At 69.2% G+C, this 56,014-nt stretch carries 55 protein-coding genes and 1 tRNA gene (2 of these 56 only partly in view); 14 read left to right on the forward strand and 42 right to left on the reverse strand.

The features are described 5' to 3' along the window. Positions 1-132, forward strand: partial view of an NYN domain-containing protein gene (locus EV141_RS02505; RefSeq protein ID WP_130484385.1) — the 3' portion only. 774 nt of this gene lie to the left of the window's left edge; the window shows 132 of its 906 coding nt (coding positions 775-906); its start codon lies beyond the left edge, outside the window; the stop codon is at positions 130-132. Continuing rightward, positions 133-1,287, forward strand: coding sequence for an AI-2E family transporter (locus tag EV141_RS02510; protein WP_130484386.1), 1,155 nt, complete (start codon positions 133-135; stop codon positions 1,285-1,287). A 98-nt stretch (positions 1,288-1,385) separates the two neighbouring features. Here the strand turns inward: EV141_RS02510 and EV141_RS02515 are convergent, their stop codons facing one another. Genes EV141_RS02515 through EV141_RS12235 form a run of 3 tightly spaced genes read right to left on the reverse strand, consistent with a single transcriptional unit; the run spans position 1,386 to position 3,260 of the window. Further along, positions 1,386-2,153 carry a hypothetical protein gene (locus EV141_RS02515; RefSeq protein ID WP_130484387.1) on the reverse strand — a complete coding sequence of 256 codons (768 nt, stop codon included), beginning with the start codon at positions 2,151-2,153 and terminating at the stop codon, positions 1,386-1,388. A gap of 11 nt (positions 2,154-2,164) precedes the next feature. Further along, positions 2,165-2,749: an RNA polymerase sigma factor gene (locus EV141_RS02520; protein WP_130484388.1), complete on the reverse strand. Its 585-nt coding sequence runs from the start codon at positions 2,747-2,749 to the stop codon at positions 2,165-2,167. Positions 2,750-2,768: 19 nt separating this feature from the next. Further along, on the reverse strand, positions 2,769-3,260 hold the full coding sequence (locus EV141_RS12235) for a hypothetical protein (protein WP_157985486.1): 492 nt from the start codon (positions 3,258-3,260) through the stop codon (positions 2,769-2,771). A 143-nt stretch (positions 3,261-3,403) separates the two neighbouring features. Here EV141_RS12235 and EV141_RS02525 point away from each other — a divergent pair, with 143 nt between their 5' ends. Beyond that, positions 3,404-3,955 carry a type 1 glutamine amidotransferase domain-containing protein gene (locus EV141_RS02525; protein ID WP_130484389.1) on the forward strand — a complete coding sequence of 184 codons (552 nt, stop codon included), beginning with the start codon at positions 3,404-3,406 and terminating at the stop codon, positions 3,953-3,955. A 60-nt stretch (positions 3,956-4,015) separates the two neighbouring features. On the opposite strand, the gene EV141_RS02530 is transcribed toward EV141_RS02525, so the two are convergent. The 3 genes from EV141_RS02530 to EV141_RS02540 form a co-directional block, all read right to left on the reverse strand. Beyond that, positions 4,016-4,603 carry a hypothetical protein gene (locus EV141_RS02530; protein ID WP_130484390.1) on the reverse strand — a complete coding sequence of 196 codons (588 nt, stop codon included), beginning with the start codon at positions 4,601-4,603 and terminating at the stop codon, positions 4,016-4,018. 111 nt (positions 4,604-4,714) lie between these two features. Continuing rightward, positions 4,715-5,488: a YidC/Oxa1 family membrane protein insertase gene (locus tag EV141_RS02535; RefSeq protein ID WP_130484391.1), complete on the reverse strand. Its 774-nt coding sequence runs from the start codon at positions 5,486-5,488 to the stop codon at positions 4,715-4,717. A gap of 96 nt (positions 5,489-5,584) precedes the next feature. After that, on the reverse strand, positions 5,585-5,905 hold the full coding sequence (locus tag EV141_RS02540; RefSeq protein ID WP_130484392.1) for a hypothetical protein: 321 nt from the start codon (positions 5,903-5,905) through the stop codon (positions 5,585-5,587). A gap of 135 nt (positions 5,906-6,040) precedes the next feature. Between EV141_RS02540 and EV141_RS02545 the strand changes: the two genes are divergently transcribed. Further along, on the forward strand, positions 6,041-7,390 hold the full coding sequence (locus EV141_RS02545) for a hypothetical protein (protein ID WP_130484393.1): 1,350 nt from the start codon (positions 6,041-6,043) through the stop codon (positions 7,388-7,390). Between the two features lie 49 nt (positions 7,391-7,439). Here the strand turns inward: EV141_RS02545 and EV141_RS02550 are convergent, their stop codons facing one another. Both EV141_RS02550 and EV141_RS02555 read right to left on the reverse strand, forming a co-directional pair. Further along, positions 7,440-7,946, reverse strand: coding sequence for a hypothetical protein (locus tag EV141_RS02550; protein ID WP_130484394.1), 507 nt, complete (start codon positions 7,944-7,946; stop codon positions 7,440-7,442). A gap of 39 nt (positions 7,947-7,985) precedes the next feature. Beyond that, the gene (locus EV141_RS02555) at positions 7,986-8,294 is read right to left on the reverse strand and encodes a DUF1905 domain-containing protein (protein ID WP_130484395.1); all 309 of its coding nucleotides are present in this window, start codon (positions 8,292-8,294) and stop codon (positions 7,986-7,988) included. 125 nt (positions 8,295-8,419) lie between these two features. Here EV141_RS02555 and EV141_RS02560 point away from each other — a divergent pair, with 125 nt between their 5' ends. Beyond that, complete coding sequence (locus EV141_RS02560) at positions 8,420-10,516, forward strand: nuclease-related domain-containing DEAD/DEAH box helicase (RefSeq protein WP_130484396.1); 2,097 nt, start codon at positions 8,420-8,422, stop codon at positions 10,514-10,516. Positions 10,517-10,676: 160 nt separating this feature from the next. Here EV141_RS02560 and EV141_RS02565 read toward each other — a convergent pair whose 3' ends face one another. The 4 genes from EV141_RS02565 to EV141_RS02580 form a co-directional block, all read right to left on the reverse strand. Then, complete coding sequence (locus EV141_RS02565) at positions 10,677-11,603, reverse strand: hypothetical protein (RefSeq protein ID WP_130484397.1); 927 nt, start codon at positions 11,601-11,603, stop codon at positions 10,677-10,679. Between the two features lie 35 nt (positions 11,604-11,638). Next, entirely contained in the window at positions 11,639-12,895 is a 1,257-nt protein-coding gene (locus EV141_RS02570) for a hypothetical protein (RefSeq protein ID WP_130484398.1), read from the reverse strand. 317 nt (positions 12,896-13,212) lie between these two features. Further along, positions 13,213-14,733, reverse strand: a complete 1,521-nt coding sequence (gatB, locus tag EV141_RS02575) for an Asp-tRNA(Asn)/Glu-tRNA(Gln) amidotransferase subunit GatB (protein ID WP_130484399.1) — start codon at positions 14,731-14,733, stop codon at positions 13,213-13,215. A gap of 131 nt (positions 14,734-14,864) precedes the next feature. Next, complete coding sequence (locus EV141_RS02580; RefSeq protein WP_130484400.1) at positions 14,865-15,659, reverse strand: DUF6498-containing protein; 795 nt, start codon at positions 15,657-15,659, stop codon at positions 14,865-14,867. A 110-nt stretch (positions 15,660-15,769) separates the two neighbouring features. Here EV141_RS02580 and EV141_RS02585 point away from each other — a divergent pair, with 110 nt between their 5' ends. Next, positions 15,770-17,347 (forward strand): HNH endonuclease signature motif containing protein, encoded by a 1,578-nt coding sequence (locus EV141_RS02585; RefSeq protein ID WP_130484401.1) that lies wholly within the window; start codon positions 15,770-15,772, stop codon positions 17,345-17,347. Positions 17,348-17,463: 116 nt separating this feature from the next. Here EV141_RS02585 and gatA read toward each other — a convergent pair whose 3' ends face one another. The 5 genes from gatA to EV141_RS02610 form a co-directional block, all read right to left on the reverse strand. Continuing rightward, the gene (gene gatA, locus EV141_RS02590; protein WP_130484402.1) at positions 17,464-18,966 is read right to left on the reverse strand and encodes an Asp-tRNA(Asn)/Glu-tRNA(Gln) amidotransferase subunit GatA; all 1,503 of its coding nucleotides are present in this window, start codon (positions 18,964-18,966) and stop codon (positions 17,464-17,466) included. Then, positions 18,963-19,262 (reverse strand): Asp-tRNA(Asn)/Glu-tRNA(Gln) amidotransferase subunit GatC, encoded by a 300-nt coding sequence (gatC, locus tag EV141_RS02595; protein ID WP_130484403.1) that lies wholly within the window; start codon positions 19,260-19,262, stop codon positions 18,963-18,965. Before gatC ends, gatA begins: the two co-directional genes overlap by 4 nt. Before the next feature lie 150 nt (positions 19,263-19,412). Further along, the gene (locus EV141_RS02600) at positions 19,413-19,865 is read right to left on the reverse strand and encodes a hypothetical protein (RefSeq protein WP_130484404.1); all 453 of its coding nucleotides are present in this window, start codon (positions 19,863-19,865) and stop codon (positions 19,413-19,415) included. Between the two features lie 170 nt (positions 19,866-20,035). Further along, entirely contained in the window at positions 20,036-21,463 is a 1,428-nt protein-coding gene (locus EV141_RS02605) for an alpha/beta hydrolase (protein WP_130484405.1), read from the reverse strand. Positions 21,464-21,721: 258 nt separating this feature from the next. After that, entirely contained in the window at positions 21,722-22,363 is a 642-nt protein-coding gene (locus EV141_RS02610; RefSeq protein ID WP_185740159.1) for a TetR/AcrR family transcriptional regulator, read from the reverse strand. Between the two features lie 190 nt (positions 22,364-22,553). Between EV141_RS02610 and EV141_RS02615 the strand changes: the two genes are divergently transcribed. The 3 genes from EV141_RS02615 to EV141_RS02625 are packed head-to-tail and all read left to right on the forward strand — an operon-like array spanning position 22,554 to position 25,865. After that, the gene (locus EV141_RS02615) at positions 22,554-23,606 is read left to right on the forward strand and encodes an App1 family protein (RefSeq protein ID WP_130484407.1); all 1,053 of its coding nucleotides are present in this window, start codon (positions 22,554-22,556) and stop codon (positions 23,604-23,606) included. Between the two features lie 52 nt (positions 23,607-23,658). Further along, positions 23,659-25,206: a sensor histidine kinase gene (locus EV141_RS02620; protein ID WP_185740160.1), complete on the forward strand. Its 1,548-nt coding sequence runs from the start codon at positions 23,659-23,661 to the stop codon at positions 25,204-25,206. Further along, a complete protein-coding gene (locus EV141_RS02625) occupies positions 25,203-25,865 on the forward strand; it encodes a response regulator transcription factor (RefSeq protein ID WP_130484409.1) in 663 nt (220 codons plus the stop codon). The genes EV141_RS02620 and EV141_RS02625 overlap by 4 nt, the downstream gene beginning before the upstream one ends. Before the next feature lie 105 nt (positions 25,866-25,970). On the opposite strand, the gene EV141_RS02630 is transcribed toward EV141_RS02625, so the two are convergent. Together EV141_RS02630 and EV141_RS02635 are read right to left on the reverse strand one after the other, a co-directional pair. Beyond that, a complete protein-coding gene (locus tag EV141_RS02630; RefSeq protein ID WP_130484410.1) occupies positions 25,971-26,384 on the reverse strand; it encodes a hypothetical protein in 414 nt (137 codons plus the stop codon). 113 nt (positions 26,385-26,497) lie between these two features. Beyond that, positions 26,498-27,730 carry a phosphotransferase family protein gene (locus EV141_RS02635; RefSeq protein WP_157985487.1) on the reverse strand — a complete coding sequence of 411 codons (1,233 nt, stop codon included), beginning with the start codon at positions 27,728-27,730 and terminating at the stop codon, positions 26,498-26,500. A 170-nt stretch (positions 27,731-27,900) separates the two neighbouring features. Between EV141_RS02635 and EV141_RS02640 the strand changes: the two genes are divergently transcribed. Then, positions 27,901-28,155 carry a hypothetical protein gene (locus EV141_RS02640; RefSeq protein WP_130484412.1) on the forward strand — a complete coding sequence of 85 codons (255 nt, stop codon included), beginning with the start codon at positions 27,901-27,903 and terminating at the stop codon, positions 28,153-28,155. Between the two features lie 5 nt (positions 28,156-28,160). Here EV141_RS02640 and EV141_RS02645 read toward each other — a convergent pair whose 3' ends face one another. After that, positions 28,161-29,546 carry a glycoside hydrolase family 3 N-terminal domain-containing protein gene (locus tag EV141_RS02645; protein ID WP_157985488.1) on the reverse strand — a complete coding sequence of 462 codons (1,386 nt, stop codon included), beginning with the start codon at positions 29,544-29,546 and terminating at the stop codon, positions 28,161-28,163. 84 nt (positions 29,547-29,630) lie between these two features. On the opposite strand from EV141_RS02645, the gene EV141_RS02650 reads away from it, so the two are divergent. Further along, entirely contained in the window at positions 29,631-29,993 is a 363-nt protein-coding gene (locus EV141_RS02650) for a rhodanese-like domain-containing protein (protein ID WP_130484414.1), read from the forward strand. Positions 29,994-30,165: 172 nt separating this feature from the next. On the opposite strand, the gene EV141_RS02655 is transcribed toward EV141_RS02650, so the two are convergent. From EV141_RS02655 to rplU, 13 genes are all read right to left on the reverse strand, one after another. Then, positions 30,166-31,251 carry an LLM class flavin-dependent oxidoreductase gene (locus EV141_RS02655; protein ID WP_130484415.1) on the reverse strand — a complete coding sequence of 362 codons (1,086 nt, stop codon included), beginning with the start codon at positions 31,249-31,251 and terminating at the stop codon, positions 30,166-30,168. Between the two features lie 79 nt (positions 31,252-31,330). Continuing rightward, a complete protein-coding gene (gene pdxH, locus EV141_RS02660) occupies positions 31,331-32,002 on the reverse strand; it encodes a pyridoxamine 5'-phosphate oxidase (RefSeq protein WP_130484416.1) in 672 nt (223 codons plus the stop codon). A 72-nt stretch (positions 32,003-32,074) separates the two neighbouring features. Continuing rightward, positions 32,075-33,433, reverse strand: a complete 1,359-nt coding sequence (locus tag EV141_RS02665) for a pyridoxal phosphate-dependent decarboxylase family protein (RefSeq protein ID WP_130484844.1) — start codon at positions 33,431-33,433, stop codon at positions 32,075-32,077. Between the two features lie 191 nt (positions 33,434-33,624). Continuing rightward, positions 33,625-33,700, reverse strand: a tRNA-Ala gene (locus EV141_RS02670). 72 nt (positions 33,701-33,772) lie between these two features. Then, positions 33,773-34,150 (reverse strand): ribosome silencing factor, encoded by a 378-nt coding sequence (rsfS, locus tag EV141_RS02675; RefSeq protein ID WP_130484417.1) that lies wholly within the window; start codon positions 34,148-34,150, stop codon positions 33,773-33,775. 34 nt (positions 34,151-34,184) lie between these two features. Then, positions 34,185-35,501 (reverse strand): hypothetical protein, encoded by a 1,317-nt coding sequence (locus tag EV141_RS02680; protein ID WP_130484418.1) that lies wholly within the window; start codon positions 35,499-35,501, stop codon positions 34,185-34,187. Continuing rightward, positions 35,498-36,106 carry a nicotinate-nucleotide adenylyltransferase gene (gene nadD / locus EV141_RS02685; protein ID WP_130484419.1) on the reverse strand — a complete coding sequence of 203 codons (609 nt, stop codon included), beginning with the start codon at positions 36,104-36,106 and terminating at the stop codon, positions 35,498-35,500. Before nadD ends, EV141_RS02680 begins: the two co-directional genes overlap by 4 nt. A gap of 30 nt (positions 36,107-36,136) precedes the next feature. After that, positions 36,137-36,340, reverse strand: coding sequence for a hypothetical protein (locus EV141_RS02690; RefSeq protein WP_130484420.1), 204 nt, complete (start codon positions 36,338-36,340; stop codon positions 36,137-36,139). 53 nt (positions 36,341-36,393) lie between these two features. Then, the gene (locus tag EV141_RS02695; RefSeq protein WP_375880263.1) at positions 36,394-37,704 is read right to left on the reverse strand and encodes a glutamate-5-semialdehyde dehydrogenase; all 1,311 of its coding nucleotides are present in this window, start codon (positions 37,702-37,704) and stop codon (positions 36,394-36,396) included. Between the two features lie 4 nt (positions 37,705-37,708). Then, positions 37,709-38,494 carry a glutamate 5-kinase gene (gene proB, locus EV141_RS02700; RefSeq protein WP_130484421.1) on the reverse strand — a complete coding sequence of 262 codons (786 nt, stop codon included), beginning with the start codon at positions 38,492-38,494 and terminating at the stop codon, positions 37,709-37,711. Beyond that, complete coding sequence (gene obgE, locus EV141_RS02705) at positions 38,491-40,011, reverse strand: GTPase ObgE (RefSeq protein ID WP_130484422.1); 1,521 nt, start codon at positions 40,009-40,011, stop codon at positions 38,491-38,493. Before obgE ends, proB begins: the two co-directional genes overlap by 4 nt. 163 nt (positions 40,012-40,174) lie before the next feature. Then, on the reverse strand, positions 40,175-40,429 hold the full coding sequence (rpmA, locus tag EV141_RS02710; protein WP_130281675.1) for a 50S ribosomal protein L27: 255 nt from the start codon (positions 40,427-40,429) through the stop codon (positions 40,175-40,177). Between the two features lie 18 nt (positions 40,430-40,447). Beyond that, a complete protein-coding gene (rplU, locus tag EV141_RS02715; protein ID WP_130484423.1) occupies positions 40,448-40,756 on the reverse strand; it encodes a 50S ribosomal protein L21 in 309 nt (102 codons plus the stop codon). Positions 40,757-40,924: 168 nt separating this feature from the next. On the opposite strand from rplU, the gene EV141_RS02720 reads away from it, so the two are divergent. Then, the gene (locus tag EV141_RS02720) at positions 40,925-41,206 is read left to right on the forward strand and encodes a DUF4031 domain-containing protein (RefSeq protein ID WP_130484424.1); all 282 of its coding nucleotides are present in this window, start codon (positions 40,925-40,927) and stop codon (positions 41,204-41,206) included. A 44-nt stretch (positions 41,207-41,250) separates the two neighbouring features. Here EV141_RS02720 and EV141_RS02725 read toward each other — a convergent pair whose 3' ends face one another. From EV141_RS02725 to EV141_RS02740, 4 genes are all read right to left on the reverse strand, one after another. Then, complete coding sequence (locus tag EV141_RS02725; protein ID WP_130484425.1) at positions 41,251-42,630, reverse strand: hypothetical protein; 1,380 nt, start codon at positions 42,628-42,630, stop codon at positions 41,251-41,253. After that, on the reverse strand, positions 42,611-43,351 hold the full coding sequence (locus EV141_RS02730) for a TIGR03943 family putative permease subunit (protein WP_241968961.1): 741 nt from the start codon (positions 43,349-43,351) through the stop codon (positions 42,611-42,613). Before EV141_RS02730 ends, EV141_RS02725 begins: the two co-directional genes overlap by 20 nt. A 1-nt stretch (position 43,352) precedes the next feature. Further along, entirely contained in the window at positions 43,353-44,342 is a 990-nt protein-coding gene (locus EV141_RS02735; RefSeq protein WP_130484427.1) for a permease, read from the reverse strand. Between the two features lie 72 nt (positions 44,343-44,414). Beyond that, complete coding sequence (locus EV141_RS02740) at positions 44,415-47,243, reverse strand: Rne/Rng family ribonuclease (protein ID WP_130484428.1); 2,829 nt, start codon at positions 47,241-47,243, stop codon at positions 44,415-44,417. 340 nt (positions 47,244-47,583) lie between these two features. On the opposite strand from EV141_RS02740, the gene EV141_RS02745 reads away from it, so the two are divergent. Next, complete coding sequence (locus tag EV141_RS02745; RefSeq protein WP_241968963.1) at positions 47,584-48,189, forward strand: vitamin K epoxide reductase family protein; 606 nt, start codon at positions 47,584-47,586, stop codon at positions 48,187-48,189. A 196-nt stretch (positions 48,190-48,385) separates the two neighbouring features. On the opposite strand, the gene EV141_RS02750 is transcribed toward EV141_RS02745, so the two are convergent. The 5 genes from EV141_RS02750 to ileS all read right to left on the reverse strand — a co-directional run bounded on the left by EV141_RS02750 (position 48,386) and on the right by ileS (position 55,150). Then, complete coding sequence (locus EV141_RS02750; protein WP_141914306.1) at positions 48,386-49,369, reverse strand: hypothetical protein; 984 nt, start codon at positions 49,367-49,369, stop codon at positions 48,386-48,388. A gap of 246 nt (positions 49,370-49,615) precedes the next feature. Then, positions 49,616-50,035 carry a nucleoside-diphosphate kinase gene (gene ndk, locus EV141_RS02755; protein WP_241968965.1) on the reverse strand — a complete coding sequence of 140 codons (420 nt, stop codon included), beginning with the start codon at positions 50,033-50,035 and terminating at the stop codon, positions 49,616-49,618. A gap of 3 nt (positions 50,036-50,038) precedes the next feature. Further along, positions 50,039-50,494 carry a DUF4233 domain-containing protein gene (locus tag EV141_RS02760; RefSeq protein WP_130484430.1) on the reverse strand — a complete coding sequence of 152 codons (456 nt, stop codon included), beginning with the start codon at positions 50,492-50,494 and terminating at the stop codon, positions 50,039-50,041. Beyond that, complete coding sequence (locus tag EV141_RS02765; RefSeq protein ID WP_130484431.1) at positions 50,491-51,861, reverse strand: bifunctional folylpolyglutamate synthase/dihydrofolate synthase; 1,371 nt, start codon at positions 51,859-51,861, stop codon at positions 50,491-50,493. Before EV141_RS02765 ends, EV141_RS02760 begins: the two co-directional genes overlap by 4 nt. A gap of 22 nt (positions 51,862-51,883) precedes the next feature. Then, complete coding sequence (ileS, locus tag EV141_RS02770) at positions 51,884-55,150, reverse strand: isoleucine--tRNA ligase (protein WP_130484432.1); 3,267 nt, start codon at positions 55,148-55,150, stop codon at positions 51,884-51,886. A gap of 460 nt (positions 55,151-55,610) precedes the next feature. Here ileS and EV141_RS02775 point away from each other — a divergent pair, with 460 nt between their 5' ends. Then, a protein-coding gene (locus tag EV141_RS02775) for an LPXTG cell wall anchor domain-containing protein (protein ID WP_130484433.1) crosses the window boundary here: on the forward strand, positions 55,611-56,014 show its beginning. It continues 469 nt past the right edge of the window; the window shows 404 of its 873 coding nt (coding positions 1-404); its start codon is at positions 55,611-55,613; the stop codon falls past the right edge of the window.

Here is a 56,014-nt window from a genome sequence, read left to right on the forward strand (position 1 = left end):
GCCTTCAATGAGAAGGCCATCGGCTACTCAACCTTCGGTGACTTCTTGGCCTCGCGCGCCAACATTGCCGAACTCGACGACTCGAACGCCCAGCTGCACAAGGTGCGGCTTCGCCACGGAGAGGACCGCTAGATGTTCCGCAGACGCACCCCCCAGCTGCCCGACCCGGCGCCGCAGCGCACCATCGCGCGGCTGTGGACCGACCGCCTGGGCTGGGTGAGTTCTCGCAGCCTGCAGATCCTGATCGTGTTGGCCCTCGCATCGATCACGGTCTTCGCGCTCATACAGCTGCGCATCGCGGTCATTCCGCTGCTGCTCGCGCTGATCGTCGCGGCGGCCTTCGCGCCCGTGATGCGCTGGCTGCGGGTGAAGGGCGTGCCCGACATCGGTGCGGCGTGGATCACGCTGCTCGGGGCGCTGCTCGTGCTCGGCGGCGTCATCACCGCGCTCGTGTTCGCCGTGCGCAACCAGTGGGACGACCTGACCGAGCAGGCCATCGGCGGCTTCGAAGAGCTGCTCGCCCTCGCGCAGAGCCTGCCCATTGCCGAAGACCTGCTCGCCGACCTCGACTTCGAGATGGTGCTCGACGAGGTCTACGCGTTTGTCACGAGCGCGCAGTTCGGCTCGGGCGCGCTGGCGGGTGTCACGTTCGTCGGCGAGTTCCTGACGGGCCTCGCGCTCTTCCTCGTGATTCTGTTCTTCTTCCTGAAGGATGGCCCGAGCATCTGGCGCTTTTTCCTCACCCCGTTCCACGGCGAGCGCCGCCACCGCGGGGAGCGCGTGGGAGCGGTCGCCGTCACGACTCTCGGCGGCTACATTCGCGGAACCGCGATCATCGCGGCCGTCGACGCGATCGGTATTGGCATCGGCCTCTGGATTCTCGGGGTGCCGCTCGCCCTGCCTCTCGCCGTCGTCGTGTTCGTGCTGGCGTTCATCCCGCTCGTCGGTGCGACCGTCGCCGGCGTGCTTGCCGCGGTGGTCGCCCTCGTCACGAACGACCTCACCACGGCGCTGATCGTGGTCGCCATCGTCGTCGGGGTGAACCAGCTCGAGGGCAACTTCTTGCAGCCGGTGGTGATGGCGCAGACGCTGAAGCTGCACCCGCTCGTGATTCTGCTCGCCCTGTCGGTCGGAACGATCACGGGCGGCATCATCGGCGCCGTGCTCTCGGTGCCGGTCGCGGCGACGGCCTGGGCGATCGTGAAGGTCTGGGATCGCCGAGACCCGGCTCTCGAGGCGAAGGGCGCGGGTCTTCCCGCACACACGAAGAAACCCCGCGACGCGTAAGGTTCGCGTCGCGGGGCTCGTCCACCATCTCGGTGTCACCGGGCGGCGGGGTCGGCGTCAACAGCGATAGCCGCGCCCACCGCCCGGGAGGGGGTGCGTTACGGGCGACCGCGCTCGGCGCCGGCACCACGCTGCGTGGTCTCGGCGTCGTCGGCGGTCTCGTCGCCGCTCGATTCGTCATCCGACTCCGGCGCCTCGGGCTCACCGGGGGCCGGGGTCTCTTCGGGGGCCTTGCCTCGCTCGGCCGCCTTCTCGTCGCGCAGTTCGCGAGCCTGCTCGGACACCTGCTCGCCGAACTCCGCGCCGACCTTCTCCGGGTCCTTCGCGTTCTCGGACACCCACGATGAGAACTCGTCGCTACCGACGGGCAGCTCGGCGTCGGTCTCGGTGCCGTCGTCGATGGTCTCGTCGCCCTCGACCGGGGCCTCGCCCTCGACGGGAGCGTCCTCAACCGGAACCTCGTCGCCCTCGGTCGGCAGTACCGTGCTCACAACCGAGTCAAAGGCATCCTGTGCCGGGCCGGGCAGGGCACCGGCCGCTCCGGCGCCCGTGAGGCCGAGCGCGAGCACGCCGCTACCGGCGGCGATCTTCGTGGCGAGCCCGAGGCCCGCAATCCATTCGAACACTGATTTCCTTCCAGGGGTTGCGTCTGCCGCGGCTTCCCCAGCCGCGGCGGAGACCGGCGCGCCGGCGGGCGCGTCCAGGCGCATCTGCAGGGCAGCAGAAGGCTGCGGCCCAGACACGTGAGTAGCGGAACGCAGTTCCTGCAGCGCGGCCGACAGCGCCACAAGCTCGGTCTGCTCGGCCGGCACCTGGCCGGTTAGCAGCCGATCCAGCAGCTGGTCGTCGTTCACGCGTTCACTCATCTCACTCACCGCTATCGCTCGAGGGGCCCAGAGGGGTACGGGGGTCGGCAACATTTTTTCCGCAGGGCCTGAAGCGCTCGACGCTGCAGCGCCTTCACGGCGCCCACGCGCTTGCCGAACACCTCGGCCACCTGCTCGATCGTGAGGTCGGCGACGACGCGAAGCACCATGACGTCGCGCTGATCGCTCGAGAGCTCGTCGAGTAGCGCGAGTGCCGCGGCGTCGCCGAGGCGTGCGCCCGCCTCGTCTTCGGCACTGGATGCGCGGCGCGGGGCGCTCTCGGGCGTCCATTCCTCGGGTTCGCCGCGTCGCTCCCGTTTCCGCAACTCGTCGACGAGGCGCCGGTAGGCGATCGAGAACACGAACGAGCGGAACGCGCGCTCGTCACCGCGGAACTCGGCCAGCCGGTCAAAGACGGCGAGAAAGACCTCACTAGTCAGGTCGTCGGGCTCGCGGGAGCCGCGCGCTCGCGCAAAGGCGGCGACGGCGCCAGCGTGATCGTTCCAGAGCCTCGTGCAGGCCCAGCCGGCCCCGGTTCGCGCCGCGTCGAGCACGCGCGCGAATGGGGCGTCGCCAGAAGAAGGGCCGGCAGGCATGCCGACACTGTAAACGCGGCTAGTCGCCAAGCGGCAAATCGTGCACGACCGCGCCGGGCCACGGCGCGATCGCCAGGAGCACCGCCGCCGCGGGCGCCAGCACGGCCCAGGCCGCGAGTACGTGGGAGAGGGCGTCGGCCGGCGGCATGAGCTGCGTGGCTGCCAGTGCGCCGACCACCGCCCCGATCGCGACGGCGAGGACGCCGGTCTGCCCGGGCGTGTCGGGCCGCAACGCCACCCAGGCCCCGGTTGCCGCGCCGACCGTGGTCAGCGGCCACAGGCACAAGATGAGCGACATGGCGTGCGCGAGGGTAATCGCGAGTGCCTCTCCCCCGGACGACACGGTCGCCGACGTGGCGAGCGGAATCGCCTGCAGCGAGGCGGTAGCGATGCCGACGACGGTCGCGAAGAGGGCCGAGCCGAGAACAAAAATGCTCAGCGTGAGCGTCGCCGACCGCGTCACCGGGCGACGAACCTCGCGCGTCATCGTCGAGGCTTCGTCAGTCTGCACGGTCACACAGTAGCCCAGACAGACCCGTTCGTCATGCCCATTCTGAGCCGAGCGTGGGAGGGCGGTGATGGGGCCCTGAGAACGCGTGACGCGCATCCGGGCCGGTGCGTAACGTGAGCAACTCGATCACAAGGAGGTCACTCATGACGCACCATCTGACCGGCAAGAAGGTTGCCTTTCTGCTCACCGACGGCTTTGAAGACAGCGAGCTGACCGAGCCGTGGAAGGCTGTGACGGATGCGGGAGCGACCGCTCTGCTCGTCTCGCCGAAGCCGGCTGACGTCACCGGCAAGAATGGTCACACGCAGGCCGTCGACGCCGTTGTGACCTCGGTCGACGCCGAGCACTATGACGCGCTCGTGCTGCCCGGCGGCGTTGTGAACGCGGACCACCTGCGCATGGACGAGGCCGCCGTCACGTTCACCAAGGACTTCTTCGAGCAGGGCAAGCCCGTGTCGGTGATCTGCCACGGCGCGTGGACTCTGATCGAGGCCGATGTCGTGCGCGGCCGCGAGATCACCAGCTACCCGTCGCTCAAGACCGACCTCATCAACGCCGGCGCGCACTGGGTCGACGAAGAGGTCGTTGTCGACCAGGGCCTCACCTCAAGCCGCGCCCCCGACGACCTGCCGGCATTCTGCGCGAAGGTTGTCGAAGAGATTCACGAGGGCGTGCACGCGGGTCAGACCGCGTAGCTAGGCAAAATTGGATGCGGGTCGCACCTTTCGGGGTGCGGCCCGTTTTCGTGCGCCCGGCTAGCGCTGGGGCGGGTGCGGTTCGGGGTAGGGCCCATTCGCGACCTCCCCGCGCTCGCTGCCCACACTGCCGATCGTCGCGGCGTCAAAGTTGATGACGTCGCCCGGGTGCAGGTTGTTTGCCCCAAAAACGCGGCGCACCGAGTTGATCGCGTGCAGGTACGCGAGGTGCACGCAGAAGCGGTCGGAGACGATCTCGGGCACATCCCCCGGCGCGACCGTGTAGGCGACAGGGACACCGTCGGCGTTCACCTCAACGGTGCCCATTGCCATCTCGCGCGCACCCTGATCGACGGGAATCTCGGGCTTCCAGCCGGCGATCTGGATGGGGTCGCCCGGCTCAGCAAACACCGTCGTCTTGCACTCCTCGTAGCCGGGCGGTCGATCATCGGCTGCCACGGCCGCGGTGGCCTCCTCGGCAGGCGTGAGCTCGCGCTCTGGCTCGGCGGCGACTGCGTCGGGCGACGGGCGCTCGGCGACCGCGCGCGTGGGCGCCTCGTCAGCGGTCGATGCTCCGATGCCGAGCGCCGTGCATCCGCTCGTTGCCCCGATCGCGAGAAGCGTGGCGATGATGAGGGCTTTGCGCATGAGATGTTCCGTTCTGAGCCGCGGGAGACACGAACATCGCCCGCGCGAACCCTCCCATACGCGAGCATTTGTGTCGAGACTCGCTCGGCATCCGCCACGCGGCACGGTCAATCACGGTGCGCCGGTGCCCGGCCGCCACTCGTCGTCTGACCACAGGATGCGGCGCAGCGCCGGACGCTCGATCGTGCTCCAGAGGGTGGAGACGACGAGATAGATCGCCGCGCCGAGCGGGACCAGCAGAGCCGGGATGATCGTCACGAACGGCAGCACCCCGAGCATCGCGGCCATGCCGGCCGGCAGCTCGGGGGCGGGCAGGCCCCGCTGCAGGGCGAGCATCGTGCGACGCTGCGCCCTGCCGGCGACAGCGAGCGCGACGACCACCACGCCGCCGACGATCAGCGCGCCGACGGTCGCGGCTCCTCCGCTGATCACGGCGCCCGCGAGCGGCTGAGCAAACGACACCCCGGCGAGCGTGTAGCCGACGAGCGGGTTGGCCTCGCCCGCGAGCGTGCCGGTGATGAGGGCGAGGTAGAGCACCGACACGATCGGAGCCTGGGCGAGCATCGATCCCATGCCGGCGAGCGGCGAGACCCCCGCGTCGCGGTACAGCTGCATCGTGCGCTTCTGTAGTTCTTCGGGCCGCTTCTTCCAGCGGGTGCGCAGGGCAGCGAGCTGCGGGGCGAGGCGCCGGCGGGCGCCCTCAGCGCGCACCATGCGCACGTCGAGGGGAATGAGCGCGGCCCGCACCACCAGGGTGATGGCGGCGATGACGAGCGGGGCGCTGGCGATGCCGGTGAGCGGGTCGAGCATCCCGATGAGGGCGTCGATGCCGCGCGCGGCGGCGGTGATCAGGAGGCCGATGAGGGGCAGGGTCGAGGGATCCATGGGGTTCCGTTCGCGTCAGGAGGTCGGTGGCGGCGTCTGGCCACCGGACGCGCGAACGACGACAGCGCCCCGGGCGGGGCGAGCGGGTGCGGCGGGTCAGGCGGCCGGCGACGCGGCGCCCGGCGCGCGCGACAGCGGCCGACCGGCGGTCAGCGGATGCGCGGGCTCGGCTTGGTGCGACAGCGACTCGCGGTGGGCGCGTGATCGGGCTCCGACGGCGAGTTCGTGTCGGGGTGCTGCGGTGACCGCGGTGCGGCTGGCGACGACGGCGGCCGCAATGCCCACGAGGGCGGCCGCGGCGATGGCGGCGGCCGCGAGCGGCGCCGAGTCTCCGAGGGCGACCGACACCGCGACAGCGAGGGTGAGTCCGAGCGCGCCGAGCGCCGCCCAGAGGGTGCGCGTCAGGGGCTCGGTCATGGGGGTCATGGTACGCGCAGCGACGAAGAATCAACGGCGAGCGCGGTGACAATGGGCACGACGCGCGCCACCAGGAATCCCCCGGAGCCGTTGACCAGTGCCATACGGTGAGAGGACGTCACCACTGGAGGACACATGGCAACGACGCCTACCGAACCCGCCTGGAATGCCGCACGCCTGATCCCCACCTCGGGAATCAACGGGGCCGAGGAGCAAGAGAGACGTGCGACGTCGGCCCTTCTCGCCGTCCTCACCTCAGTTCGAGAGTTTGGGCGTGCGATCACCCAACCCGTGGGGGCGCCCGCTGGTCAGATCGAGACCTTTATCGAAGTGCCGTTCACGGTCGAAGACCGCAAGGTGTTTCCTGACGGTCTCATTCGGGTGAGACGTGGCCAGAGGTCGTGGACGGCGCTCGTCGAGGTGAAGACCGGTACTAACGCGCTCTATGCCCAGCAACTCGAGGACTACCTCGACGTCGCACGTGCCCACAGTTTCGATGCCCTGATCACCATCTCAAATGAGATTCCGGCCACTATCGGCACTCACCCGACTCCTGTCGACAAACGCAAGCTCAAGAAGGTCGCCCTTCACCACTTCTCGTGGTCTGAGATCCTGACTGCGGCTGTAGTCCAGAAGGAGCATCGCGGGGTTGCGGACCCCGACCAGGCATGGATCTTGGGCGAGCTGATCCGCTACCTCGAGCATCCGAAATCAGGCGCTCTGTCATTTGAAGACATGGGTCAGAGCTGGGTGACGGTGCGAGAGGCAGTCGCCGCAGGAACGCTTCGCGTCAATGACGCTGGCCTGCAGGAAGTGGTGAGCCGATTCGACGCACTTATTCGATTCGTCGGCCTGAAGCTTGGTCGGCAGCTGGGTTCGGAAGTGCTGCCGGTTGTCCCCCGCAACGAGGCGAGCGATCCCAAGGTTCGCAGCAGTCGGATGGCTACAGAGCTCGCCAAGGACGGCCACGTCACCGCGGGAATGCGGATTCCTGGCGCAATCTCTGACCTCACCGTGGTCGCTGATCTCCGGGCAGGCCAGGTCACGGCGTCCTTCACGATCGATGCGCCCAAAGAGGGCAAGCCGACGACCCGCATTAATTGGCTGCTCCGGCAACTCAAGTCGGCGAGCGACTCTTTGCGCATCGAGGCGATCCCCGTTCGCTCGTCGTCGGGAACCGCCGAGCTACTCGGAACTGTGCGCGACAATCCGGCGTTACTTGTCCCTGAGTCAGGCCGCGAGATCAAGTCGTTTGTGGTGACGAAGAGCGTGCCACTCGGAGGCAAACGCGGAACGGGCCGCGGCTCGTTCATCGACTCAGTGGTGTCGGCGGTTGAGTCGGCGTACAGCGAGATCGGCCAGTCGATCAAGGCGTGGTCTGCCACTCCCCCGAAGCTGCGGGCCGCGGAGGTTGTGGAGACGGAGCCGGGCATCGACAAGTCGCTCGCCTCGGCCGCGCTTTCGTCGCAGGACAACGACGACTAAGCGTTCGCGAGGCCTCGAGGCCAGAGATGAATGTCTAGACCGTTTCAGGTCAATCGGGCAAGCCCGGTCGGCTCACAGCGCCCCGCGACTCGTATCGGCGGGAAGCAAAACCGCCCCGCCACGGGACGACAGCGCTGACGGCAAGCGCCACGGCTGGAATCGACGCAAAGCCGACATAACTCAGCCACGGCACAGGACCTATGGATAGGTCTAGCGTCGACAGTCCAAACGACGTGACCGTGAGCACCACCGAGCCGACGAGGATGGCGCGCACCAGCAGCGGCCGAAGCCGCCGCGCCAGCAACCCGACGATGATTGCCGTCCAGACGGGCACCACCGCCATGAGACCCGTCAGAATCGGCACCGTCAAGAACCCGACCACGAACCACTCCCCGACTTCGAGGGTCGCGCCAATGCGGCTCGAATCGATAGCGAGCCATACGACGAAGAGCAGCCCTGCTCCCATCGCGGCCGCGAGCGAAATCAGCGCGAACGGCGCCACCCCGGTCGGAATGCGCCGCTCGTCCGGATAGCGACCTTCCGGCACCACAGACATGCCGCCAGCGTAGACCCGCGAACGCGACGAGCGCTCGAATCAGGGACGAGCATCCGCAATATGGAGCTGGATGCACACGGTGTCGCCGGGCGCGATTCCCTCGGCGACGCGCACCGCCTTTTTGATGGGGAGCACGTAGCAGCCGCGCGTCGTGTCGGGGAAGAGGCTGGGCGACCAGGTGGACCCGCCGACGGTAACCGTCACGCGCACAGTGCCGAAGCCGGGGGTGAGGCCGTGTGTGCGTGCGTCGATTTCGTCACTCATCGGCTCGGGCACGCTGACGAAGAACCAGGCGGCGCGGGCGGGCCACTCCCAGAGTTCGGCGTCGAAGGCGTAGTCGGCGGTCATATGCGAAGTGTTCCGTACCGGACCGACACCGAAGGGCCTAACCACCCCCGAACGGGCCACAGAACGGGGGTTCCGCTCGGGTTCGTTCCCTGGTCTGATGGAGTCTGACTCACGATTGGGGCGTCATGGGCGAGGCTGGGCGGTCGGCGGGCGTCGAGGCACGCCGCCTCGTCGCCCTCGCTGGTGAGCACGAGCGCCTCGCCGAGATCGCCCGAGACGAGGCCGAGCGGTGGATGATCGCCCACCGCACCGAGCGTCAGGTCGCGGGCAGTCTCGCCCCGCTCACCGCTCAGGGCTACATGTTCTTGCACGACCGCGGCTGGCCGGGCGCCCGTCGCGGCAGCCGCGCGCAGATCGACCACGTGCTGGTCGGGCCGGGCGGCGTCTTCGTCGTCGACACGAAGGCGTGGCGCGAGGTGACGGTGGCGGCCGGGCGCATCTTCCGCGGGCAGGCCGACGTCACCGACGAGCTCAGCGGTCTCGCCGACGTCGGCTTCAGCACCGAGGCGGTGCTGGCCGAGCTGGGGCTCGCGCCCGGCGAGGTGCACGTGTTGATCGTGCTGGCAGGCTCGGCGATGCCGCCCACACCCCTCGAGGGCCTCGGCGGCCTGATGGTGGTCGGCGAGCGCGCCGCCGCGAAGCACATCGCGAGCTTCGGCCGCCGCCTCGGTCCCACCGCTCAGAACGCGGTGCTCGCCCGCGTGCTCGACCATTTTCCCCTGGTGGGTGACGCTCCATCAGAACTCGATGCGAGCATCCCGGAACCAATCGAAAGCGAGCCCGAGCCGTTACTCACGCTCGACGAGATCGCCGACACGTTTCTGGCCGGGATGCTCGCCGCCCCCATCGAGGAATGGATGGCGTTTCTGCACCCCGACCAGGCGAAGCTGGTGCGGCGCAGCTTCTCGGGCCCGTCGCGGGTACGCGGGCCGGCCGGCTGCGGCAAGACGGTCGTCGGGCTGCACCGCGCCGCGTATCTGGCGCGGGCATCCACGGGTCGCGTGATTGTCACGACCTACGTGCGCACCCTGCCCGACGTGCTCGCGACGCTGATGACGCGGCTCGCGCCCGAGGTCGCCGATCGGGTCGAGTTCACGGGCGTGCACCAGTTCGCGCTGCGGGTGCTGCGCGAGCGCGGGCAGCGCGTCACGCTGAAGCTGCCCGAGGCGAACCAAGCCTTCAACCGCGCGTGGAACCAGGTGGGCATGCGCGGCCCGCTCGGCGCGCTCGACCGCAACGCGAAGTACTGGCAGGACGAGCTGCTCCATGTCATCAAGGGGCGCGGGCTCACGACCTTCGAGCAGTACGCCGAGTTGCCCCGCGCCGGCCGACGGCGACGGCTTACGGTCGAGCAGCGCCGTGAGGTGTGGCGGCTGTACGCGCAGTACCAGCAAAACCTGCGCGAGGCGGGAGTCATGGACTTCGAAGACGTGATTCTGCGCGCCGAGGCGTCGCTGCGCGAACGCCCGCTCGAGGGCATCAGCGCGGTCGTCATCGACGAGGCGCAAGATCTTTCGTGCGCGATGATCCGCATGCTGTACGCCCTCGTCGTCGACCGCCCCGACGGCCTCACCCTCATAGGCGACGGCCAGCAGACCATCTACCCGGGCGGCTACACGCTCGGCGAGGCGGGCTTCTCGGTCGCCGGCCGCGGAGTCGTGCTCTCAACCAACTACCGCAACACCCGCCAGATCGCGGAGTTCGCCGCCGCGATCGTCGAGGGCGACGAGTTCGTCGACATCGAGGGCGGCGCTGGCCGCGCGGATGCGGCGGTCGCGATCCCCCGCGTTGGCCCCGTACCTGAGGCGCACCAGTTCACGTCGGTCGCCGCGCACGATGCGGCGGTCGTCGCGCACATTCGGGCGCTCGTCGCGTCGGGGCTAGACCCGGGTGACGTGGGCGTGCTCGCGCAGACGAATCGCGACGTTGCGGCGATGGATGCTGCGCTGCGTTCCGCGGGAATCGAGACCGTGTTGCTCACCAACTACCGCGGCGAAGTGTCGGGGCGGGTGAAAGTCGGGACGATCAAGCGGGCGAAGGGGCTCGAGTTCAAGCAGGTGATGTTGGCGCGGGTGCCGGGGCGGTTGCTCGGTGGAGGTGCTGGGGTTGGCGAGCTTGAGGATGGGGTTCGCGAGCGGTTCGAGATCGAGCGGCGGGAGTTGTACGTGGGGATGACCCGGGCGCGGGATGGGTTGTGGGTCGGTACACGCACGGACTCGTAAAGCCACTGATCGCGCAGGACCATCGAAAAGTCAGCGGCTTGTCTGGCAAATCACCATCGCTGGTGCATCAGTTTGCAGTCTGACGACCCGGTGTTGGTCCTGCCAGCTCGACTCCACTTCCATTGCACGTTCATTTGGGTCGCCGATGGTCTGAGGTCGACTAAGGGATGAATCCGAACTTGGCGGGAACGTGATCGCTATGCGGTTCACCGTTCACGTCCTCGTAGGAGACAGTGAAGTCAACCCCGAAGGCCACACCTGCATCTGTCGGACGCCCCGCGAATCGCAGGATGCCGATGCCTTCAAGGTCGCCCAACTCCTTCTTGAGAGTAAATGTGAAGTAGTGAGGGCTAGCGTCTATCACCACGTTGTTCGTGATACTGCCCTCCGCACCGTTGGCCAGAACGTAGATGTCCTTGCCCGGATTCTGCTTAGGCCTGCCGATTTGCCAGCTCGGCTGTACGACAGTCTTGGGCGGTTTCGGAGCGAGTGTGACAGTGCTTGGCAACCCGCCCCCCGCAGTCTTCGGTTGTTCGTCGCCATTCTGGTCAATCCACGTAACCCTAAAGGTCACACCCTCACGTCGGCCTCGGTTCGTGAGCCTCCCCCTGAACTGCCTCCCTGTCGAAGCGCCCGCACTGTTGTCCCCGAATGCACCAGCGAAGAAGGCCTCACCATCGAAGGTAAAGAAGTCCGGGTCGGCGTCGAGGCGCACGTCGCTTACCTGCCAGCCTGAGTTGTGCAGGAAGAAGACGTCCTCGCCGAACGGAGTGTCGGTGCTTACTCGCCAGGAAGGGCGCGGAGATCGTGTTCGCTCAGCCTTCACTTCCGCGTCTCGATTCTCATAGCCCTTTCGAATGAGCGACTCACGCTTCACCTCGCCATTAACGCGCAAAGTCCACACCCACTTGAAGAAGCGGACAAGGGCTCGTCCAGTCATCTTGTAGGCGGGCTTCAATTTGTTTACGAAAGACAGCCCGTAGAGGATTCCCGCGAGAATGAGACCACCTACGATCGTCGCGAGCGTGGGTGACTGGTCAATAATTCCCAGCAGACCGGGATTGGGTGAAGGGTTAGGGGGCACCATGGTTAAATCAGGGTACTTGCAGGCTCTGACTTCCCTCAGTACTTCGCCACCTTCACAATGTCGCGGCTATAGACCTCGGGGCTTCGAAAGACCATCTTCCACGAGCCTTCCTGCTTACCTTCGACACGAGTATCACCATCTTCGTTGGTATACGTCATACGTAATACAGCCGGAAACATCTCACCGTTGACCACAATGTCCACCGAGACTTCAGCCACCGCGGGAGCCTGAACTTCGTAGCTCCGCACCACGAAACTCTCAAGTACGTAAGGGGAGAACGCCGACTTAATCTCTTTCGGCGTGGCGTTTCCTGAAGACCCTTTGCCTAGTCTCATGAATCGCGTTGATAGGTGGCCCCAATTCGACTTCGCCCAAAGCTCGAGAAAATCAACAGCGGCTCTAGTCGAGGTGTGGGTGTCGCACGCATCTGTGGTCTTCAGCGTTCCACTTGACGCTTCCCACTCGTCGAGCTTCGACTTGAACTCAGCGTTCGATCGAATCCGCTCAACGACTTCACCCCATGTCGGCTCCTTGTCCTTTGGCTTGGCGGCCTTCTCCAGCGAACTAGCCCAGTCGACCACTGCGAAGAGCCGGTTCCATGCTTTGCTGGCCACAATGACGTTGTCGTAGTTCGTGATGTTGCCGTGAAGAATGCCATTGCGTGCGAGGTCGAAAAACTCTTCGTCGATACGGCGCGAGTAAGACTTTCGAAATGAGGCTTGCGTAGCTGTGAGCCCCATGTGATGGCCAACCGCCGTATCCCATGCCTGCAACTCGGTCGCATCGCGCGCATGCAGCCCGCGCCGGACGTCTTGAACGTCATTGACGAATCCGTCCATGACGGTCAATAGCGTAAGCACGGTTGCGTAGTAGCGCTTCTCGGTGAAGTCACGTAGTGCGTGGTTCACGAGAGTCTCGCGCGCTCGCATCTCGGGGAAACGCATCAGAGGAAGAATCATGATCCGCATCAGCTCGGCATCTTCATAGATGCGGCACATGGCTATCTCCGCCTCGTCGATAGTTGGTTCGTCGAGGACCTGGTCCTTCAGCCGCGTAATTGATAGCCGATCGTGAAAGATCCAATGACGGCTACCTAACACCTCGTAAAATCGGTCGACCGTATCGGCCAGCAGATCCATCTGCGCGCTCAGCTCGCTGATTCTCTGGCGGTCTTCCTTCTCTAGGAACAGCCGGAGCGCCTTGAGCCCGTTTACTTGCTTCTTCATCTCTACAAAACTTGGCATGTCAGTTGCGGACTGATAGCCGAAGGATTCATCAGGTGTCGCGGTCATGATCGCGAGGCTAGCGCTTCCAACCGACAGCGACGGGAGTCTCGCCAATGTCGCGATCGTGACGAGTTCACGACGTCGCGGAACTCAGTTCGGTGAAGCCCCTCTCCTCGTTCGGGCTGCGGCGCCGAGCCGCGAGGGGCTCCGGGAGGGAGTCCCGCAATTCGTCAACGATCGCCTGCGAGAGCCACTGGCCAGACGAGTCTTCCAACCGAGGACAAGTCGGGTGAACCAAAGACCGTGTGGCCCGCAGTTTGAGCGCCCTGAGATGTATGCATGCGAGCACCCCGTGCCCGAGTGAGAAGTGAGTGGGGACTAACTCAGCTGGACGCCTGCGCCCGCTCCAGCACCAGCTCGCGAACCCGGGCCGCGTCAGCCTTGCCACCCATCGCCTTCATGACCGCGCCGATGATCGCGCCGGCGGCCTGCACCTTGCCGTCGCGGATCTTCTCCAGAACATCCGGCTGGGAGGCGAGCGCAGCATCCACCGCCGCGATGAGCGCGCCGTCGTCAGAGACGACCGCGAGCCCGCGGGCGTCGACGACCTCCTGAGGGGTGCCCTCCCCCGCGATGACGCCCTCGACAACCTCGCGCGCGAGGCGGTCGTTCAGCGTGCCCGCCTCGACGAGCGCGACGATGGCCGCGACGTCGGCGGGTGAGATCAGCGACGCCGGCTCGGCGTTCTGCGTGTTCGCGATGCGGGCGATCTCGCCCGTCCACCACTTGCGGGCCTGCTGCGGGGCGGCGCCCGCGGCGACCGTCTCGTCGACCTCGACGAGCAGCCCCGAGTTCACCACGTCGCGGAACTCGAGGTCGGTGAAGCCCCACTCCTGCTTCAGGCGGCGGCGGCGCGCGGCCGGAGCCTCGGGCAGCGACGCACGCAGACGCTCAATCAGCTCGGGCGCGGGCGTCACCGGCAGCAGGTCAGGCTCAGGGAAGTAGCGGTAGTCGTCGGCGTCGCTCTTCACGCGACCCGGCGACGTCGTGCCCGTGTCTTCGTGCCAGTGGCGGGTCTCCTGCTGAATCGTGCCGCCCTTCGCGAGAATCGCGGCCTGGCGCTGAATCTCGTAGCGCACCGCCCGCTCGACACTGCGGAACGAGTTCACGTTCTTCGTCTCGGTGCGCGTGCCGAGCGTCGTCTCGCCGCGCGGGCGCAGCGACACGTTGGCGTCGCAGCGCAGGTTGCCGCGCTCCATGCGGGCCTCCGAGATGCCGAGGGCGCGCACGATGTCACGAATCGTCGACACGTACGCCTTCGCGAGCCCGGGCGCGCGGTGCTCGGCCCCGTAGATCGGCTTCGTCACGATCTCGACCAGCGGCACGCCCGCGCGGTTGTAGTCGACGAGGCTGTACTCGGCACCCTGGATGCGCCCGGTCGAGCCGCCGACGTGCGTCAGCTTCCCGGCGTCCTCCTCCATGTGGGCGCGCTCAATCGGAACCGTCACGATCTCGCCGTCCTCGAGCTCAACATCGAGGCTGCCCTCGAACGCGATCGGCTCGTCGTACTGGCTGATCTGGTAGTTCTTCGCGAGATCCGGGTAGAAGTAGTTCTTGCGCGCGAAACGGCTCGCCGGGGCGATCTCGCAGCCGAGCGCGAGGCCCAGCGAAATCGAATACTCGACGGCGGTCTCGTTGACCACCGGCAGGCTGCCCGGAAGGCCGAGGCACACGGGCGTGATCGCCGTGTTCGGGCCCTCAATGTGGTTGCCGCTGAACGCCGGGTTCGGAGCGTCAGAGAACATCTTCGTCTGCGTCGACAGCTCGACGTGCACCTCGAAACCGAGCACCGGTTCGAACAGTTCGAGGGCCTTGTCGAAGTCCATGAGTTCAGCGCGCGCCATGCCGTCAATCCTACGGGCGCGGGGAGGGGCGGGATGCGCGGGGGCGGGTCGGTCGCAGGCGGCTGCGGATGCGCGGGGCCGCGTTCGCCGCGGGCGGTTGCGGACGCGCGGGGCCGCGTTCGCCGCGACCGTTACGCGGGCGCCGGCTCGCGGTGGGCGCGGTGCGCGCGGACGATCGCGACGAGGTCGACGAGGCCGTGCATCCCGATGAGAAGGAGCGCCGCGATCGGCGGCCAGCCCAGACTCGCGATCAGGAACGCCCCGCCGAGAATCGTGACGTGCAGCACGATGATGCGCGGATACGCGCTCATCATGAGGGCGCCGCCGCGTTTCGAGCCGAGGGGGCCGAACGCGGCCATCAGCAGCTGAATCAGGCCTCCGACGGCGAAGACGATGAGCACGCCGATCCAGTCGATGGTGGCGAGCGACGCGGCGTCGGGGCCGCCGAGACTGTCGGCGCCGAAGGCGGAGCCAGCGGGGTCTGCCCCGCCGAAACCACCGGCCGCGATCACGAAGACGAACACGCCGTGCACCAGCGTGAACAGCCCGTAGTGCACGCAGAAAAACAGCGTCATCACGATCACGGCAACGGGCCCCGGGTCGAGCGTGCGACCGTTCACCACCATCGTCGTCGTGCCCGGATCGCCGAGCGTGCGCAGCATGCGGATCACCATCGCGACCCCGAGCGCCACATTCTCGAGCCAGTACAAGATGATCACCTCGCGCCAGTCCCAGCCGAAGAAGAGCAGGCCGGCAACCGGCAGGAGGGTGTAGATCGCGACCGTGAGGATGCGCGGGGCGAGGGGCGGGGCGGGGGTCGCGTCGGCGGGTGGGGCGTCGACGTATGGGGCATCGACGTGTGAGGCGTCGACAGCCGCCTCGCCGTCTGATTCGGCGGGCCTCTCGCTGCGTATCGCGTCGCTCATCGGGGCGAGTCTTCCACGGCTCCACTCCTCCACAAACGATGCTCGGAAAAGCTTTCCACGAGGTTGGCTCACCCTCTGTACACCAGTTCGAACAACCGCGACAATGGAGCATGCCCAATTCGAACGCAATGCTCACCTCGACGCTCGTCGCGTCGCTGGTGAGCACAGAGCAGCCATTCGCTGTTCCCGCGGTCGACGTGTTGAACGACGACGAGCTCATCGCCCTGCAGCGCGTGCTCTCTGAAGTGCGCCGTCGGGCCGACACTGCGTCAGCGACCATCGCCGCCGCTGTCGCCCACCGCTCGCGACCTGAGCTGGGCCACGCCGGCCTCGCGCAACGTCTCGGGGCGCGAACCCCGCAGAAGCTGCTGCAGTCACTCACCGGCGGCAGCGCTCGTGACGCCGCGACGATGGTGCGCGTCGGGTCGTTACTCGACGCGCAGGCAGAAGCCGAGGCTGCGGCGACGGCGCAGGCCTCGGGCGTCCCCATCGCTGAGCCCCGCCAGCCGCGCCGGCCCTGGCTCGACAGTGTGACGACGGCCGTTGCTCGGGCCGAACTGACGATCGAACAGGCGTCGGTGATTCAGCTCGGCCTGGGCGAGCCCGACGTGGGCGAGTGCACGCACGCGGCGCACGCGCGAGAGCTCGGCGCAGAGATAGCGGGCACAGAGATAGCTGGCACAGAGATGGACGCGGGCGCCGTCCCGCCATCTCGCGACGAGCCGGCGACGCGGCACGTGTGTTCCGTAGTCACCGCCGAACAGCTCGCGGTCGCGGCGGCGGCGCTCGTCGCCTGTGCGCCCGTGATCACGGTCGAGCAGCTCGCCGCTCGCGTACGCGAGGCGCGCGCCGTGCTCGACGCCGAGGCCGACGTCGAACGCGCAGCCGATGCCGAACGCGCCCGACGCGAGCGCCGCTACCTGCACCTGACCGTTCAGCCCGACGGCATGACGCGACTGTCCGGGCTGCTCGACCCCGAGTCGGCGGCGCTCGTGCGCTCGGCGATCGACGGCGCCACCTCGCCCCGGCGCGGCGGGCCCCGCTTCGTGAGCGACGCAGAAATCGCGCGCACCGAACGCCTGCTCAACGACCCGCGAACGACCGAGCAGATTGCCCTCGACGCGCTCGTCGAGCTCGTGCGCCTCGGCGGCCACGTGGCCCCCACCGAGCTCATCGGCACGACCCCGCCCGCCGTTCAGGTGATCGTCGCCGAACGCGACCTGCGGGCGGGCGCGGGTCTCGCCCGCATCGAGGGTCAGAGTGAGCCGGTCAGCGTGCCGACCGCCGAGCGACACCGCTGCACATCCGGAACCCTCGCCATCGTCGTCGACGCCGCAGGCGACGTGCTGAGCCTGGGCCGCGCATCGCGACTCTTCACGCGCCGCCAGCGCGTCGCCCTCGCCGCCCGCGACGGAGGGTGCCGCTTCCCCGGCTGCGACCGCCCGCCCTCCTGGGCAGAAGCTCACCACATCACCGAATGGATGCACGGGGGCAGAACCGACACCGCCAACGGAATCCTGCTCTGTCGCCACCACCACCTCCTGCTGCACAACAACGGGTGGGCGATTGAGCGGCACCGAGAAGCAGGTTTCGCGTTCCGCCCACCGCCCGGCGTCGCCCCCGACGGAACGCTGATCCCCGCGCCGTCCAAAAGCAGAGCCCTACCCCGCGCAATCGAAGCGGGATAGTCGCCCGACGCCGCACAACGCTGCGTCACGCGGGGTCTGCCGGCCTCAGCCCGGACGCGGCGCTGCGCAACGCTGAGCCACGCGGGGTCTGCCGGCCTCAGCCCGGACGCGGCGCCCTAGCCCAGGCGCGGCGCCTTCGCCCAGAGCGGCTCGCCCCACTCCGCCTCGAGCAGAGCCTCGACCGCCGCACCCACCTGGTACAGCCGCGCGTCGTGCCGCGCCGGCGCCATGATCTGCAGGCCCGTCGGCAGGCCGTCCTCGGGCGCGAGGCCCATCGGCAGGCTCATTCCCGGCACACCCGCCAGGTTCGCCGGAATCGTCGTCACATCGTTCAGGTACATCGCCAGCGGGTCGTCGAGCTTCTCGCCGAACGCAAACGCCGTCGTCGGCGCCGCCGGCGACACCAGCACGTCGGCCTGCTCGAACGCCGCGTCGAAGTCGCGCTGAATGAGCGTGCGCACCTTCTGCGCGCTGCCGTAGTACGCGTCGTAGTAGCCGGCCGACAGGGCGTACGTTCCCAGAATGATGCGGCGCTTCACCTCGGGCCCAAAGCCCGCCTCGCGGGTCGCGCCCATGACGTCCTCGACGGTTCCGCCGGCGACGTCCTTGCGCATCCCGAAACGCACCGAATCGAACTTCGCGAGGTTGCTCGACGCCTCCGCCGGCAAGATCAGGTAGTAGGCGGCGATCGCGTACTGGAAGTTCGGCGCGCTCACCTCGACGATCTCGGCGCCGGCCGCGGCGAGCTTCTCGAGGGTCTCGTGGAAGCGCTGACGCACCCCCGCCTGGAAGCCCTCGCCGTCGAGCTCGCGCACCACGCCGACGCGCAGGCCCTTGAGCGACTCGCCCGACGCCCCATCGCGAGCGGCGGCGGCCATCGACGGCCACGCATCCGGGATGCTCGTCGCATCGCGCGGGTCGTGCCCCGCGATCGCGTCGTGCAACAGCCCCGCATCGAGCACCGTGCGCGACACCGGCCCCACCTGGTCGAGCGAGCTGGCCAGCGCGATCGCGCCGTAGCGGCTCACGCCCCCGTAGGTCGGCTTCACACCCACCGTGCCGGTGACGGCACCCGGCTGTCGGATCGAGCCGCCCGTGTCCGAGCCGAGGGCGAAGGGCGCCTCGAACGCGGCGACGGCCGCGGCCGAGCCACCGCCCGAACCGCCGGGGATGCGCGTCAGATCCCACGGGTTCTTGGTCGGCCCGTAGGCCGAGAACTCGGTCGACGAACCCATCGCGAACTCGTCCATGTTGGTCTTGCCGAGCGGCACCATGCGGGCGGCCCGCAGGCGCGCGACGACGGTCGCGTCGTACGGCGGCACCCAGCCCTCAAGAATCTTCGAGCCCGAGGTGGAGGGCATGTCGAGCGTGCAGAGCACGTCCTTGATCGCGACCGGCACGCCCGCGAGCGCCGGCAGCGCCTCGCCGGATGCGCGGTCAGCGTCAACCTGTCGGGCCACGTCGAGCGCCGCCTCGTTCACGTGCAGGAAGGCGTGCACGTCGCCCTCAACGGCGGCGATGCGGTCAAGGTGCGCCTGGGTGACCTCGACAGCGCTCACCTCGCCCGCGGCGAGGCGCTGCGCCAGCTCGGCGGCGGATGCGCGGATCAGCTCGCTCACTGCTCCTCCCCCAGGATCGCGGTGACGCGAAAGCGGCTGCCGTCGTGGTCGGGGGCACCCGCGAGCGCCTGCTCGGTCGTGAGCGGCGTGCCGGGCTCGTCCACGCGCATCCCGCCGCTCAGCGGAATCGGGTGGCTGGTCGCCGGCACGTCGTCGCCCGCGACCTGCTGAACCTGCGCGACGGCGTCGACGATGGCGCCGAGCTCACCGGTCAGCGAGACGATCTCGTCCTCAGTGAGGGCGATGCGCGCGAGCTGCGCCAAGTGGCGCACGCTCTCGGGCGTGATTTCAGACATGGACGAACTCCAGCCGTAGGCGGTCGAGCGGGGAATGCCCGCGCGCGGCGGGCCGACCCGACCATCCTACTGAGCGGGCGGGGGCGCCCCACGCCGGGGGCACGTCTCAGCCGGCCGACACCGCGGCCGTCGCTGCGCCGCGGCTGATCCCTACGCCGGGCGGCACTCGCTCTCGCCACTGAGCGTCATCGCGGTCTCACTCACCCGAAACAGCAGCAGCTCGCCCGCGCGCGACTCGCCGCGCACTTCGACGACGTCGCCGACATCCGAGACCGTCACCGTGAGCCCGGATTCCTCGAAGTGTGCCTCCATGCGGGCCGTCACGTCGGCCACATCGCCGTGCGGGGCGGGGCCCGTGCGCAGCGCCGGGATCCGCGTGCCCGCCACCCACAGCGGAATCGTGCACTCGCGGGGGCTCGGGTCGTCCTGCACCTCCCACGTGCCGCCCGCCGCATCCTCCGCGGCGTCGACGAGCGCGATGAAGCGGTCGCGTGCCTCTTGGTCGGTGACGTCCGTGACGGGGGTGATCGAGCATCCGCTCGCCAGAAGCGCGGTCGTCGCAACGACGGCGAGGAGGCTCGAACGTGCGCGGAGGGCGGTCATCGGCGTCCTTGTGAGCGGTCGGCGCGCGAGCGGGATCGCCTGCGCGGTCGCAGAACGGTAACACCGGGATGCGCGGCGCGGGCAGAGTGCGGACAGGTCGGTTGCAGGCGGGCGGCGCGCGGACAACGCGGCTGCGGGGAACGACGTACTGACAGCTCGGGTGCGCGGCGTTACAGCGCGGCGTCGAGGGTGCGGAGCGCGTCTGTCGTCGTGCCGTCGGTGACGAGCTCTCCGCGATCGATCGCGATGAGCGCCATGTTGCGCATCGACTCGGTGCCGGGGCTGAAGTACGCGTTGTGGCCGGTCGATCCCTCGAGCACGCGGTTGGTGATGACGTCGACGCCGCCGGCGACGCTCATGGCGCGCGCCCCGAACTCGGTTGACCCGGGGTCGGGCCCGAAGAACGACGAGTTCGGAATCGGGTCCCACGCCGCCTCCCCAACGAACACCTCCCCGCGCACGTTCAGCGACGCCATGCTCGCGCCGGGGGCTCCGGGCGAGCCGATCATGGCGAGCGCGTCAACCGTCGCGGGGGTGTCGGTGAGGGCCAGCATCGCGGCGGTCGAGCCGTACGAGTGGGCGAGTAGCGACAGGAAGGGGCGGTCGTCGCCGCGCAGCGTGGTGAGGCCCTGCACGGCCGAGGCGAGCGCATCGCGGCCCTCGTATGCGAGGTCGAGGCTGCCCACGTTCAACAGGTGGGGGGTCTGGTATCCGATCCAGGCGACCGTCGCCACCTCGGGTACGGATGCTGCGCTCGCGTCGTCGGCGCTCGTCGCGCCCTGCGCGCCCGCCTCCGACAGGAGGGTGAGCCACGACACCTGCTCGTCGTGCAGGCGAGCCGCGGTGTCCACCCACTCGACCATGCTTTCGCGCACCGAGATGAACATGCCCGGCACCAGGTAGCTCACGTAGTCGGCCGTCGCGAGGTCGCCGACGACGATCGCGGCCTTGCCCTGACCGTCGGCGTCGAGCGAGATGAGCTGACGTGCGGGGTTCGCCGTGGCCGGGCCGAGCGCATCGAGGACGGAGTAGAGCAGTTGCAGCTGCTCGCTCTGCACGTGGCGCTCCGAGGCGCCGAGCGTCGAGGGGTCGGTGAGTTCGAGCGTGTCGACGACGGCGCGCAGGTGGGTGCGGTTGGCGAGGTCGCGCATCGCGTAGGGCACGCCGTCGAGGTTGCCGACGAGCTGAGGGGCGGCGCTCGTCATGCTGAGTTGCTCGGCCGCGCTGAGGCTCGACCACCAGCGGTCAACCTGCCGGGGTGCGGGAGGGCTGGCGAGCGTGCGTTCGACGAGTGCGGGGGTCTCGGCGAGCAGGGCTGCCGTCTCGTGGGCGGGCAGGGTCGCGAGTCCGCGCAGCAGTGCGGTTCCGCGGGAGGTGGTGAGGCGGTCGCGCAGTGCCGGCACCGTGATGACCCGGGCGGCCGGGGAGTTGAGGCCCGAGGCGAGCGGCGCCGACGCGAGGTCGGCCGAGGCTGCAGACGGGCCAGATACTGCGGCGGAAACCGGCTCAGAACGGGGGTATTCGAGCGCGACGGGGGACCCCGCCACCGCGCCTGCGGTCAGCGAGGCGACTAGTACCGCAGCGGCGTGAAGCACCACGACGAGAATCCCCTCATCCGCCGAATGATCGGGCTACCCCTGCATGGGTCACACGGCGTGTGTTCAGAGTAGGCGAAATGCCCACCGAATGGGGGGTTTTTCTCGCGAAGCTTCCAGGGTTCATGCATCGGACACACGGCGGAAACAGGGCCGCACACACCGACGGGCCCGCGGAGTGTGTTCCGGGGGCCCGTCGGTTGGTGATGGATTCGTGCCGCCGCTCCCTGAGAGGGCGGTGACGCGCGCGCCGCGCGAGGGCTAGAGCTTGCCCTCGATGACCGCGTCGAGCACGCGGCCTGCTTCGGCCAGCAGCGCCTTGTCGCCGTCGCGGTTGCGCGCGAACGCGCGAGCCACGAAGGCATCGATGAGCTCGTACGCCGTCGCGACGGCACCGCGCAGCTCAGCCGAGTCGCGCACGCCGTAGCGGCCGATGAACGCGTCGGTGATCAACGAGGCGATGGCGGCGTTGCCCGTCTCGCTCGTCGAGGCCGGGCGCAGGTCGATGACGTCGCCGACGCGAATCGACGGGTAGCCGGGCTCGCGACGGAAGAGCTCGGCGACGACGCTGAGCACACCGTGCATTGCGGCGCTCGGCGTCGCGTGACGCTCGGGCACGACCTCGTCGGCGAGTCGAGCGACGAGCCGCTCAGAGTTGCGTGCCGCAAGCGCCTGAAGCACGGCGATGCGGTCGGGGAAGTACCGGTAGACGGTACCGATCGATGCGCCGGCACGTTCGGCGACCATCGCCGTTGTGAGACGCTCGTAGCCGATCACGTCGATAACCGCGGCTGCGGCATCAAGAAGCGCGGCGAGGCGGGCAGTGCTGCGGGCCTGAACAGGCTCATTCCGGATGAGCGCCGATCCGGCCAACAAGCTCGAGGAGACTTCGAGATTTGACACGAGAAAAGGTCCTTTCGACGACCGTGCCTCATGGTAGCGCCCGAAACACGTCAATGAATAATCTTTTTGATGCGTGTTGCGAAACGAGCGTATCCCATAGTGAACATACCCGTATGGGTATTCCGATCGTTCCGTGCGCCCTTGGCGGGGCGCCGGCCAGCGCATCCTCTCCCTCTGAAAGACTGGCACTGTGACCGTGGAAGAAACGCCCGACACGCCCGTTCCTGACCGGCCGTGGGCCCGTCGCGCGGCCCGCGCCGAAGACTCTTTTCACGCGTGGCGCGAGCGCCGCGCACGTCGACGCGGCCTGACCCCCGTAGTGATCCCCTACCGGGGATACGGGGGCGGCGACTGGGTGCGGGTGCTCTGCCGCGTGCTGCTCACCCGCGAACAGCGCGATGCGAGGTCGGCTCGCGCGCGCATCCGTGGATGGCGCAGCTTCGTGAGCATCCCTGTCGCTCACGCGGAGGTCATCGTCACCATCGCCGGCGAACGGGTGACGGTGCGAGCCGACCGCGGCGGCGTCGTCGACGTCGACGTTCCCGTTACCACGCGGTTCAGCCCGGGAACGCACACCATCTCGATCGCCGTCGAGGGCAGCGAACCCGTCGAGGCGCCCGTCACCATCATTGATCCGGATGCCCGGGTGGGCCTGCTCTCTGACATCGACGACACCGTCATGGTCACGGCCCTCCCCCGCCCCTTCCTCGCCGCGTGGAACACCTTCGTCATGGACGAACGCGCCCGCCGACCGGTGCCGGGAATGGCGGTGCTGTACGAGCGAATCGTGAACGCGCATCCGGGAATGCCGGTCGTTTACATGTCGACCGGTGCGTGGAACGTGGCGCCGACACTCGAACGCTTTCTTGGGCGCCACCTGTACCCCTCGGGCAGCCTGCTGCTCACCGACTGGGGGCCGACGAGCGACCGCCTGTTTCGCAGCGGTCAGGAGCACAAGCGCACGAGCCTCGAGCGGCTGGCGAGCGAGTTTCCCGACATTCGCTGGATTCTCGTCGGTGACGATGGGCAACACGACGAAGAGCTGTACCAAGAGTTCGTCGACGCGCACCCGGACAACGTCGCCGCGGTCGCCATTCGTCAGTTGCTGACGCCCGAGGCAGTCTTCGCCGGTGGCCGTCGCAGCGCCGACGTGCCGCATCGCGGGGCGCCGTGGGTGCAGGCGCCGAATGGCGCCGAGCTCGCCGAGGCTCTTGAGGCGATCGGCATCGTGCCGACGCGGTGAGATTCCTCTCATATGCATGCAATTCGCCGGGCGCACGCCGGATAATCGGGGGATGCCCGCTCTGAGCCCACCGCGTTGGTCGGTGCGCTCGCGCATCCTCGGGGTGATCCTGCTGATCACCGCGCTCGGCATGACGGCCGCGGGCGCGAGCGCCTATCTGCTGCAGCGCGAGCAGGTGCTCGACGTCATCGACGAAGAACTCTTCACGGCGGTCGAGGCCGCGCGTGCGATCGCCACGGGGCTGCCCCGCGAGGCTGTGTCGGGCGATGGCGAGGGGGACGCGGCCGACGCCCCCGCCACCCCCGAGCCGGTTGCGGCCCCGATCACGGTCGACGACGCGATGATTCGCATCATGCAGGGCATCATCCCCGGTCGCAGCGAGAGCAGCGTCGCGCTCATCGATGGTGAACCCGTGTACAGCCCGCCCATCGCTGTCGAGTTTCAGCTGTTCGACGACGAAGAGCTGCTCGACCGTATCCGCACCGAGACCGAGGGCGGCGTCGTCACGATCGGCACCGCGATCACCGAAGACGGCGCGATCCGCTACATCGGCGCCCCGGTGCGCATCGCGGAGGATCCGGCCGAGGGTGTCTATGTCACCGCCTACGACATCCAGGGCGAGCTCGACGACATCGACGGCGCGTTCGCCCGCTACACCGCCTTTGCGGTGCTCACGCTGCTCGTGATCGCCGTGGTCGGCTGGTTCGTCGCGGGGCGTCTGCTGCGCCCCATCCGCGAGCTGACCGCCGCGGCATCCCGCATCACCGGAACAGACCTGAGCGAGCGCATCCCCGTGTCCGGCCAAGACGACGTCTCGCGGCTCACCGAAACGATTAACGGGATGTTCGAACGGCTCGATCAGTCGGCAACGGCCCAGCGCCAACTGCTCGACGACGTGCGCCACGAGCTGAAGACGCCCATCACGATCGTGCGCGGGCACCTCGAGCTGCTCGACGCCGACTCGCCCGCCGATGTCGACGCCACACGAGCGCTCGCCATCGACGAACTCGACCGCATGGCCGAGCTTGTCAACGATATTGACGCCCTCGCCCAGGCAACCGGCGTGTCGGTGCTCACCGAACCGACCGACGTCGGCGACCTGGCCCAGCAGGTGTACGCGAAGGCGCGCGGCATCGCCGACCACCACTGGCAACTCGACACGGTCGCGGAACTCGTCGCGCCCCTCTCCCCCACCCGCATCACCCAGGCGTGGTTGCAACTGGCCGACAACGCGGCGAAATACTCGCCCGCCGGCACCACGATTCGCATCGGCTCGACCGCCTACGACACCGCGGTCGAACTGTGGGTCGCCGACGAGGGCCCCGGAATCCCCGCCGACGCCCAAGAGCGCATCTTCGAACGCTTCGGGCGCGCCGACACGGGCCGCGGCATTGCCGGCTCGGGCCTCGGCCTGCCCATCGTGGCGGCGATCGCCCGAGGGCACGGCGGCTACGTGAGTCTCGACTCGAGCGCCGCCGGCTCGCGCTTCGGCATCGTCATCCCGCTTGAGGGCGACGCCCCTGCGCCGCCGCCCGCCGCCGGGTCGCTCGCCGCGCCCGACTCCGCCCCACCGAGCCCCGCACCAGGAGGAACCGCATGAGCAGCATCCTCATCGTCGAAGACGAAGAGCGCATCTCGACCTTCGTCGAGAAGGGCCTCGCGTCGGCCGGCTACACGCCCACCGTGGTCGCCTCAGGGATCGAGGCGGTCGACTACTTCATCACCGGGTCGTTCGACCTCGTGCTGCTCGACGTCGGACTGCCCGGCATCGACGGCTTCGAGGTACTGAAGCGCGTGCGCGCCAGCGGCTCGACCGTGCCGATCATCATGCTCACCGCGCGCTCGAGTGTCGACGACACGGTCGCCGGTCTCGACGGCGGCGCGAACGACTACCTGCCGAAGCCCTTCAAGTTCGACGAACTGTTGGCGCGAATTCGCCTGCGGCTGCGCGAGTCGGGCCAGCAGACGGTCGCCGAGCAGGTGCTCACCCACGGCGACCTCAGCCTCGACCTGCGCACCCGCCGCATCACTGTCGGCGAGACGAGCGTCGACCTCTCGGCGCGCGAGTTTGGGCTCGCCGAGCAGTTCTTGCGTCACCCCGACCAGGTGCTGTCGCGCGAGCAGCTGCTGAGCCGGGTCTGGGGATTCGACTTCGACCCCGGCTCGAACGTGGTCGACGTGTACGTGCGGTACCTACGCGGAAAGATCGGCGCCGACCGCATCGAGACGGTGCGGGGCATGGGGTACCGGCTGGTCTAGAGGGGCAGGCAGCTCGCGAGACCGGTACCGGGTGGCCCAGTGAGAACAGGTCGCCCTCGGAGAACGGGTCGCCCGCGTTCTCGACCGGGAAGCCACTAGTCGGTGCTAGTCGGAGCTGCCGCCCACGCTGCCACTGTCGGGCACGCTTATCGAGTTGCTTCCAGGCTGCACCGGCGCAACCGGCTGCGGGGCCGGAGCGGGCGCGGGCTGCACGGTCGGCGCCGGCGCGGGCGCGACTGCCGACGGCGGCGAGGGGGTCAGCGTTGTCGCCACCGCGGGGTCGCTCGCGCTCGCCGTCACCGACACGACGGGCGTCGAGCTCGCGACCCAGAAACGAACATCGCCGTTGCCAGCAAACGCCTTGGCGTCGCCGACGGCCGTCGAGATGGGCGGCACGTCGGTCGCCGTCGCGTTGTCGACCAGCGGCATCGCGTTCGCCGCCGTGAGCGCCGCCGACGCGAGCACGCCGAGGCCGAGAGCTGAGGCCGCACCCGCGGCGATCCACCCTGTCGTCTTCATGCCACCAAGACTCGGGGCCGACGATGAGACGAGTGCGAAATCCGCGTGAGAGAACTCTCATGAAGCGGGATGCGCATCCGTCGACCGTCAGAAACGCACCGCGAGCGAGGCGGTCACCACACGGCCGACGTCATCGGCCGGTCGTCGGCCGAGACGAGCCGGTAGGCGCGCTCAATGAGCACGGTGGCGTCGGAGGATCCGGCGGCGGAGCGAGCGAGAGCGTGGCCCAGCAGCTGAACACCGGCAATGGCGTGCGCACGATCGGCGAGGCCCGGCTCGGGCGACGAGAACCAGCGGCGACGCCACCCGTCGGCCAGCACTGAGCAGCGGCGCGCGCGGGTCGTGGCCCGCGATCCGCCGTCGTGCACGACGGTCGCGATGAGGTGTGCGTACAGGGCAGCGGCGTCGTCGGCCGGGTCGCCCCAGCCCGAGGTGTCGATGTCGAGCACGCCCGTGATCGTGGTGGGCGCCGACGGGTCGACGAGCAGCTGGGCGAGGTGCAGGTCACCGTGCACGGTGCGGTCGGGGGGCGGGGCTCCCCCGGCCTTGTAGCGGCGCAGGATGGTGCGCGCCGTCGACTCGATGAGCCCGTCGTGGTCGGGCAACTGCTCGATGAGGCGCTCTTCGTACCAGTCAAGCCGTCGCACAAGCGAGGCCCGGGCCGGCGCCGTCGAGGTCACGCCAGCGATCTGGCGCACGAGGTGCTCGATCTCGTCGAGCAGCACGTCGGGGTTCGACACCCGGTCGAGCACGCTGATGAGCTCGTTGCCGCTGAGTGCCTCCATGGCGACGAGGCCCTCTTCGCTCCAGCCGAGAACGGCGGGCACGGGCACGCCCTCGTTGCGCCAGTGGGTGTGCTTCGCCTGCAGGGGTTCGGCGGTCGGCGGGCGCACGACCTTCAAGAAGTACGAGGTGGCGGCCGTGTCGACGCGCACCACGGCCCGCTTGCCGGGCCGGTAGGCGGCGAGGCTGACCCGCAGCTCGTCGACCGGAAGCCCCAGGCGGGCGAGAACAATGCCGGCCGCCTCGGCGTAGACCGCCGTGCGCAGGGCCGGAAGGGCGGGGTCGGCCGGGTACACCCAGACGTCGACGCGCTCGCCCGACTCGGGCTGCGTGAGCGTGAGGACCCCGGGGCGGTTGGCGTCGGGAGGTGAGGTCTCGACGAACACGGTGTGGTCGGCAACGGCCCCCTGCGCATCGCGCAGGCTGACGCGGTAGCCGTGGGTGAAGCCCGTTCCGGTGGGCTCGATCTGCAGCGCGTGCGCCGCGACGACCGTCGAACCGAGGGAGGAGGCAACGGCATCGAGCACGTCGCGGTGCAGGATCTCAGGTTTCGGATCGGTCACACCCCCATTGTGTCGGTCTCCCACCCGAAGAGGGGGCGCGAAATGCTGGCGGTGTGCGAACATCGCGCGGTATTCTTGAGGCGTCGTCGACCCCCCATCGACGCCGAATCACCCGAACCCCGACGCGGCACCCACCGCTGTCGCTGTTCCCGTACCCGACGAGGAACACCATGATCATTTCGCTTATTGGCACCGCCGCGGCGCTCGTCGTCATTGGCGCCATCGTCATCACGCTCGAACGCCACCAGAAGCTCACCGTGGTGACGGGCGCCATCATGGCCGTTTCCGCCGCCGCCATCGTCGTCGGTTCCGCGATCGGATCGGACGCCTTCCTGCAGCCCGCCTCGGCAACCACGCCGATGAAGTCGGTCAGCGAGAACACGCTGCCTGAGCGCGTCGTCGATTTCCAACTGCCGACGATCTAGAGCCGTCAGCGATCGCGCCAGTGGGCGCGCACCGACTCGCGCTCGCACGCGGGGCCGCACGACGGAGCCGGCACGGCACTGAGCTCGCGACGCAGCTCGAGCACGCGTCGGGCTGACTGGGCGAGCTGATCGGCGTCGACCTCGCCCGCGCGCACCGCGTCGGCGAGGCGGGTGACCAGCCGCGCCGGGTCGAGCCCCACCGCTGCGGGGTCGGCGGGCACGACAAACAGCAGCAGGTCGTTGCCCGCGGCGAGCGCCCGCACCGCGTTCTCGTGCGGATCGGCAAGCTCGGGCCAGCCCGAACGCTGCAGCATGACCAGGTCGTCGGTGACGATGACGCCGTCGAAGCCGAGCTCGCTGCGCAAGACGCGCATCCAGGTCGGTGACAGCGAAGCCGGGTACGGGCTCACCGCGTCGAACTGCAGATGACCCGTCATGACCAGCTCGGCGCCCGCGTCGATGCCGGCCGCGAACGGTCGCGCGTGCGTGGCTCGCCACTCGTCCAACGCAATGCCCGAGCGAGGAATGGAGACGTGCGAGTCGTCGGGGCTCGCCCCGTGCCCCGGAAAGTGCTTGAGCGTCGTCAACGTGCGCTCGCCCTCGCCGCGCACCGCGGCAGCGACGCGCTCGGCTGCCGCGCTCGGGGTCGTGTCGAGAACGCGGCGATGGATGAACGCGGCCGGGTCGGCCGTCACATCAGCGACCACGCCGAAATTGATGGCGATGCCCGCCGCATCGACGAGTGCGGATCGATCAGCGAACGCCCGCTCGACGGTCGCGGGATCGGCGCCGTGCAGTGCACGCCCCGCGGGCCCCGCATCGCCCGGCAGGCGCCGCACGTCGCCGCCCTCCTGGTCGACGGCCGTCAGCACCGGAAGGAGCGGGTCGGCGCTGAGGCCCGCCGTGAACGCGGTCGTCACCTCGAGCGGACCGCCCGTGTTGGCGCCCATGACGAGGAAGCCGCCGAAGCCGTGGGCCTCGAGCACACTGCGTGCCGCAGCGGGGTCAGTGCCGGGGTGGGTGATCATGACGAGCGAGGCGACGGTCTGCTCGAGGGTCCACGACGCGAGGGTGTCGGTGACGAACTGCTCGTCGGCGTCGACGGGCGGGGGCGCCCCCGTGCCCTTCGTAGCGGGTTCCCTGACGTCAGCCGCGTTCGGGGACGAATCGTCGGGCTGCTCAGCGAACTGGTCGGCAGGCTGCTCAGCGGGCTGCTCAGCCGGCTGCTCGGCCGGCTGCTCGGCCGACTGCTCAGCCGCGGAGAACTCGGCTGGCGCGCCGGAACTCGGCGCGTTGCCGGCCCCGGCGCACCCTCCGAGCAGGGTGAGCGTCGCGAGCGCGGCGGCGGCGGTGAGCCCGCCGCGGCGATTCCCCTTCCGCCCGGTGACCATCATCCCAGGGTACCGTCGACCCCTGATTGCCATACCCCTGGGGGTATATGTTACGATGGCGCTCACCGTCCGAAGGAGACCCTCATGCGCCGTCGTTTCGCCGCCCTCACCCTCGCCCTCGGCATCGCCCTCGGCCTTGCCGCGTGCGCGCCCGCCGAGCCCATCGCCGTCGATGCCAACACCGTCATCATTGACGTGCGCACACCGAGCGAGTTCGCGGGCGGACACCTCGAGGGAGCAATCAATATCGACGTGCAGTCGTCCGACTTTGACGCGCAGATCGCCGAGCTTGACCCGGCGGGCGACTACGTCGTGTACTGCCGCAGCGGCAACCGCTCGGCCCAGGCCATCGACCGCATGGAAGCAGCAGGGTTCACCGAGCTCGTCAACGGTGGCAGCGTCGCTCAGGCGTCAGACGCGACCGGCATCGCGGTCGTCACGCCGTAGTCGCGACACGCCGGCGACCGCTCAGCGCTCACCGGCACAGGAGCCCGGCACTGAAGCCCGCCACAGGCGCCGCCCTCCGATACCGGCCGCCGCTCACCGCAGACACAACGGCGCCGCACCCCAGACGGGGTGCGGCGCCGTTTATCGCGTCACTGTCGCGTGAGGCCGCGGCCTAGCGGGTGAACGCCGCCGCCCCGGCGCCGACCGGGGTCGACTCGGCGAGCAGCTCGCGCACCATCGGAATCACCTTCTGGCCGTACAGCTCGAGCGCGTGCACGAGCTTGCCGTGCTCGACGGGGCCCGTGGCGTACTTCAGGTCGAAGCGCTCGGCGCCCAGCACGCGAATCGTGTCGGCAATCTTGCGCGCGACCGTCTCGGGCGAGCCGACGTACAGCGAGCCGTGGCGAATCTCCTGCTCGAAGTGGGCGCGCGTCGTCGGGCCCCAGCCGCGCTCGCGGCCGATGCGCGAGTACATGACCTCGTAGTGCGGCCACAGCTCGTCGGCCGCCTGCTCGTCGGTGTCGGCGATGTAGCCGGGCGAGTGCACGCCGACGGGCTGGCGCTCTTTGCCGAGCTGGTCGAGCGCGCGGTCGAACAGGTCGACGTAGGGCGCGAAGCGCGCCGGCTCGCCGCCGATGATGGCGAGCATCATCGGGAATCCGTAGTTGGCGGTGCGCACGACCGACTCGGGGCTGCCGCCGACGCCGACCCAGGTGCGGATGCCCTTCTCGGTCGTGGGGTACACCTGCACGCCCTCGAGCGGCGGACGAATCGAGCCGCTCCAGGTGACGGGCTTCTCTTTCAGCAGCTCGGCGAGCAGGTTGAGCTTCTCTTCGAAGAGCACCTGGTAGTCGCTGAGCTCGAAGCCGAACAGCGGGAACGACTCGGTGAACGAGCCGCGACCCGCGATGATCTCGGCGCGGCCGTTCGAGATGGCGTCGATCGTCGCGAAGCGCTGGAAGACGCGAATAGGGTCTTCGCTCGACAGCACGGTCACGGCCGAGCTGACACGCAGCCGCTCGGTCTTCGCCGCGATCGCAGCGAGCAGCACGTCGGGCGCCGAGACGGCGAAGTCGTCGCGGTGGTGCTCGCCGATGCCCATAACGTCAATGCCGACCTGGTCGGCAACGACGCCCTCTTCGACGACGTCGCGCAGTACCTGCGGGTACGAGGTCATCGAGCCGTCGGGCTGAACAGTGACGTCACCGAAGGTGTTGATGCCGAATTCGACGGCAGCCGGGTCGATTTCGCGGGCCATGGCGCGCATCCTTTCGATTATTTATGCAAACGTATCAAATCGAACCAGGCGGATGCACGCGCTATTCCCGCAGATCCTCTTACGGCTGCAGGCGGGTTACCGCCCAGCCGCTCCCCCGCCGCTCGAACACGAGCCGGTCGTGCAGCCGCGAGGTGCGGCCCTGCCAGAACTCGACCCGATCGGGCACGATGCGGAAGCCGCCCCAGCGCTCGGGCCGGGGCACCGTCTCGGCCTCGGCAAAGTGCTGCTCGGTGTCGCGCACCTTCTGCTCGAGCGCGTCGCGGCCGTCGATCGGGTGCGACTGGTCGCTCGACCAGGCCGCGATCTGAGCGCCGCGCGGGCGGTTCGAGAAGTAGTCGTTCGAGTCGGCCTCGTCGACCTTGTGCGCCTCGCCGTAGATGAGCACCTGGCGGTGCAGCGGGTACCACGGGAACACCGCCGAAATGCCGGGGTTCGCGATGAGCGCCCGACCCTTGCGGGAGGTGTAGTCGGTGTAGAACGCGAAGCCGCGCTCGTCGACCCCGCGCAGCAGCACCGTGCGCGACGACGGCCGGCCGTCGGGGTCGATCGTGCCGATCACCATGGCGTTCGGCTCGTAGACCTTGTGCTCGGCCGCCTCGGCGAGCCACGCGGTGAACTGCGTGAAGGGGTCGCCGGCGAGCTCATGCTCTTCGAGCTGTTCCTGCCCGTAGTCGGTGTGCGTGCGCAGGGCCTTCTCGAGCAGGGGGTCGGGGACGGCGTCGTGGCTCATGCCGTGAGCGTACGACGTGCTGGCCGTGCGGGGGCCGAGCGTCGGCTGAGCGTCACGCCCGATCTCCCCCGCTCAGCGCATCGTGTCGAGGATGCCCGTGATCAGCTCGAACGACGTGCGCGGGCTGACGATCGCGAAGCGCGTGTTCGGCCGGCCCGCGTGCGAGCTCGGCACAACGAACGCCCGCTGCTCGTCGAGCAGGCGATCCGACCAGGCGGCGTAGTCGGCGGCCTCCCAGCCCACACGCTCGAAGACGACGACCGACAGCTGCGGGTCGCGCACGAGGCGCAGCTCGGGCCGGGTGCCAATCTCGTCGGCGACGCGCTGGGCGAGCGCGAGTGAGTCTTCGATCGCGGCCCGGTACGCGCCGGCGCCGAACGTCGCGAGCGAGAACCACAGCGGCAGGCCGCGGGGGCGACGCGTGAGCTGAATCGAATAGTCGCTGGGGTTCCACTCGGCGCGGTCGGTGAGCGTGTCGAGGTACTCGGCGTGCTGGGTGTGCGCCGCGCGGGCGATCGCCGGGTCGCGGTAGAGCAGCACGCACGCGTCGAAGGGGGTGAACAACCACTTGTGCGGGTCGACGATGAGCGAGTCGGCGCGCTCCAGCCCCGCGAAGCGGTGACGGGCCGACGGCGCGAGCGCCGCCGCGAGGCCGTAGGCCCCGTCAACGTGCAGCCAGAAGTCGAACTCGTCTTTCAGTGCGGCGATCGAGGCGATGTCGTCGACGATGCCGAAGTTCGTCGAGCCGCCCGTTGCCACAACGGCGATGACGGCGTCACCGTGCTCGTCGAGCGCGGTGCGCACCTGAGCACCCGTGAGGGCGCCCGACTCGCCGACGGCGACCTTCACGACATCGACATCCATGACGCGGGCGGCCGAGGCGATCGACGAGTGCGCCTCGGCGCTCGCGACCACCACGCAGCGCTCGGGGCGCGCCTGCCCGCGCTCGGCGCGCACGCGCGCGGCGTGGTCGCGGGCAGCGACAAGCGCCGACAGGTTGCCGATCGTGCCGCCCTGCACGACCACGCCGCCGGCGGTCTCGGGCAGCCCGAACTCGCGCGCGAGGAACGCGAGCACCTCGTTCTCGGCGAAGACGGCGCCCGATCCCTCCATCCACGAGCCGCCGTACACGGCCGTCGCCGACACGATGAGGTCGAAGGCGCTGGCGGCCTTCGTCGGCGCCGACGGGATGAACGACAGGTACCCCGGGTGGTCGATCGTGAGGCACGCCGGAGCCAGCACGTTCTCGAACAGGGCCAGCGCGCGGCGCCCGCCCACCCCGTCCTCAGAGATCGACCCGGCGGCGAGCCGACGCAATTCGCTCGGCGGCATCGGCTTGTCGAGGGGCACCTCGGTGTCGAGCAGGCGGCGGCGCGCGTAATCGAGCACCATGTCGACGACGGCGGTCGTTTCGGGCGTGACCGCGTGCATCCGGGATGCGTCGGTGACGACGCGCGCAGCGGCGTCGATTCGGTCGGTGTGCGGGCGGGCAGCGGCGTCGCTCACGGGTGGTCCTCTCGGGCCGGGCCACGGGCACAGAGCCGTGGCCTCCGGCGCGCCGCCCCGCCGATCGGGTCAGCAGGCGCCGGATACGACGAGACCCGGCCGAAGCCGGGTCGTCGTGGTGGACCTGAGGGGACTCGAACCCCTGACCCCCTGCATGCCATGCAGGTGCGCTACCAGCTGCGCCACAGGCCCTCGCGTGTCGCCCAGGCGGTGTTCCGCCGCGCGACTGTCACAGAGTAGTACCGCCGTCGCCCCGTCGCCAAATCAGGCCGGGTCGACGGGCGTGCCGAGGTCGACCGGAATGACCGGGCAGTCTTTCCAGAGGCGCTCGAGCGAATAAAACTGCCGGTCTTCCTCATGGAAGACGTGCACGACGACATCGCCGAAGTCGAGCAGCACCCAGCGGCCCTCTGACCGACCCTCGCGGCGCAGCGGCTTCGCGCCCGCCTCGATCATGCGATCTTCGACCTCGTCGCAGATCGCGAGCACGTTGCGCTCGCTGCGGCCGGTCACGAGCAGGAAGACGTCGGCAAGCGGCAGCGGCCCCGAGACGTCGAGCGCGACGATGTCGTCGCCCTGCTTCGCGTCGGCCGCGCGCGCCGCGACTACCGTCAGTTCTTTCGCTCGATCAGATGCAGTCACAGTGTCTTTCAGAGGGTTGGATGCGCGGGGCGCGTTAGAAGAGTCCGTTGACGGCCGCGACGATGAAGAGCCCGACAGCGACGACGGCGAGCACAACAGTTGAGCTCACGAGCACGGTCGTCAGCACGCCCGAGCGACGGGCTTTCTTGCCGCCCATGACGTCGCGCGTGGCCGTGTGGCTGCTGACCGCGCTGATGGCGCTGACGGGAGCCGAGTCGGTCGACGCGTACTCGGTGTCGACGTCGAACAGGTCGTCGATGTCGGGGCTGTCGTGAATCGACGGAACAGCACCCGTCGACGCGACCGAGCTGGGCACGTCGATCATGCCGGTGATGATGATCTCGCCCGTGCCGGGAACCGGCCCCGCAAGCTCGCCGCGCGGCATCTCGGGCAGAACGAGGGCGTTGGTGCTCGTCGTCGCCGAGCCGACCTGACGACTGAAGGTGTTGGTGAACGGGTCGTCGTCGTCGTGCACTCCGACCGACCAGTGGCTGCCGACGCTCGGCGCGTGCGGCGACGCGGCTGTGCCTGGCAGCACGTCGGGCGCACTCGGTCGGGCGTCGTCCACGAGAGGAACCGGGCCGGCCGGCAGGACAGACGCGGGGGCCGGCGCAGACGCACGCGGCGCAGCCGGCGCGCTCGGCACGCTCACGGGGTCGACGATGTCGAGGCCGTCGGCGGGCAGCGGTGCGGGCAACTCGGCGGACGACTCAGCGAGTTCGGCGGACTGCTCGGGCTCGTCAGCGCGGCGCAACTCACGCAGTTCGCGGCGCGAGAGCGGCCTGTCGCCCCCTCGAGCGGCAGGCTCGTCGTGCGCGGCCGCCGGCGGCTCGACCAGTGCGGGCGGCTCGCCGGGCTCAACGAGGTCGGGAACCGATGCCGGCGCGGCCGCTGGAGTCGAGGCCGGCGCGACGGGCGAATCGGACCCGGTCGGCACCGACTGCGGAGCGGACGCGGGAATCTCGCGACCCTGCGTGCGGTAGGCGAGCGGCTCGTCGCGGGGCTCGCCCTCCCCGATCGGGGCGAAGGTGCGGCGCCCGGTGTAGGGGGCGCTCGACGGAGCGTCGCTCGACGGCGCAAAGTCGCGCCGACGGTACGAGCCGGGAGTCGCGGCCCACGGCGCGGTCGGCGCGGTCGGCGCGCTGGGCGCAGCCGGAGCGGAGGCGACCGAGGCCGCACTGCCCGCTGCCGAACCGACCGAGGCGGGCACGAGCTCGGGGTTCGCGTCAGCGCTGGCGGGGCGGGTCGCGTCGTCGTTCGGGGCCTCGCTCGCCGAGGCGGCCTCGTTCGCTAGCTGCTGCAGACGCCGGGCCTCCCGGCGCGTCAGCGGCGGATCGTTCTGCGCGCTCATGCGGGGGTTCTCCGATACAGCTGATGCTTGGCGATGTACTGCACGACGCCGTCGGGTACCAGGTACCACACGGGGGCGCCGCGCCCGACGCGATCACGACAGTCGGTCGACGAGATCGCGAGCGCCGGGATCTCCATCCAGCTTACGCGCCCCTCCGGAAGGCCGCGAACGTTGAGGCGATGCCCGGGCCGTGTCACGGCGACAAAGTGCGCGAGCTCAAACAGTCGCTCCGGTTCTTTCCAGTCGACGATCTGTGCGATCGCGTCGGCGCCGGAGATGAAGAACAGCTCGGCCCCGGGGTACACGGCGGCGAGGTCAGTCAGGGTGTCGATCGTGTAGGTCGGCCCGTCGCGATCGATGTCGACCCGGCTCACGCTGAATCGCGGATTCGATGCGGTCGCGATGACCGTCATGAGGTAGCGGTGTTCGCTCCCCGTCGCGTCGGGCTTGAGGTACGGCTCGCCGGTCGGCACGAACACGACCTCGTCGAGACCCAGGCGATCAGCGACCTCGCTCGCGGCAACGAGGTGCCCGTGGTGAATCGGGTCGAAGGTGCCGCCCATGACGCCGATGCGGCGCGGGGCGGTGTGTTCCGGTGCGGGGATGATCGGGGCGCTCCGGTTCGGCGTCAGGGCCTAGTGGCCGGCGCCGTGACCACCCTCGCCGCGCATGGGGTTCGAGGTCTTGTTGCGGTGGCGGTTGGCGACGTCGCGGTACGCGTGCACGACGACGCCGAGCATGAAGAACGCGAGCGCGGCGATGCCGGCGATCACGAGCGGCGGCGCGAACAGCGGCGCGTACTCATCGAGGGCCAGAATGGTGCTGCTCAGCGACGTCATGGGGCTCTACTTACTCTCTGCCGGAACGGTCGGGGGCATCAGTCTAGCGGGCGCTACCCGCGCACCTGCCCCGAGCCGCGCACGATCCACTTGGTGCTCGTCAGCTCGGGAAGGCCCATGGGGCCGCGCGCGTGCATCTTCTGCGTCGAGATGCCCACCTCAGCGCCGAAACCGAATTCGCCGCCGTCGCTGAAGCGCGTGGAGGCGTTCACCATCACGACCGCCGAGTCGACCTCCGCCAAGAATCGTTCGGCGTTCGCCATGTCGCGCGTGATGATCGACTCGGTGTGCTGGGTCGAGAAGCGGCGGATGTGCGCGAGGGCCGCATCCAGGTCGTCGACGATGCCGATCGACAGTTCGAGAGCCATGTGCTCGGTCGCGAAATCGTCGTCGCTCGCGACCTCGAGATCGGCGACGACGGCGCGGGCGCGCTCGTCGCCGCGCACGAGAACTCCGGATGCACGCAGCGCCTGAACGACGGACGGCACCAGCCGCTCGGCCGCGTCGCGGTGCACGAGCACCGTCTCGACGGCGTTGCAGACGCTCGGCCGCTGCACCTTCGCGTTGTGGACGATGTCGACCGCCATCTGCTCGTCGGCGCTCGCGTCGAGCACAATGTGCACGACACCCGCACCCGTCTCGATGACGGGAACAGTCGACTCGCGCACCACGGTCTGAATGAGGTCGGCGCTGCCGCGCGGGATCAGCACGTCGACGTAGCCGCGGGCGCGCATGAGCGCGGTCGCACCCGCGCGACCGTGCTCGTCGATCGTCTGCACGGCGGCCTCGGGCAAGCCCACCGCGACCAGCGCCTGCTGAATCACGGAGACGAGCACCTCGTTGCTCGAGCGGGCGGCGCTGCCGCCGCGCAGCACGGCGGCGTTGCCGCTCTTCAGCGCGAGCGCCGCGATGTCGACCGTCACGTTCGGGCGCGCCTCGTAAATCGCCCCAACGACGCCGAACGGCACGCGCACCTGGCTCAGCTGTACCCCGTTCGGCAGCGTCGAACCGCGCACGACCGTGCCCACTGGGTCGGGCAGCGCGATCACGTCGCGCACGGCAGACGCGAGCGCCGCGACCCGCGTCTCGTCGAGCCGCAGGCGGTCGATCAGGCCGTCACTCAGCCCGTTCTCGCGGCCGCGGCTCAGGTCGGCCGCGTTCGCCTCAATGATGCGGGGGGCGTTCGCGACGAGAGCGTCCGCGATGGCGGCGAGCGCGGCATCCTTCACGGCGGTCGTCGCCTGCCCAAGCGCGCGGGAGGCGGTCTTGGCGGCCGCGAGCGTGTCGTCGATGAGGCCGGCCGGCACGCCGTCGAGCGGAACATTTTCGCCGTGAACGGGGGCCGAGCTCATCGTCATGACCATGCCGTCAGTCTAGCGAGGAGGCGTGAAACCACGTGCCGACAGCGTCGCCATCGAGCGCCCTGCGCACGTTCGCCGTCGACGTCAAGACGACGGGCGTTCCCTGCCGGGCGGCGAGCTTTGCCGAGGCCACCTTCGTCGCCGCTCCCCCGGTTCCGACGCCGGCGGCACCCGCCTCGCCAATCTCGACGCGCTCGAGCTCGTCGTCGGCGGCGACCTCGTCGATGCGCTCGGCGCCCGGCTCGTGCGGCGGCCGCGTGTAGAGCGCGTCGACGTCGCTGAGCAGCACGAGCAGGTCAGCGCCGACGAGCTCGGCGACGAGGGCCGCGAGGCGGTCGTTGTCGCCGAAGCGAATTTCGTGGGTCGCGACCGTGTCGTTCTCATTCACGATCGGCAGGATGCGCAGGCCCAGCAGGCGGTCAATCGCGCGTTGCGCGTTGCTGCGCGGCGTCGAATGCTCGAGGTCGCCCGCCGTGAGCAGCACCTGCGCGGCGGTGAGCCCGTAGCGGTCGAGGCTGTCTTGGTAGCGCACCATGAGCAGGTTCTGGCCGACGGCCGCGGCGGCCTGCTGCGTCGCCAGGTCGTTCGGGCGAGCATCGAGATGCAGGTAGGGCATGCCCGTCGCGATCGCGCCGGAGCTGACGAGGATCACCTCGACGCCGCGCGCGTGGGCCGCGGCGAGGGCGTCGACGAGCGGCGCAATCTGGCCGGTGTTCGCGCCGCTGATCGACGACGACCCGACCTTCACGACGATGCGCTTCGCCTCCGCGACAGCGGGACGGGCTGCGGTCATTCCTGCTCCTCGGCGTGGTCCTCGCGCCAGACGCCCGCCTCGCGCTCGCGCTGCAGCTCGGCGCGCGCCTCGGTTTTCGCATCCATGCGCTCTTTGTAGCTCTGACGGCGCTGGCTGGTCGTCGGACGGTTCAGCGCGTCGAGACGGGGGTCGGTGCCGCGGGGCGCGGTCAACAGCTCGGCCGCGCTCGTGAGCGTCGGCTCCCAGTCGAAGACGACCCCGTCGCCCGGGCCGATGATGACGGTGGCGCCCGCCACGGCGCCCTTGGCGAACAGTTCGTCTTCGACGCCGAGCTTCGCCAGGCGGTCGGCGAGGTAGCCGATGGCCTCGTCGTTGCGGAAGTCGGTCTGCTGCACCCAGCGCTCGGGCTTCTCGCCGCGGATGCGGTACACATCGCCGTAGCTGCCGCCCTCGACCGTGACGGTGAAGTCTTTCTCGTGGACGGGGGCGGGGCGCAGCACGATGCGCTCGCGCACCGTCGACTCAGCTGCCCGAGCCTCGCGGTCGGCAGCGACGACCTCGCCCAGGGCGAAGGTCAGCTCGCGCAGTCCCGCGCGGCTCACGGCGCTGATCTCGAACACGCGGTAGCCGCGCTTCTCGAGTTCGGGGCGCACGAACTCGGCGAGCTCGTGCCCGTCGGGCACGTCAACCTTGTTGAGGGCGACGAGCTGCGGGCGCTCGAGCAGCGGCGTCTGCCCCTCGGGCACGGGGTAGGCGGCCAGCTCAGCGAGAATCACGTCGAGGTCACTCAGCGGGTCGCGGCCGGGTTCGAGCGTGGCGCAGTCGAGTACGTGCAAAAGCGCGGTGCACCGCTCGACGTGACGCAAGAACTCGAGGCCCAACCCCTTGCCCTCGCTCGCGCCCTCGATGAGGCCGGGAACGTCGGCGACGGTGTAGCGCACGTCGCCCGCCTCGACGACCCCGAGGTTGGGGTGCAGCGTCGTAAAGGGGTAGTCGGCGATCTTCGGCTTCGCCGCCGAGATCGCGGCGATCAGGCTCGACTTGCCAGCGCTCGGGTACCCCACGAGTGCCACATCGGCCACGGTCTTGAGCTCGAGGACGACGTCGCCCTCCCACCCGGGCGTGCCGAGCAGCGCGAAGCCCGGCGCCTTGCGCTTGGTCGTCGCGAGGGCCGCGTTGCCGAGGCCGCCGCGGCCGCCGGGCGCGACGACGATGCGCATGCCGGGCTCGACGAGGTCGACGAGTTCGGTGCCGTCGGCGTCGCGCACGACGGTGCCCACGGGAACGGGCAACACGAGGGCGCCACCCGAGAAACCGGCGCGGTTGTCGCCCATACCCGGGCCGCCGTTGTCGCTCGTGCGGTGCGGGCGGCGGTGGTACGGCAACAGAGTCGTCTCTTGCGCATCGGCGACGAGCACGATGTCGCCCCCGTCACCGCCATTGCCGCCGTCGGGGCCGGCGAGCGGCTTGAACTTCTCGCGGCGCACCGACACGCAGCCGTGGCCACCATGCCCAGCGCGCAGGTGCAGGGTCACCCGGTCAACGAACGTTGCCATGGCGGTCCTCCTCGCAAATTGCGCCCCGAGCGGGGCGGGCTGGGTGTTGAGCGGCGGCGATGTCGCGCGCCCAACAGGGGTCGGGTGGGTGCACCCTCATGTAACGACGATGACGGGGCGGGCCGAAGCCCGCCCCGTCATCGGATGCTGGTGATCGTGTGGGTTACTCGCCCGCGACGATGTTGACGACCTTGCGGCCGCCCTTCTGGCCGAACTGCACCGCACCGGCCGACAGCGCGAACAGCGTGTCGTCGCCGCCACGGCCCACGTTGGCGCCGGGGTGGAAGTGGGTGCCACGCTGGCGAACGATGATCTCGCCGGCCTTGACAACCTGGCCGCCGAAGCGCTTCACACCCAGGTACTGGGGGTTCGAGTCGCGGCCGTTACGGGTGGACGATGCGCCCTTTTTGTGTGCCATGTCTTCTCGCGACCCTTCTTACTTGATGCCGGTGATCTTGACGCGGGTCAGCTCAGAGCGGTGGCCCTGGCGCTTCTTGTACCCGGTCTTGTTCTTGTACTTCTGGATGATGATCTTCGGGCCGCGGAGGTCACCCAGGACCTCGGCGGTCACGGTGATCTTCGAAAGCTTCTTGGCGTCGGTGGTGACCGTGTCACCGTCGACGTGCAGAACCGGGGTCAGCTGGATCGTGCCGTCCTCGCCCGGGGTAACGCGGTCAAGCACGACTACCGTGCCAACCTCGACCTTTTCCTGCCGCCCACCGGCGCGCACAACTGCGTAGACCACGTTTCACCTTTACTTCGTTCGAAGGAACTTCTTGCTCAAGACTGCGGGTGTCAGGCGCGAGCTTCTGCCCAGCGCACACCAACGGTCAAGAATAGCCGAGCGCAACGGGCCCGGTCAAACGAGGGGCCACGGCGTCGCGCAACCCTGACAGCCTACACTCTGCACATCATGGCGATTCTCATCGACGCGGCGATGTGGCCGGCGCACGGGCGCCTGTGGGGGCACCTTGTCAGCGATCACTCGCTGGATGAACTGCACGCGTTCGCCGAGCGCGCCGGCATTCCGCCGCGCGGCTTCGATCACGACCACTACGACTACCCCGAGGAACGCTTCGCCGAGCTCGTGACGCTCGGCGCCGAGCCCGTGAGCCCGCGTGAGCTCGTGGCACGCCTGCAGGCCGCCGGTCTGCGCGTGCGGCAGCGCGACAAGCGCGCGACGCGCAGCCGCTGAGGCGCGCACCCGCTCACGCGCGCATCCGCTCCGTCGCGCGTCCGCTACCAGCCGGGCCCGAAGCCCGCGACGCTGCGCACGAGATCACCGCTCGCGATATCGACAACCACAACGGTCACCGACTCGGCCTGGGGGTTGATCGCGCGCCTATCCGGCACGGCGTCGGCGACACTCGGGGTGACCTCGATCGCCACGAACTCGTTGTTCGGCGAGACGCGGAACGCGCCAAATGAGCCGGCGTCGTCGAGGGTGCGCGCGAGCATCCGGGATGCTCCGCTGCCGTCGTCGGCGACGATCAGGTTCGCGACGGCGAGGCCCGCGTCATCGGTCACCGCGACCCGCTGGACGCGCTCGTCGCCGCTGAGCAGCTGGAAGTCGGCACCGAACACCAGGGCATCGTTGAACAGCGAGGGATTGACGCGCTCTTCCTCGCCCGTGACGAGATCGAGGGCGACACCGCCGAAAGGATCGGTGGCGCTCACCCGCGTGCCGTCGGCCGACACCGCGTGCACCTCGGTGAACTGCCCGATCGGCAGAGCGAGCGTGGGGTCGGCGAGGGGTAGCGACGTGAGCGTGCCGTCGATGCCGTGCACGAGCAGCGTGTCACCGGCGGGCACCGGTAGCACCGTCTGCGCCTGCAGCACCGCCCCGTCGAGGCCCGTCAGCCACTCGACGACCCCCACTCCCCCGAGGTCGACGATTCCGACCCGGCGTGTCGGCGCATCCGCATTGTCCACCGAACTCATCACGACGGCGACCGTTGTGCCACTCTGCGGAACCACCAGCTCATCGATGCGCAGCCCCCGCTCGGGAAGCACGACGGACTCAACCACCCCCGACGCCACGTCGACGACCTCGAGCAGGCTCGTGCCGCCCTCCGCCTCGCGCGTCAGCACGACGGCGCTGCCCAGCGGCGCCGCAAACTCGATACCCGAGGCGCTGTGCAGCACCTCACCGCGGCCCGTACCGTCGACGCGAGCGCGCAACACCTCATCGACCTCGGCGCCGCGGTCGACGTAGACGAACGAGCCGGGCGCCGTCGTGAAGCGATGGGTGAACGCGCTCATCGCCTCCCGGGAGGGCGAGGCGACGTTCTCGATCGTCACGGTGTAGTCGGTCGCGTAGCGCAGCGGCTCAGCAAATTGCACCGCGATCAATTCGTTCTGCACCGAGACGGTGACCTCAGCATCCGGCTCGACCGTCACCTGCGAGGCGTCGATGTCACTGAGGGGCTGATTCGCGAACAGGCGCAGCTGCTGGCCCGCCTGCTCGGTGACGCGCACCGTGTCGACCTGCGCGGTCGACAGCTTCGGGCCCTGCATCGCGCCCAGCAGGAGAAAGACGGCGCCGACGCCCGTCGTGACCGCGGCCGTCCACCAGAAGGCGCGACGGAAGCCGCGCCACTCAGAAGAGGTACGGCTCACGGGGCAGCTCGATCGGGGTGACCTCGGCGGGCAGGATGACCACCGGCTGGTCGCTGTCGCTACTGGGGTTGCTGCCGAACTCGCCGTCGATCGACACCCAGTCGTCCACGGCGAACTCGTCGCTCCAGCCCGGGAGGTAGACGGGAACGCCGAGCGGCTGGGCATCGACCGCGCAGCACGTCACCGTAAAGCGCGAGACGTAGAACACGTTGTCAGGGTCGCTGGTGTCGGGCGTGACGAAGCCGACGAGCTCGGTGACCGGCTTATCGGCGAAGAATGACAGGTCGCTCGTTTGACGCAGAATCGTGGCCCACTCGCGCACCGTGAACCGGGCGACCTGCTCGGCGTCGGCGGTCGTCGCCGCCTCGAACGCCTCGGCGTCACTCGCGGCCGACGCGTTGATGGCGCGCTGCTCGGCCGTCGCGGTCGACAGGGTGGCGGGCGGCACGACGACCATGCCGATCGTGAAGACCCCGGCGATGGCGGCGGCCGTCAGCGCGATCGCGCGCGAACGACGCGGCGGCGGGGGCGCATCCTCATCGTCATGGTGGCGGCGGCCGACCAGGGCGCCGACAACCAAGACAACCGCGATGATCGCCATCAGCACCGTGAAGAGGTTGTAGCGGGGGTGAATGTAGAGGGCGAGCTGGCCGGAGGCCGCCAGCCACAGGGTGACGGCGGCCATCGCGCCGATGATCACGAGCCCGCGCCAGCGCTGCACGCTACGCCACATAGTTCACCACCAGTCCGAGGGCGGCGGCGAGCAGCCCCACGATCGTCGTCACCTGAATAAGCGTTTGGGTGGAGTACGTCGTGCGCATGAGGGCGAGCATTTTCACGTCGATGATCGGGCCGAACACGAGGAAGGTCACGATCGAGCCGGGCAGGAACGTCGCGGCAAACGGCAGGATGAAGAACGAGTCGACGTTCGAGCAGACCGAGATGATGAAGGCGAGCACCATCATCGCGACGATCGACCACAGCGGGTGGCTGCCGAGCGCGACAAGAATCTCGCGCGGCACGATCACCTGAATACCGCCGGCCACGAGGGCGCCGATCACGAGCGCCGGCATCAGGATGCTCGTCTCGCGCACGAACAGGTCGAGCGTCTGCTGCCACTTCGTCGGATGCTCGTGGGCGGGATCGTCGATGCGGCACTGCTCTGCGAAACGCTCGGTCAGCAGGGTCTCGGGGTCGGGGTGCTTCGAGAAGATCCAGCCGATCAGGTTGGCGATCAGAAAGCCGCCGATGAGGCGGGCCACCAGAATGCCGTCGTCGAAACCGAAAGCCTGGTGTGTCGTGATGATCACGACGGGATTCAGGATCGGCGCAGCGATGAGGAACGTCATCGACTCGGGTACCGAGAAGCCGCGCCGCACGAGGCCGCGGGCAAGCGGCACGTTGCCGCACTCGCAGACCGGCAGGAACATGCCGAACATCGAGATGATCGCGCGGCGGCCGACCGCATTGCGGGGAAGCCATCGCATGAGCCAGCTCTGCGGCACCCACACCTGCACGACGATCGACAGCACCAGGCCGAGCACGATGAACGGCAGCGACTCGACGAGCACACTCGTCGAGAGCGTGAGCAGGTCTTGCCCCACGTTGGGCAGTGACCAGGGGCCACCCTCGGCCGTCAGGTGCCGCACGGCGACGACCGCGACGAGCCCCGCAATGCCCGCGAGCATCCACACCACGTGTTTCGGACGCATGCGTCGCCCGGAACTCGCGGCGAGCGAGTCGTGGGAGTGTGTGTGCGCGGTGCGGGTCACAGTGCTTCGAGACTAGTCGACGGCGGGCGCCTCGCTCGTCGGCGCGGCCGTGATCGTGCCCGTCGTCGCGCGGCGGGAGGCTCGCTTACGCGTGCCCGGCGCGGGCGGCTCAGGCAGCGACTCGAGCACCGAGCCGAGCAGCTGCTCGGCCGCCGACGGGTCAACCGCCGGCCGCGTGCGCGGCTGCTTCGTCACCGGGATCGGGATGTCGAGAATCTCGACGACCTGATCGGCCGACCGCTCTGCTGACGCGTCTGTCGCCGGCACGGCCTGCTGGGCCGGCTGCTTCGCGGACGACCGTCGGCTCTTGCGGTCACGAGTGGAGCCAGCCTGGCTCCCCTCGCCTGCGTCGGCCTCGCCGCTCGCCTCGCTCGCGCCGCCTGCGTCACTCACCGCGGGCGACTGCTCGGGGGCAGAGCCCGTCGCGTTCGCGCCGTCAGCGGTCGCGGCCGCCGGGGCGTCGGCGACGACTTCGGTGTCGTGGTGCACGGTCTTCGCCGCGATCGTCGCCAGCGCCTTCGACACGTCTTCCGTGATCGCGTGAGCCGCGGGCGCCGACGTCGACTTCTGCGAGGAGCCGCCGCGCGACGAGCCACCGTTGCCATTGCCGTTGCCGCCAGAGGCGTTGCCGCCGCGGCGTCCACCCCGTGCCCCGTTGTCGTTCGAGTTGGGGCCGCGGTGCTTGACGACCGGGTCGTGGTGCACGATGAGGCCGCGCCCGGCGCAGACGTCGCACTGCTCACTGAAGGTTTCGAGCAGGCCGAGGCCGATGCGTTTGCGGGTCATCTGCACGAGGCCCAGGCTCGTGACCTCGGCGACCTGGTGCTTCGTGCGGTCGCGGCTCAGGCACTCGACGAGGCGACGCAGCACGAGGTCGCGGTTCGATTCGAGCACCATGTCGATGAAGTCGACGACGATGATGCCGCCAATGTCGCGCAACCGCAGCTGCCGCACAATCTCTTCCGCAGCCTCGAGGTTGTTCTTCGTGACGGTCTCTTCGAGGTTGCCGCCCGAGCCGACGAACTTGCCGGTGTTGACGTCGACGACCGTCATCGCCTCGGTGCGGTCGATGACGAGCGAGCCGCCCGAGGGCAGCCAGACCTTGCGCTCGAGCGCCTTCTCGATTTGCTCGGTGATGCGGTGCTCGTCGAAGGGGTCGTGCTCGCCGTCGTGCTTCTCGACGCGCTCGAGCAAATCGGGCGCGACCGACTCGAGGTAACTCGTGATCGTGCGGTGAGCATCCTCGCCGTGAATGACCATCGAGCGGAAGTCTTCGTTGAAAACGTCGCGCACGATCTTGACGAGCAGATCGGGCTCGGAGTGCAAGAGCACCGGGGCGCCCGAGTTCTCGAGCTGCTTCTGGATGTGCTCCCACTGGCTCGTGAGGCGCTGCACGTCGAGCGTCAGCTGCTCTTCCGTCGCGCCCTCGGCGGCCGTGCGCACGATGACGCCGACGTTCTCGGGAAGGACCTCTTTCAAGATCTTCTTCAGGCGCGCCCGCTCGGTGTCGGGCAGCTTGCGGCTGATCCCGCTCATCGAGCCGTTCGGCACGTACACGAGGTAGCGGCCCGGCAGGCTGACCTGGCTCGTGAGGCGTGCGCCCTTGTGGCCGATCGGGTCTTTCGTGACCTGCACGAGAACCTTGTCGCCGGGCTTCAGGGCCAGCTCGATGCGGCGCGGCTGGTTCTTCTCGCCGTCGGCCTGCGCGGCCTCCCAGTCGACCTCACCCGAGTACAGCACGGCGTTGCGGCCGCGGCCGATGTCGACGAAGGCCGCCTCCATGCTGGGCAGCACGTTCTGCACCTTGCCGAGGTAGACGTTGCCGATGAGGCTCGACTCGCTCGACCGGGCGACGTAGTGCTCGACGAGCACGCCGTCTTCCATCACGCCGATCTGGATACGGTTCTCTTTCGAGCGCACGACCATGACGCGATCGACGCTCTCGCGGCGGGCCAGGAACTCGGCCTCGGTCACCACCGGGCGGCGGCGGCCGGCATCGCGGCCGTCGCGGCGACGCTGCTTCTTGGCCTCGAGGCGGGTCGACCCCTTGATGCGCTGCGGTTCGGTGATCAGTTCGGGTTCGCGACGCGCCGAGCCGGTGCGCCCCCGGCCGCGCGAGCGGGTGCGGGTCGAGCCGCCCTCGTCGTCGCGGTCATCGCGGTCGTCACGGCCATCGCGGTCGTCGCGGTCGGCGGCGCGGCCACCCTGTTGGCGACCGCCCTGGTCGCGACCGCCGGTGTCGCGGCCGCCCTGCTCGCGGCCACCCTGCTCGTCGGCACCCCCGCGGGCGCGGCGACGGCGGCGACGGCCCGCAACACTCGTATCGTCGTCATCGTCGTCGCTCGTCATCGGAGCAGCGCTGCGCGACGGCGGGGCGGATGCGCGCACCAGCTCCGCGGGCGGCGGCACGAAAAGCAGGTCGGTAGTCGTCAGGGCACGCACAAGCGGACGCTCGGGTTCGGCGGGGGCAGAGGGCTCGGGCTCAGCCGGCGCGGCGGGCTCGGCAGCCTCGGCCGGCGCGGCGGGCTCGGCAGACTCGGCCGGTTCGGCCGGCGCTGCAGAGTCGGCCAGCACAACTGTTTCAGCGGAAGCAGCGCTTTCGGCGGTGGCCTCAGCCTCAGCAGGCGCCGCGGGCTCAGCGGCAGCAGCAGCGTCGGCGGCTGCGGCAGGCGGGGCCTCAGGCGCGACCGCGGGCTCGACGGCGTCCGTGCCCGCGTCGGTGGCCGGCGTGGCGAGGCCGGCTACGGCCTCTTCCGCGCGCTTGCGCCCCCGCCCTCCGAAGATCCGTCCGCGACGTCGCGTGCCATCTGTGTCGTTCTGGGTGTTGTCATCACTCACCATCGCTGGTGCACTCCTCGATCGCCGGGGCCTGCCCAGCGGAACCTGTCGTGCCGGACGCCCGCGAGCATCCGACGAACTCTGTGTCTGTGGTTTTGCGCCGCACGATCGGGGCGGTGCGAGACCATCGCGCGCTGTCACCACGCATTCGGTCGGAACTGGCTATCCGACGGTTGCGACGCATCGTGCGCCGCGGAACCGGCCCGGTACATACCCGGAAAGCTTTTCGTTCGCCGGCGCAAGGGGTTCTTGCGCCGACTGCCCCTCATTATCGCACGGCCCTCCCGGAACACAGGACGTTCGACCCGGGCGAGCCGTCACGCGGGCGGGCGATACTGGGGAGGTGAGCACTGCGCGACGACCCTGGGCGATGGCCATAACCCTCATCATCACCGGGGCCGTTGGCTGGTGGGGTGCCATGGCGCTCATCGTCGAACGCGTGCGCAGCCTCGCCGACCCGGCCTACGAGATCGCCTGCGACGTGAACCCGCTGCTGTCGTGCGGCAACGTCATGCTGTCGCCGCAGGCGTCGCTGTTCGGGTTTCCGAACCCGCTGCTCGGGGTCGCCGGCTTCGTCGCCCCGATGGCGGTCGGCGTCGCGCTGCTCGCCGGCGCCCGCTTTGACCGCTGGTTCTGGGGGATGTTCGTGGCCGGCATCACCGGGGCCTTCGCGTTTGTCGTCTGGCTGTTCACCCAGTCGGTGTTCGTGATCGGCGTGCTGTGCCCCTACTGCCTGGTCGTGTGGGCGGCGGTGATCCCGATGTTCTGGGCGACGCTGCTCTGGGCCTTCGGCACCGGCACGCTCACTCGTGCTGGCAGCGGCCTGCAGCGGCGGGTCGCCCGCCTCATGCCGTTCGGCTGGGCGTTCGTCGTCGCCAGCTACGCGGCGATCGCACTGACGATCCTGGCTGCCTTCCCGACGCTGCCGGCCAGCCTCGGCTGGCTGTAGCTCGAGCCTCGGCCTGCTAAAGCGCTAGCTGCCGCGCCCCTCACGCCAGGCGTCGCGGCCTCCGCGTCACCGCGGCCGCCCCGTCAGCCGCCCCGCTTTCCCCGTCCCGCCGCGAACGGTCAGTTGTGGGGCCTTCGACGATGCCAAACCCCCACAAGTGACCGTTGAGCGCCTCGATTGGCACGCAAGGCAGTGGCTATCGCGAACACGCGCCGACATCTCGGAGCACCCAGCGTCGAGGAGGCTTCCACCCTCGCTCGCTCAGTCGATGTGCAATGCGGTGCAGCAACGGCCTGGGATTCCAGAAGAGGTCTTCTGAAACGGCACGGATCGGTGACCAGTTTTCGTCTAGATAGCGATCAAAGCGTTCGAGGTCATGAGCAAACTGGCGGCGATCGGTTCGGTGGTGATCCCCCTCGTATTCAACGAGTACGCCGAACTCCGGCCACGCGAGGTCTGGGGTCGCAGCCCACCCACTCCCGTTCACGGCGAACCCCACCACGGGTGGCGGCAACTGTGCGCCGATAATCGCCAACCTCAGCAACGATTCCGGCCGAGAACGCACCCCTTCCTCGCTCGCGAGCCAGGCCTTGCGCAGTTTTCGCAGCCCCGGCGCGCCAGGGCGACACTGTTCGAGCTGTGTGACGGCGGCTACCCAGCCAACGGAATCTCGCGGAGGGATTTCTGCCAGGCGACCGAGGCGGTTTCCACGGCCCCGGCGGGTCGTGGAAGCGCCTCGTTGGTCGAGCGGCCGCGTCGCGAACCGAAGGGCATCGATAGCGGCGACAAGATCGGGTGGTCGAAGCTGCGTGGCCAGTGTCAGCAGCAGGAGCGGGTCAGCGAGCACGGGCATTGGCTCGACCCGCTCCGCTGCAACCGGGATCGAGACGAAGCGAACATCGTCACTGTCGAGCCGCATGCTGTGCCCCAGCACGCCGCGCCCTCGAGGCGCACGCAATGGCGCGGCAACGGTGAGGTGGATCGGGTCACCTTCCCACGTCGCGGGCAACGGCACGCCGAGAAGCTCGGCCCCGGAGACGTGGCTCAGCGCTGAGGGCGGGCCCGGCCGCAGCAGCGCGGCGTGCGCACGACGCTCGATGGACGCTGGAGCTTCCCGCGAAACGGCGACACCACGATGGGGATGCTCGATATCGGATGAGCGCAATCGATCGCGCGTCACGCCCATCGCCCCGTTTCGGGTAACGGGAAACGGAGCAGCCGAGATGGGTAAGGGAAGTTTGCCGGGTGGGCGGGGCATCGGGAAAGGATGCATGCCACTCAGGTTGCGCACGCCGCCGATCGAGATGGACGTGAAACGTCAGTAGTGGGGGCCTCGTCTGGAGGAGGGCCCCACTACTGACCGTTCAGGAGCACTTCGGGCGTAACGTCGCGCGGCACAGCGCGGCGGGGCGGCGCGGCGCGGGGCCTAGCCGAACCAGAGGGCCAGCTCGCGCGCCGCCGTCTCGGGCGAGTCGGAGCCGTGCACGAGGTTCTGCTGCACCTTGAGCCCCCAGTCGCGGCCGAGGTCGCCGCGAATCGTGCCGGGGGCGGCCGTCGTCGGGTCGGTGGTGCCGGCGAGCGAGCGGAAGCCCTCGATGACGCGGTGCCCGGCCACGCGTGCGGCGACGACGGGGCCCGACTCCATGAACTCGATGAGCGGCTCGTAGAACGGCTTGCCCTCGTGTTCGGCATAGTGCTGCGCGAGCAGCTCGCGGCTCGGCTGCACCATGCGCAGATCGACGAGCTGGTAGCCCTTCGCCTCGATGCGGCCAAGGATCTCACCCGTAAGGTTGCGGGCAACGCCGTCAGGCTTGATCAGAACGAGGGTCTCTTCAATGGTGGTCACGGCTTAGTTCTCCTGATCGGTGGATGATTCGTAGTAGCGGCGCTTCGCCTCGTCGAGCTGACGCCCCCGCACGAGGCTGTAGACCCAGAAGCCGACGAAGATGGCGGCGGTGACGGCGGCGAGCACTTCGAGGAAGCCTGTCGCGAGCAGCAGCAGCTGCACGAAACCGCTCACGTAGAGGCCCCACGGGTATCGCGCGAGCCGGATCGCCACGAACAGCAGCACGATCAGCACCGCGCCGCCGGCGAAGGCCAGCCAGGTGGGGTCGGTCGCCCTCGTGCCGAACAGGGCGATCGCCCCGAACAGCACGACGAGTATTTCCATCCCCATCGTGGCGGTCATGAGCGATTCGGTCGCCGTGCGCTCGCGCTTCGGGCGACGGGGGGCGGATGCGGCGCTCGCGTCGCCGTCGGACGCTCCGTCAGCGGGGTCGGGGCCGGTGTCGGGGATGCTCGTCACGAGTCCCCATTCTCGCGGGCGATGATGGAGATCGCCTGACCGACGAGCGTGATCGACCCGGTCACGAGCACGGCGGCGGTCGCGTCGCTGCTCTCGCGGGCGGCCGCGATGGCCTCTTCGGGGTCGACGGCCACCATGACCCGGTCGGGCCCGGCGATCTGGGCGGCAACCTCGGCCAGTTCGGCGGCGGGAATCGCCCGCTCCGAGTCGGACTGCGTGATGACGAATCGTTCGACGACCGGGTCGAGTGCGGCGAGGATGCCGTGCGCGTCTTTATCGTCGAGTACCCCCACGACCGCCGTGACGGCGGTGAACGCGAACGAGCCCATGACGGCGCGGGCGAGCGCCTCGGCGCCGTGCGGGTTGTGCGCGGCATCGACGAGCACGGTCGGTTCGGTCGCGATGATCTGCAGGCGACCCGGGCTCGTGACGGCGGCGAGGCCCTCCGCGAGCACCTCGGGGGCGAGCGGCTGCGAGCCGGCGCCCAGGAACGACTCGACGGCGGCGATCGCGATCGCCGCGTTCTGCGCCTGGTGCGGCCCAAACAGTGGCAGCAGCAGCTCGTCGTAGGTGCCGGCGCGACCGCGCACGGTCAGGGCCTGCCCGCCGACGGCGAGGCGGGCATCCACGACCTGAAAATCGACGCCCTCGGCGACGATCGTCGCCTCGTCGTGCTCGGCGGCGCGGGTGATCTCGTCCATCGCCTCGGTCTGCTGCAGCGCCGTGACGACCTGCGCGGCGGGCTTGATGATGCCGGCCTTCGTGCGGGCGATCTCGGCCACGGTCGAGCCGAGTCGGTGCGTGTGGTCGAGCGCGATCGGGGTGAGCACCGCGACGTCTCCGTCGACGACGTTGGTCGAATCCCACTCTCCGCCCATGCCGACTTCGACGACCGCCACGTCGACGGGAGCGTCGGCGAAGCACGCGAAGGCGAGCACCGTGAGCGCTTCGAAGTACGTCAGCGGTTCTTCGCCGTTCGCCGTCAGCTCGGCGTCGACCATCAAGAGGTAGGGCTGAATGTCGGCCCAGTTGTCGGCGAGCGCCCGGTCGCTGATCGGCTCACCGTCGATGACGATGCGCTCGTTCACGCGCACGAGGTGCGGGCTCGTCATGAGCCCGGTGCGCAGGCCGTGGGCGCGCAGGATGCTCTCGGCGATGCGGCTGGTCGACGTCTTACCGTTGGTGCCCGTGATGTGAATCACGCCGTAGCTGCGCTGCGGGTCGCCGAGCAGCTCGACGGCCCGGCGCGTCGGCTCGAGGCGCGGTTGCGGCGCGTGCTCACCGATGCGGTCGAGCAACTCGGCGTACACCCGGTCGGCGGCGACGCGGTCGGCGTCATGGTCAGCGTGATGCTGGTCGTCGCTCATGCGTCCATCCTGTCAGGCACGCCTATGCGCGTTCGAGAACGATACGGATGCGCCCGTCACCGACCGCGACCGCCCCGTCGACGCCCGCCAGTTCGACGACGCGCGTCTCGAGCGCCACCGCGAGCACTTCTCCGGTGACGAGCTCGCGGTGCGCCTCGATGGCGGCGGCCGTCTCGGCCGAGTCGGCCTCGACGGTGAGGCGGATGCGGTCGCTCACGTCGAGCTCGGCATCTTTGCGGGCCTGCTGGATGGCGCGCACGGCGTCGCGCGCGAGCCCCTCGGCCTCAAGCTCGGGCGTCAGCGCCGTGTCGAGCAGGGCGAAGCCGCCACCCGGAAGGAAGGCGACCGCCTGGTCGGGGTCGGCCAGCTCGAGCTCGAGCGTGTACTCGCCCTCGACGAGCGGCACGCCGCCCACGACGACCGTGTCGCCGTCGACGCTCCAGTCGCCCGCCTTGGCTGCGCCGATGACCTGCTGCACCTGCTTGCCGATGCGCGGGCCGGCGGCGCGCGCGTTGACGGCGAGGCGGCGGGTAATGCCGTAGGCCTCGACGAGCGAGTCGTCGAACTCGACGAGCTCGAGCGCCTTCACGTTCAGCTCGTCGCGCACGATGTCGCCGAACGGTTCGAGTGCGGCGGCGTCGGGCGTGACGACCGTGAGGCGGGCGAGCGGCAGGCGCACGCGCAGGCTCCGGGCCTTGCGCAGCGCCAGCCCCGAGCTCGCGAGCTGACGCACGCGGTCCATGGCGGCGACGAGCGCATCGTCGGCGGGGAACTCGTCCGCACTCGGCCAGTCGCTCAGGTGCACGCTCTCGCCGCCGGTGAGGCCGCGCCAGACCTCCTCGGTGACGAGCGGAGCGAGCGGGGCGGCGACGCGAGCGAGCGTTTCGAGAACCGTGTGCAGCGTGTCGAACGCGTCACGGTCATCCCCCGACCAGAAGCGCTCGCGCGAGCGGCGCACGTACCAATTCGTCAGCACGTCGGCGAAGTCGCGCACGGCGGCGGCCGCCATGGGCGAGTCGAGGTTCTCGAGTTCGGTGGTGACCGTCTCGATCAGCACGCGCGTTTTGGCGAGCAGGTACCGGTCGAGCACGTTCGTCGAGTCGGTGCGGCGCGCCGCGTCGGCGAGGCCGGCGGCGTTCGCGTACAGCCCATAGAAGTAGTAGGTGCTCCACAGCGGCAGCAGGAACTCGCGGACGCCTGCCCGAATGCCCTCCTCGGTCACGACGAGGTTGCCGCCGCGAATGACCGAGCTCGACATGAGGAACCAGCGCATCGCGTCGGCGCCGTCGCGGTCGAAGACCTCGGCGACATCGGGGTAATTGCGCAGGCTCTTCGACATCTTCTGGCCGTCGTTGCCGAGCACAATGCCGTGGCTGATGACGCTCTTATACGCGGGCCGATCGAACAGGGCGGTCGCAAGAATGTGCATCGTGTAGAACCAGCCGCGGGTCTGCCCGATGTACTCGACGATGAAGTCACTGGGGTTGTGGCTGTCGAACCAGTCGGCGTTCTCGAAGGGGTAGTGCACCTGCGCGAACGGCATCGAGCCCGAGTCGAACCAGACGTCGAAGACGTCCTCGATGCGGCGCATCGTGGATGCTCCGCTCGGGTCGTCGGGGTTCGGCCGGGTCAGCGAGTCGACGAAGGGGCGGTGCAGGTCGACCTCGCCGTCGGCGTTACGGGGAAGCTCGCCGAAGTCGGCCTCGAGCTCGGCGAGCGAGCCGTACACGTCGATGCGCGGGTGGTTCGGGTCGTCGCTCTTCCACACCGGGATGGGGCTGCCCCAGTAGCGGTTGCGGCTGATCGACCAGTCGCGGGCGCCCTCAAGCCACTTGCCGAACTGGCCGTGCTTGACGTTGTCGGGAACCCACGTGATCTGCTCGTTCAGCTCGAGCATGCGCTCGCGAATCTCGGTGACCCGCACGAACCAGCTCGAGACGGCCTTGTAGATGAGGGGGTTGCGGCAGCGCCAGCAGTGCGGGTAGCTGTGCTCGTAGCTGCGCCCCTGCAACAGGCGCCCCGCCTCACGGATCAGGCCCGTGAGCGTCTTGTTCGCCTCGAAGACCTGCAGCCCCGCGACATCGCTCACCTGGTCGAGGAACTTGCCGCCGTCGTCGACCGAAATGATCACGGGGATGCCCGCGGCCGCACACACGTTCTGGTCGTCTTCGCCGTAGGCCGGCGCCTGGTGCACGATGCCGGTGCCCTCGCCGGTGGCGACGTACTCGGCGACGAGGATCTGCCAGGCGTTCTGCATGCCGAACGTCTCGACGTCGGCGTAGTAGTCGAACAGGCGGTCGTAGTGCACGCCGCCGAGCTCACTGCCGACGATGGTGCGGGTGACCGCGGCCTGCGCATCCGCTGCCGACTCGTAGCCGAGATCCTTCGCGTATGCGGGCAGGGTGTCGGCGGCGAGCAGGTAGAGCGACTCGCCTTCGACCGCGTCGGATGCGCTGGATGCGCCCCGCGCATCCGATGCGCCATTCGGCCCAGCAGGGACGATGGCGTACGTGATCTCGGGGCCGACGGCGAGCGCCGCGTTCGTCGGGAGGGTCCACGGGGTCGTCGTCCACGCCAGCGCCTTGACGCTCGTCAGCCCCAGGGCCTCGGCCTTCGCGCCGACGAGCGGGAAGGTGACCGTCACCGACTGGTCTTGGCGCATTTGGTAGACGTCGTCATCCATGCGCAGCTCGTGGTTCGACAGCGGCGTCTCGTCGCGCCAGCAGTAGGGCAGCACGCGGTAGCCCTCGTAGGCGAGGCCCTTGTCGAAGAGGGTCTTGAACGCCCACAGCACGCTCTCCATGAACGAGATGTCGAGCGTCTTATAGTCGTTCTCGAAGTCGACCCAGCGCGCCTGGCGGGTGACGTAGCTCTGCCACTCGTCGGTGTAGCGCAGCACGCTCTCACGGGCTTTCGCGTTGAACGCCTCGACGCCCATCGCGTCGATCTCGGCCTTCTCGGTGATGCCGAGCTGCTTCATCGCCTCGAGTTCAGCCGGCAGGCCGTGCGTGTCCCAGCCGAAGCGGCGGTGCACCTGCTTGCCGCGCATCGTCTGGAAGCGCGGGAAGAGGTCTTTCGCGTACCCCGTCAGCAGGTGCCCGTAGTGCGGCAGGCCGTTGGCGAACGGCGGGCCGTCGTAGAACACCCACTCGTCGCAGCCCTCGCGGTTCGCGACCGAGCGGCGGAAGGTGTCGTTCGTCGCCCAGTAGTCGAGCACCTCGCGCTCAAGGTCGGGGAAGCGCGGCGACGGCGTGACGGCGTCGGTGTCGCGGTGCAGCGGGTAGCCCATGGTGTCTCCGGTCAGTGGATGCTCTGCTCACTTACCGCGAGGACGACCGGTCGATTGCGACCCGCCGCGGTACCACCCCGCTTGCGCGACCGGCCGTGTGTGCCCGGTCGTGCCTCTCACTCTGCGGCTGTGACGGGCCTGCCCCGCTCGGGTCTAGTGCCCACCCGAGGGTGGGGTTCTTCCGAGGACTCCCCGGTGATGGCCGGATCGCTGTCGTTGGGCTCATTCTACGGGGTCGGCGTGGTCACGATTGCCCTGTCAATGAGCGCAGACCGTAAGTGAAACGGCCGCGTTCTGCTCTAGTGAGGGGCCTGACAGGTCGCGCCTCAATGACGTCGCCGCTCGAGGGACTCTGCTCATGGTCGCAACGACCGCACACTCGACCACGGTTCGGCCCCCTCGTCTGAGGCTCGGATCAGCCCCGTTCGCGGTGCGCGTCGCCAGCGTCATCGCCGCATCCTTGCTCGCCGCGGCGACCCTGGTTGCGCTCGATTCGGCCACACCCGCCCACGCGGCCGTCACCGAACAGTGCAACGGAGAACTGAACGTCGGCGGCGAGGGCCTGAACTGCGAGATCAGCATTGAGAACGTGCTGGACCTCGCTACCGGGGTAGAGAGCTCGACCGTGACTACTCTCGCCTGCCGTGGCGCGGCGAACGTCGATCCGCTCACGGACTGCGTGGGGCCCACGACGACGAACTATGAGGAGTTGACCACCGAGGCCTCGCAATGCAACGGCAGCGCCAACGGCGGAGGGTCATCGATGATCTGTTCCGTCACGGTCGTCAACACGATCACCGGAGATGCGACGACATCAGCCGCGCCGGTCAACCAGTGCAACGGCTCGCTGACAACGGGCGACGT

Source organism: Microcella putealis, from assembly GCF_004216575.1.
Lineage (GTDB): Bacteria > Actinomycetota > Actinomycetes > Actinomycetales > Microbacteriaceae > Microcella > Microcella putealis.

Bases quoted from the DNA above. Each gene is read 5' to 3' on its own strand.
- EV141_RS02510 (WP_130484386.1), top strand. From the start codon at position 133: ATGTTCCGCAGACGCACCCCCCAGCTGCCCGACCCGGCGCCGCAGCGC.
- EV141_RS02515 (WP_130484387.1), bottom strand. From the start codon at position 2,153: ATGAGTGAACGCGTGAACGACGACCAGCTGCTGGATCGGCTGCTAACC.
- EV141_RS02520 (WP_130484388.1), bottom strand. From the start codon at position 2,749: ATGCCTGCCGGCCCTTCTTCTGGCGACGCCCCATTCGCGCGCGTGCTC.
- EV141_RS02525 (WP_130484389.1), top strand. From the start codon at position 3,404: ATGACGCACCATCTGACCGGCAAGAAGGTTGCCTTTCTGCTCACCGAC.
- EV141_RS02530 (WP_130484390.1), bottom strand. From the start codon at position 4,603: ATGCGCAAAGCCCTCATCATCGCCACGCTTCTCGCGATCGGGGCAACG.
- EV141_RS02535 (WP_130484391.1), bottom strand. From the start codon at position 5,488: ATGGATCCCTCGACCCTGCCCCTCATCGGCCTCCTGATCACCGCCGCC.
- EV141_RS02540 (WP_130484392.1), bottom strand. From the start codon at position 5,905: ATGACCGAGCCCCTGACGCGCACCCTCTGGGCGGCGCTCGGCGCGCTC.
- EV141_RS02545 (WP_130484393.1), top strand. From the start codon at position 6,041: ATGGCAACGACGCCTACCGAACCCGCCTGGAATGCCGCACGCCTGATC.
- EV141_RS02550 (WP_130484394.1), bottom strand. From the start codon at position 7,946: ATGTCTGTGGTGCCGGAAGGTCGCTATCCGGACGAGCGGCGCATTCCG.
- EV141_RS02555 (WP_130484395.1), bottom strand. From the start codon at position 8,294: ATGACCGCCGACTACGCCTTCGACGCCGAACTCTGGGAGTGGCCCGCC.
- EV141_RS02560 (WP_130484396.1), top strand. From the start codon at position 8,420: ATGGGCGAGGCTGGGCGGTCGGCGGGCGTCGAGGCACGCCGCCTCGTC.
- EV141_RS02565 (WP_130484397.1), bottom strand. From the start codon at position 11,603: ATGGTGCCCCCTAACCCTTCACCCAATCCCGGTCTGCTGGGAATTATT.
- EV141_RS02570 (WP_130484398.1), bottom strand. From the start codon at position 12,895: ATGACCGCGACACCTGATGAATCCTTCGGCTATCAGTCCGCAACTGAC.
- gatB (WP_130484399.1), bottom strand. From the start codon at position 14,733: ATGGCGCGCGCTGAACTCATGGACTTCGACAAGGCCCTCGAACTGTTC.
- EV141_RS02580 (WP_130484400.1), bottom strand. From the start codon at position 15,659: ATGAGCGACGCGATACGCAGCGAGAGGCCCGCCGAATCAGACGGCGAG.
- EV141_RS02585 (WP_130484401.1), top strand. From the start codon at position 15,770: ATGCCCAATTCGAACGCAATGCTCACCTCGACGCTCGTCGCGTCGCTG.
- gatC (WP_130484403.1), bottom strand. From the start codon at position 19,262: ATGTCTGAAATCACGCCCGAGAGCGTGCGCCACTTGGCGCAGCTCGCG.
- EV141_RS02600 (WP_130484404.1), bottom strand. From the start codon at position 19,865: ATGACCGCCCTCCGCGCACGTTCGAGCCTCCTCGCCGTCGTTGCGACG.
- EV141_RS02620 (WP_185740160.1), top strand. From the start codon at position 23,659: ATGCCCGCTCTGAGCCCACCGCGTTGGTCGGTGCGCTCGCGCATCCTC.
- EV141_RS02625 (WP_130484409.1), top strand. From the start codon at position 25,203: ATGAGCAGCATCCTCATCGTCGAAGACGAAGAGCGCATCTCGACCTTC.
- EV141_RS02630 (WP_130484410.1), bottom strand. From the start codon at position 26,384: ATGAAGACGACAGGGTGGATCGCCGCGGGTGCGGCCTCAGCTCTCGGC.
- EV141_RS02640 (WP_130484412.1), top strand. From the start codon at position 27,901: ATGATCATTTCGCTTATTGGCACCGCCGCGGCGCTCGTCGTCATTGGC.
- EV141_RS02645 (WP_157985488.1), bottom strand. From the start codon at position 29,546: ATGGTCACCGGGCGGAAGGGGAATCGCCGCGGCGGGCTCACCGCCGCC.
- EV141_RS02650 (WP_130484414.1), top strand. From the start codon at position 29,631: ATGCGCCGTCGTTTCGCCGCCCTCACCCTCGCCCTCGGCATCGCCCTC.
- EV141_RS02655 (WP_130484415.1), bottom strand. From the start codon at position 31,251: ATGGCCCGCGAAATCGACCCGGCTGCCGTCGAATTCGGCATCAACACC.
- pdxH (WP_130484416.1), bottom strand. From the start codon at position 32,002: ATGAGCCACGACGCCGTCCCCGACCCCCTGCTCGAGAAGGCCCTGCGC.
- EV141_RS02665 (WP_130484844.1), bottom strand. From the start codon at position 33,433: ATGCACGCGGTCACGCCCGAAACGACCGCCGTCGTCGACATGGTGCTC.
- EV141_RS02680 (WP_130484418.1), bottom strand. From the start codon at position 35,501: ATGAGCGCGCAGAACGATCCGCCGCTGACGCGCCGGGAGGCCCGGCGT.
- EV141_RS02690 (WP_130484420.1), bottom strand. From the start codon at position 36,340: ATGACGTCGCTGAGCAGCACCATTCTGGCCCTCGATGAGTACGCGCCG.
- EV141_RS02695 (WP_375880263.1), bottom strand. From the start codon at position 37,704: ATGGTCATGACGATGAGCTCGGCCCCCGTTCACGGCGAAAATGTTCCG.
- proB (WP_130484421.1), bottom strand. From the start codon at position 38,494: ATGACCGCAGCCCGTCCCGCTGTCGCGGAGGCGAAGCGCATCGTCGTG.
- obgE (WP_130484422.1), bottom strand. From the start codon at position 40,011: ATGGCAACGTTCGTTGACCGGGTGACCCTGCACCTGCGCGCTGGGCAT.
- rpmA (WP_130281675.1), bottom strand. From the start codon at position 40,429: ATGGCACACAAAAAGGGCGCATCGTCCACCCGTAACGGCCGCGACTCG.
- EV141_RS02720 (WP_130484424.1), top strand. From the start codon at position 40,925: ATGGCGATTCTCATCGACGCGGCGATGTGGCCGGCGCACGGGCGCCTG.
- EV141_RS02735 (WP_130484427.1), bottom strand. From the start codon at position 44,342: ATGCGTCCGAAACACGTGGTGTGGATGCTCGCGGGCATTGCGGGGCTC.
- EV141_RS02740 (WP_130484428.1), bottom strand. From the start codon at position 47,243: ATGGTGAGTGATGACAACACCCAGAACGACACAGATGGCACGCGACGT.
- EV141_RS02765 (WP_130484431.1), bottom strand. From the start codon at position 51,861: ATGAGCGACGACCAGCATCACGCTGACCATGACGCCGACCGCGTCGCC.
- ileS (WP_130484432.1), bottom strand. From the start codon at position 55,150: ATGGGCTACCCGCTGCACCGCGACACCGACGCCGTCACGCCGTCGCCG.